This window comes from Burkholderia sp. RF2-non_BP3, assembly GCF_001522185.1.
In the GTDB taxonomy this organism is placed as follows: Bacteria; Pseudomonadota; Gammaproteobacteria; order Burkholderiales; family Burkholderiaceae; genus Burkholderia; species Burkholderia diffusa.
Genome location: NZ_LOSU01000051.1, coordinates 1 through 57,671 on the forward strand (window position 1 = coordinate 1; position 57,671 = coordinate 57,671).

A 57,671-nucleotide genomic window follows, 5' to 3' on the forward strand; every position below is an offset into this window, starting at 1 on the left:
GCGCCGATACGGTGGCCGGAAGCGCGGACATAGCGAACGAGCGAAGTACGGCGTGGGGGCTTGTGTATTTCATCCGTCGTGTAGATGATCTTGCGCACGCCCGGCGGAAACGCGAAGAACGGGATCACGCGATCCCAGGCGTTGCGCCACGCGCTACTGACGGTCGGGAATTTCTGGCCCCACGGGCCATTCGCAAACGCATCGAGTTCAGCCTGAGCGGCTTCCGCGCTGGGCGCGGCATAGATCGGTTTGATCGCCGCGGCCAGTCCTCGGCGGTCCTTCCAACTGGCGTAGTCCAGGCTGTTGCGGATCAAATGGACGATGCAGGTTTGCAGCGTCGTGGCCGGAAACACTGCCGCCAGCGCTTCGGGCATGCCCTTCAGACCGTCAGTGACGGCGATCAGGATGTCATGTACACCGCGCGTCTTCAGATCGTTGAATACCTTCATCCAGAATTTGGCCCCCTCGGTATTCTCGATCCAAAGGCCCAGGATCTCCCGCGCGCCGTCGGGCAGCACACCCAGCGCCAGGTACACCGCCTTGTTGCGCACGACGGCGTCTTCGCGAATCTTGACCCGCAGTGCGTCGAAAAACACCACCGGATACATCGGCTCAAGCGGCCGGGCCTGCCAGGCGGTTACTTCGGCCATGACCTCGTCGGTGACCGAGCTGATGAAGTCGGGCGAGACCTCGGTGCCGTACTGTTCCAGCAAGAAGCCCTGAATCTCGCGTACGGTCATGCCTCGGGCATACATGGCGACGATCTTGTCGTCGAAGCCCGTGAAGCGCCGCTCGTGCTTGGGAATCAGGATGGGTTCGAAGCTGCCATCGCGGTCACGCGGCACCTCGATACGAATCGGACCATCTTCGGTCAGAACCGTCTTGGCCCCTTTGCCGTTGCGCTGATTCGTGGCGTTGGCCGGCTTGGCAGCACCGGGAGGGTAGCCGAGATGATGGTTCATCTCGCCGCCCAGTGCCCGTTCGATCAGCGCCTTCTTGAGCGCCAGCGTCGCGGCGTTGATGGCTTCGGCCGTCATCGGACCGTTGCCGAACTGCTCGAGCAATTCGGCCGGAATCGCCGGCAGAGCCGCCGGCTGGGCTTTCGGTTTGCGAGGCATAAACTCTCCTTGGGAGCATGTTATGCCTTAAACACAAAATTCCTGACAGGCGCCAATAAGCGGCCTGATTACTCGCATAAATTGTTTTCCGCGACTTCACGACAAATTCTCAACAATCGCATCAATGCAAAATGCATTGCCCATAAATTCAACGAACTCCTCCCGACTTCATCAAATCCAGCGCAACTTCCAACGTTTGCCGAACGGCCCGCGAGTGGCGCTTCTGTTGATACACAGAAAGTTCAATTGTCTTTAATCGTGGTGGATTAGACATCGAACAAACACCTCTAGCAATCTCAACCTCAGCAATAGTCGTCGAGTTGACCAAGATTCGATAAATGTCTTCCCCTTGCTCCGGAATGCAATCGACAACGAATGCCAATTTAATTCCCGGAAAACTCCCACGTAAAGTTTCGCTCAGCGCATCCGTTCCATCTATCAAGTTTTTAGAACTTTCCAACAATTTTTGGCGCACCGCTTCGCCCCTTACCTGTCTATATGTATTCATTTCAATCTCCCCGGAAACGCGGTGACCAGATTCCCGAACTTATCGGTCATAACAGTCATCACGGATGTAGGCTGAAATTTGTCGAACTTATCCGTTCCAATAGATCTTCCTGTATCGACTTCACGGATATACCTCGGCCCTGCCGGCGTTTGTACCTCTTTCGTGATAGGAGTTGAAACCGTATTCGGATCTTGAAGCAGCCTTCTCAAATCACTTTCGCTAATTGTAAACTGACTCGCATTGACGTTTGAATCAAAGTGACGGTCGCCAATGTGCTCAATACCATCGTTCGTAATGTTGATACGTGACTGAACTCGGCCCGGCGTGGAACCCGTGCTTTCACCCGACTGTTGATCGTTGCCGCTCGACAAAATAGGCCCACCGGGCGTCACGACAGGGGCAACGCTCACAGTCGGACACAAGACACCCGGTCCACACGGTACAGCACCTACTGTAACCGTAGCCCCTGCTGGCCCGCTCGGCGTCTTCGGCCCGCCACCATTCGGGTCGATTTGCGGGTTCGCATCGCCCTGCTGCACGTCGGTCGGCAACTTCACGTGTGAATTCGCCACGTCACGCGGCAAGTTCTTCTCGTCTTCTCCGAAACCCAGCACGCCGCGTTTGAACTGGTCGAACTGGCTCAGCCCCAAGTCCTTGCCCTGCTGAATCAGCGTGTAGTCGAACAGCCCCTTTTTCGCCTTTTGAAAACCCGACCACTCCAATTCATTGAATTTCCCCGGACCTCTTCAGATTAATGAGCTCCATTAATGCATAATCAATACACTCCCCCATTTCATCCCCATCCATTCTGACAATCCCTCTTTGCAAATCCGGAGCATTAAAAATTACAGTGAATCTCTTGGTCGCGCGCTCCCCATCAAATTTTATTATGAAAAACGCCCGATTTGCTGCCGCTGCCGCTTGCAATACTCGCATAGCGTCGTCGAGCGCACAAACCTCCGGCACACTTAAACCATAAAGCGAGCCAAGCTCATCAATCGCCATTTTGTTCATTTAAGACCTCTTAATGCATTTGAAATATCTTTTACCTCACGAAGCTGCCCAGTTGCAACTCTATCCACCACTGACCAAATCTGTTCAGGGGGAGGTCCGTCGACCGAATTTCTCTGAATCAAAGTTTCAACAACCTCAACAGCCGTTCGTTTATTTCCATTATCAAAGAGATGCCCTCCTGCAATATCACGAATTATAGACGCACTCTTGTCATAGAAGCCGTTATAGTTTGCAGCATTACTCAAAACATTATCAACATCCCGGAACGAAATGCTTCCGCCAAATTTTTGATTTATATCCGAAATCTCCCCCGCCGAAATACCTTTCGCAAATCCGCCGGAATCTCCACCTTTATTCGTCGCACCACCACTCCCGCTATCGGGGCCACTTGACAAAATAGGCCCACCGGGCGTCACGACAGGGGCAACGTTCACAGTCGGACACAAGACACCCGGTCCACACGGTACAGCACCTGCTGTAACCGTAGCCCCTGCTGGCCCGCTCGGCGTCTTCGGCCCGCCACCATTCGGGTCGATTTGCGGGTTCGCATCGCCCTGCTGCACGTCGGTCGGCAACTTCACGTGTGAATTCGCCACGTCACGCGGCAAGTTCTTCGCGTCTTCTCCGAAACCCAGCACGCCGCGTTTGAACTGGTCGAACTGGCTCAGCCCCAAGTCCTTGCCCTGCTGAATCAGCGTGTAGTCGAACAGCCCCTTTTTCACCTTCTGGCTATCGATCCACTGCAACTCGGGCGCGAGGTCCTTCGCGTCCATCGGGTCCACGTAGTTCGCCAGCCACTGCGGGCTGTTCGGCGAGAACTCCGCCCAGCACTGAACACGATAGCAAGCGGCCTGCGTCAGGCGCTTTTCCTCGTCCGCGTTGCCGTTCGCCTTGTCATGAATGGCCTTCTTCTCGTCCTGATTCAACTGACGGTTGAAACGATCGACCGCTGCGCCTGTCAACGCACCCGTCCCGCCCCCCACGAGCGCACCCGCGCCGCCGGCCAACAGGTTCGACGCGACGTTGCCCAGCAGCTCGTCGACGTTCTTGTTGCCGGTCGGACCCGCGTCCTTGATCGATTGCGCGATTTCCGTCAGTTCCGGAGCGAGCTTCGCCGACAGCCCGGCACCAGCTGCACCGCCTGCCGCACCCAGCCCGCCCGCCGTCAATCCACCGGTGAGCGCACCGCCTGCGATGTGCAGAGCAACACGATTATCACCGCCTTCAGCCCAGTTCTTCGCGTCCTGCAAATATTGCGCCTTGAGCGCAGGATCGTCGGTCGCGGCAGCGGCATCGCGTGCGGCTTTCTCCTTCCTGTCCGCGTAGCTGCCAATCTGCTTTGCGATCGCCTCCGACGCCGCCTGCGCCGCGTTGATGAGATCCGACTGATTGCTCAGGACCTGCTGCAGATCCGGCGTCTTGCTGACCGTGCCATTCAGGCCCGACGTATCACGATTGAGCGTCGCCACATCCTGCTTCTGGTTTGCCGTGTCCGTGATCGTGACATTGCCCGCGCTGATCGCACTCTTCGTGGTCGCGTTGCTGCTATCGCTCTCGCTCACGTAGAGCGGCAATGCACCGCCCGTATTCTTGCCGCTCGCCTGACCGTGCGTGGCGTAGTTGTTGCCCCCATCACCGACACCGCCGCCTGCGCTAATCCCGAAACTGCTCGCGTTGTAGCTCGAACTGTTCTGGATGTCCGAGAAGGACAGCGTCCCGGTCGTCAGCTGGTTCTTGTCCGGCGTCGCCGTGCTCGCAATATACGCCCCCTTCAGGTCCGTATTGCCCTTCACGCTGATGTCGAATCCGCCGTCGCCAGCCTGGATACCGGCCTGCTCGTTCACGCCCGCGTAATTGCCGCTCGCATGGCCACTCTGCGCGCTGAAACTCGCGCTGCCGCCGCCCTGGCTGACGCTGAACCCGCCGCCCGAACTGCTCTGGTGGGCTTCGCTATGGCTCGTATCCTGCACCGACGCGAGATTCAGGTTGCCGCCAACATCCGCGATCACCTTGTTTGCGTTGACGTTCGCGCCGACGATATTGGTGTCGCCGCCGCTGATGATCGTTGCCGTGTTACTCGCGTTGATGTGCGTATTGTTCTGTGTCGCCGCATCCGAGTTCGCATCGCCGTGCGCGCGCGACATCGACGCTGACACGCCGAACCCGCCCGTGCCATACGAAACGCCCACACTCGCACTCTTCGACTCGTTCGTGCTGCGCGTGCTGTCGGTATCCGTGCTGTTGACCAGATTGACCTTGTTCGTTGCCTGCAACAGCACATCCTTCGCGGTCACGTCCGATCCCTGGATCGTCACGTTACCCTGCCCTGCGTTCTTGTCACCCGTCGCCACGAACGCGGCCGTACCGCCGGCCTTCACATTGCTGCCGTTGTTCTGCGTACTGTTCTCGGTGAACGTCGACTTGCTGTGAGACGAGCCAAAGCTCAGTTCAACCTTCGCCTCGACCTTGCCCTTCGGATCGTTCAGCGCGTTGGTCATGTTGCCGGTCGCACCGACCAGATCGGCCATGCCGCCCGCTGCCGCGATCGCATGCAGCGCTGCTGCCCGCCCGTCCTGGCTACTGGCGGCACCCTTTGCCTGCTGATTCACGTTCTGGATCGCATCGATCACCGGCGACTTCACGGCGAGCGTGAAACCCGAACTTTTCACCTCGTGAGTTTCTTCGTGATGACGATCCGTTTGCGACGCATCGATCGTCACTTCCTTCGCGACGCCGGTCACGTCCTGGCCTGCAACGATGTCGGAACCTGTCACATGGAGCTTGTTGCCCGCCACCATCGACACGCTACCGTCCGTGCTGCCGATCAAGCTGCCCTGCGAACCCTTCACCGTATCGCGGCTGGTGTCGATCGTCTGGTTCGTGCCATACGAGATCCCGGCGCCCGCGCTGCCGAGGCCGGACTTCTTCACGTCCTTGTAGTGATACTCGCTCGAAGCCGTATCCGCTGTCGTGACCGTCAGGTCGTGGCCGGCAGAAAGGCTCACGTCGTTGGTCGCCGCGATCGTTGCGGCCTTCGCCGTCAGGTCGTTGCCGGCCTGCACCGCAACCGTGCTGCCCGACAACGTCGTGCCGACCGCATTCGTATAGCTGCTCGAATCGATCGTGTGCGTCGACTTCGACGACAGGAAGCCGTTCTCCTTGCGATAGTGCTCGTCGTTCGCGCTCGCGCTCTGCTCGCCGGCGTTCAGGTTGACATCGTGCCCGGCACTCACGCCAATTGCGCCCTGCGCGTTGGCGTACGCAGCCGTCGCATTCACGTCATGGCCGGCGACTATCGCCAGATTGCCGCCCGTCGCGATCTGCGTGCCCGTATCGCTCGACGCCGAGTGTTCGGCGTGATTGCGGGCGTCCCACTTAACCGCGTCCTGACTGCTCTGGCGAACCGCATTCAGATTGACGTCATTGTTCGCTGCCAGCACCGCGTCGCCGGTCGTCGCGATAACAGCCGCATTGGCGTTCAAGTCCCGACCGGCAACAGCCTGCAGCGTGCCGGCATTGACCGTCGATACGCGATCGATACCGGTCGCGCTGCCATTCGCCGCTTTCGCCGAACTGGTCGTGCTCGTCAGGTTGAGGTCACGGCCGGCCGACAGCGCTACGGTATTGCCTTGAATCAACCCACCAAGATTATTGAGATCCTGGTTCGCGCTGGCGAGCACCGTTCCGCCCGACACCGTACCGCTGTTGTCGATCGAATCCGCATGGATAATCGTGACGTTGCGGCTCGCGATCGTGCCCGAGTTCTTGTACGCGCCGCTGGCGTCGACCGTGACGTTCTTGCCGGAGATGATCGTGCCTTCTCCCGTCACGTCCGCCGCGTTCGCGTGCAGATAGACCTGCGGCACAAGCACGGTTTGCCGGCTACCATCCGGCAACGTCACCGTCTGATTCACGAGCCAGACGATGTCGCTCGTCAGCGCGGCCATTTGCGCGTCGGTCAGTGCCGTACCGACGTTCAGCCCGAACTGCTGCGACGCCTTCACGCCACTCGCCATCAGCGCTTCGTATTCGCTCTGGTTGTCCGTGTAGTCGCCAATGAAACGCTGGCTGGTCGTCTGGATGATCTGTTGCTGAATCAGTTGCTGCTCGTAGAAACCGTCGCCGATACGCTTGAGGACGGTATTCGGGTCCACCTTGAGCGCATCCAGCATCGTGTCGCTCGACAGCCACTTCCGGTAATCGGTAAAGCGCGGGTCCGTCTCGACCAGGAAATGGCTACCTGGATCGCTCGTGACCTGATACAGCGCGTTGTTGGGCAAATGCGTGTTCGGCGTCACCGTGCGCACGACAACGTCGCCCACGTTCGCCTTCACGGCCGATACCTCCCCCACACCGACACCCGACACACCCGAGCCAATCGACACTTGGCCGCCGACATCCTTGCCCGCCACCGGCGTCACGCCCGTACCGCTTGCGCCCTGCGCAACGGACGTCGCCGCGGCCACACTCTTGATCGGATTGGACGGTTTGCTCGGATCGGTCAGCACCACCGGCAGATCGATCGTTTGTGACGGAATGGCCGGCGAGTAGTTGGTCGTGGAGGTTGCACGTTCGTCACCACTGAAGGCACCGCCCGACTGGACCCAGGTATAGATTGCCTTGCCCGAACCCGTGAAGGTCTCGGTGCCTGTCGCACCGATGTTCTGCACGTTCGCCGGATTGTTGCCGTCGCCGGCTACGATCTGACTCTTGTCGTTGACGCCGGAGGGCGTGTTGATCGTGATATGTCGGCCAGACGTAATCGTGCCGGGTTGCGAAGCCGTTACCACGTCCTTGGTCGATTTCACGTCGACCGCGTAGACGGTATAGGTCTGGACGAGCCGGCTCGCAACGTCCCCGTTATACGCAACGAGCGCCTGGTTCAGGTTCTGGTAGGCGGTAACGGTCGCCTTGTACCACTGCTGGAAAGGCGCGCAAGCCGCATTGGTCGAAGTCAGGCACGACGGGCTCTGTGGATCGAAGGGATTCGGTTTTGCACCCGTTACGTCCGCTTCAGTGGGGGCCTTGATGGAAAACCAGTCGCTGCCTACGCCCCTTCGTCCGAAAATTAGCGCGGCGGGCGCCGTCATGGCGAACGGCCCCTGCGTGACCCACGCCGGGTTTGCGTCGGGTGGTGGCGCCACACCGAACGTCGTCCAAATGTCGCCCGGCACCGTACGATATGCACCTGTCTGTGCCGCCGCCGCCCCCGAGCCAAAGTAATTGGCGGCGTACGCCGTGTTGTCGATCTTGCCCGCCACACCGTTCATCGTGTACTTCGCGTACTCGGCAAACGGATATTTGGTCGACGGCAACAGAATGAACTTCTGGTCGTCATCCAACGCCCACTGGTAGTCCGTGCCCGGATGAATTTCCTGACTGTTCTTCTGATACAGATAAACAGTTGAAGGATCGATCTTCTCGGTCGAGCCGGGGACCTGGTACCACAGCTGGTTGCCGCTGTCGGTCGTGACCGTAGAAGTCTGGAAATTCGAATTCAGGTTTTCGAACCGGTTTGCGCTGATCGTGATGTCACGACCCGCGTCGATCTGCGCGCCGTTGTTCGTCACGAGTTGGGCGCTGCCGGTTGCCTGATGGTTCGCATCCAGCGCGCCGCCGACGCGAATGTCGTTGCTCGCGTAGATCAGTGCATTGTTCTGGTTTTTGAATGTCTGCGCGCCAATGTCGAGGTCGCCGCGCGACGCAATCACACCGCCCACGCCCTGGGTGTTCTGGTCGTTCACGACTGTGTTCGCGCCCACCGCGACCGTATCGCCATAGATCCGGCCACCCGCATTCGTGATGGTGTCCCCCGCCGTCACCGTCGTGGTACCGCCGTCGATCAGACCTTCGTTCGTAATCGACTGGTTCGCGCGGACGTTCGTAGCGTTCCCACCGAAAATCTCGCCTGTCGCGCGGTTCTGAATGGAATTGGCGTTCACATTGGCAACATTGCCTGCCGACAGTGTGCCGCTGTTGTCGAGCGTACCGCCAGCCGTGGCCGTCAGATCATGGCCCGCCAGAATCTGGCCGGTGTTGGTCAGATCGCCTTGCGTCGTCACATTGACGTCGCCGGCCGATTGGAGCTTGCCGCCGTTGTTGAGCGTCCCGGTCGAGACCGTCAGTTGCTGGCCGCCGTTGATGTCGCCCTGGCTGTTGATCAGCGTATTCGACGCTGCCAATGTTGCGGTGCCTTTCGACTGAATGCTGCCCGACGTGTTGTCGATAGTCGGTGCAGTGAGCTTCGCCTCCTTGTCCGCGCGAATCGAGCCGGACGTATTGTCGATCGCCTGGTTGGCGTTCAGCGTAACGCTTGCGCCCTCCATCCCGGCCGTCAGCCCCGGCACGCCCGCCGTCGTCGGCAGCGTCGAATTGGCGGTCTGTGCATTGCGAATCGTATCGCCCGTCACCGACAGCGCACCGCTCGCGTGCATGGCCCCGCGCGTGTTGTCGACCGTCGTACCGGAGACCGTTACGTCCCGGTTGCCGCCGATCTGGCCGGCCACGTTCGACACCGTTCCGGTGCTTCGCACTGTCAATGCACCGTCCGCCACGAGCGACCCCGTATCGTTCGTCACGGATGAGGCGTTGACGGTCGCGGCACCGCTCGACGAGATGGCGCCACCTGCGTTGTTCAGCGCTCCGGTTGCCAACGTGACGCCATTGCCGAGCACCTGACCACCCGCGGACTGCCCTGTCATCACGCTGTTGTCGAAGGTCTGGCCGTGCGTATCGATGTCGACGGCGCCCGTTGCCTGCACCAAACCCGACCGGTTATCGAACGCCCCCGACCGGCTCGTCAGTGATTGGCTTGCCGCCACTTTACCGAGCGTGTTGTCGATCGTCCCCTGTCCGGACGCGAGCGTGACGTTCGCCCCCGTGACCGTGCCGCCCGAGTTCAGCAATCCCGCATTGGTCAGGGTCGTGTCGCCCGATGAGAGCAGCTTGCCGCCTGCGTTGTCCGTCGTGCCAGATGTCGCCACCGCCAACGCGCCGGAAACCGAACCGATGGTGCCGCCGTGGTTCGACACGGTCTGCGCCGTCACGGTCGTGTCGTGTGTCGCCGCGATCGTACCGCCCGCATTCGTCAGTGCGCCTGCTACAGCGAGCTTCGTCGCATTCGCCGACACTGTGCCTTGCGAATTGTCGAACGTACCGGCCTGGGTGTTCAGCGCGCCAGCTGCGGTAATCTTGCCCTGCGTATTGTCGAGTGCCTGAACGACGGTCAGCGCCATGTCGCCGGTGGACGTGCCGATCTGGCCTGCACGGTTGCTCAGCGTGCCGGCGGTTGCCGTCAACCCGGTCGCCCCCACCAGTTTGCCGCTATCGTTCGACAGCGTGCGCGTGGCCGTCAGCGACAATGCATCCGATGTTGATCCGATCTGGCCGCCCGCGTTGACAAGATTCCCCGCCTGGATTTGCGCACCGTGCACGGCCGTCATACTGCCGTCCGTGTTGCCGATCGTGTCGCTTGCGACGGTGAGTGCATTGGCCGAGCTCACCGTGCCGCCAGTATTCGTCAGCGACTGCGTCGCACGCAGCGTCGTGTCGCCAGCGGCCGATCCGATCGTGCCCGACGCATTGCCAATGCTGTTTGCCGTCACCGACAAACCGTTCCCGCCGACCATGGAGCCCGACTGATTCGAGACGTCGCCCGTCACCGCCACGGCCAGTGCGTCAGTGGTGCCGATCTTGCCGCCCGTATTCACGAGATCGGCCGCTGCGATCTGTGCAGCATGTGCGCTGATCGATCCGGCCGAGTTGTCGAGATGGGCCGTGTGAATCGACAGGTCGTTACCGGACGCAAGCTTGCCGTTTGCGTTGTTCAGCGATTGCGTGACGTCGAGCGAGGTATTGCCCGCCACGGAGCCGACCTGGCCCTGTGCGTTGGAAACCGTATTCGCCGTCAGCGTGAGACCATTGCCGCCTGCAATCTTCCCGTTATCGTTCGCTACGTTCCCGGTCGCCGTCAGTGCCAACGCACCCGTCGACGTGCCGATCTCACCGGCCACGTTCGTCAGGTCGGTTGCAGCGATCTGCGCCGTGCGCGCCGTGATGTGCCCTTGGGTATTGTCGAGCGGACCGGACGAGTTCAGCGACAGCGCATCGGCCACCAACGTGCCGGACCGGTTCGATACCGATTGCGCGGTCACGTTCGCCAGGTTCTGCGAACTGATGACGCCCAAGTCGTTGACCAGTTGCCCCGCATTCAGCGTCACGTTCTGACCGCTCATCGTGCCGGCGACGTTCGACAGCATGCCGTTCGTCGCGACATTGATTGCGCTGGCCGCATTCACGGACCCTTGATCGAGCGTGACGTCGTTTGCGAACAGATTGACGTTATCGCCCGCTGCCAGCGTGCCGCTGCTCGTCAGATTCGCAGCGCGTGCCGTGACGGAGCCACCGCCGACGAGATTACCTGCGGAATCTGCCCCCGCGTATGCCTGCCCGCTGTTGTTGAGCGAGGCTGCCGCAGTGAGGTTCGTGTTGCCGCCCGACGAAATCGTTCCGGCGTTCGACAATGCCTGCGACGCGTTCAGATCGGTGGTCTGCGTACTGACAATCGTGCCTTGCTGGGCGACGTTGGCGCCATCGATCCGGGTGTTCGCGGCCGATTGCAAACGCGCGGTCGGCGCAATCGTCACATCGCCGTTGTTCGAAACTTGAATATCGCCGGTCAGTGACGTGACAGCACCCGCGTCTCGCACGCCCACGCCGGCCTCGGTCCCGATCATCCGGACGCTATTGGCGAACATGCTACCCAGTGCCTGCACGTCGATCGCGACGCCTGGCGCCGCGCCGGTGCCGGCCTGGGCCTGCGCGGCATTGCTCGCATAGTCGACACGGTTCGCACCGGCGACCGCATTGATCGAATCCGCCCACACCTGACCGTTGATCGTCATCGCACGCGAAATCAGGTCGATCGCACTGCCGTGCGCGTCGAGACCTGCACCGGCAATGCCGATCTGCCCTTGCGTCACATTGAAACCCGCCAACGTGCCGTCCGGATTGAACGTCGGCACGCCGGTCGTCAGCGTGACACGCGGCACATTCAGAAAACCGCAACCCGAACAGGTAATGCCTGCCGGGTTCGCGATCACGAGGTTCGCACGATTGCCCGCGATCTCGGTCGGTCCGAGCAGTTGACTGGGGTTACCCGACGTGACCTGGTTGACGATCACGCGGGCCGAGCTGTTGCCGAGAAATGGATTGCCTTGGATCCAGCCGGCGAGCTGCGTTTGCGAATTCTGGCCGCTGTTGACCAGCACCGCGCCCTTCGTACCCACGTTGTACTGCGTGAAGTTGTTCAGCGAGACGCCGTTTTTCGGTGCGGTGATGTTGACGAGCGGCACGCCTGATGCCGACACGCCGACGACCGGATGGGTCGGACCGCTACGATCAGGCGTGATCGGCAACGTGGCCTGCGCTTCGGCGATGAGGGGCTGCATGCCGAACGTACAGAGTGCGGCAAACGCAGTTGCCCGGGCCGCGAACCAGATCGAGATTCCGGAATCCTCGGCCGCAGGACGAACCGCGCGCTGTACACGGGAGCGCTCGCCGCCCCCATGCGCCGACGCGTTCTCGTCAACTGCCACCAGCATGCCGCGCACGGCACTGAACACCAAGCGAAAGATTCCGGAATTCATGATCGTTTTATTCTTGAATGCATGTCAGGCCGGCATCGCGCACATCGCGCAAACGACCGGCCCCACTCACGTTACTTGCAGCTCAGTGCCACCAAGCCGTTGATGTTGCCCGTCGTCGTTGCCGGGATGCCGTACGACACGATCAGGTACGGTTGCTTCGCATCCGAACCCATGACCGTGCTCATCAGCGTCGACTTCGTTTTGGCGCTGAGTTCGGTGAGGCCGACCGAGGACGTTCCTACGAACGACTGGTTCTGGTCATTGCCGATCGAGTACTGCAGATTCAACGTGTAGTTGATGGCCGTATTGCCGAACGTGTTTGTCCCGCTCGTCAGCGTCGCCGTGGCGCCAGTCAGCGAACCCGGCGCCGTATTGCCATCCGCCGACGTCGGACGTGTAGCAAAGGCGAACGAACATTGCATCTGCACAGGCGAGGTCGCATCAATTGCAACCGGTACGCCGACTGCCCAGACCTGGCCTTGATTCGCGTTATACGTAACGCCCGATGAATCAGTGCCGTCCGCCCAGCGGCCGATCGCAATGTCGCCATTTCCAGCGAGGTCCGTCACGACGCCCTTCGTCAGCGTCTTGATCGTGCCCGACGAACCATACGGAATCGCGATATACGCACCCGGCGCCTGCTCCTTGAGCGTCGATACAGGCTGAGAAAGGGCCGCCAGCGTGTAATTCCCGTTCGGCATCTGCCCGCCGTTCCACGACGCGGGCGGTATCAGGACACGAACCGTCGAAACCTGGCTCGAGATCGATTGCGATTGCCCTTCCACACGAATCCCCGACGAAGTCGACGCGCTGCCCGACGGCGCTGCGTTCGACGATGCACCACTCGATGCGGCACTGCTACCGCTGCCGCCATCGTCACCACCGCCACATGCGCTCAGGCCAAGTGCGGCCACCACCGCAAACGTTGTCGTCACTGCTTGAAAAACACGACGCTTCTCGTACACGTTCTGCATAGTCTTTCCTTCGGCTCTTGCTACTCGATCGACAAAATCACCGAGTCGCAACATGTCGTTGCGCTCGGTTCACCCCTACTGCTTAGAACAACGTGCTGACCTGGAACAGCAGCGTCGGCGAACTCGTCTTGAAGCCCTGCGGCTTCGACAACGGGAAGCCAAGCGACACGTCGTAGTTCAGTGCGGCACCGAGCACGTTCTTCGGTGCGAGATTGCCGCGCACACCAACTACGGCGCCGACCAATGTTTCGCCAAGCAGGTACTCCGCGGCCGGCCCGCGCACGCGCCCGGCATCGACGCCCGCATAAAGCGCCTGCGTGCCAAGCGGCGTCGGCACGTACCAATCGAGTTCGTTGGAAACGACCCAGCCGCTCTCTGCAGCCAGCGTCAGTTGCTGATCGAAGCCGCGAACGGCGTAACGCGTACCGATCGTGAAATAGTCGGAAGGGGTCAGTGGCGTACGTGCGTTCTGCATGTTCCAGCCGAACTGGTACGAGAACGTCTGACTGCCGATCTTGAAAGGGACTTGGGCGCTGAGGCTCGCCAACTCCACCTGTGTCTTACCGTCGAAATCGGGTGTGCCAACGACCGTGCCTGAATTACTGGACAGGCCCGGAAGCGATGCGCGCCAGGCGAACGAGCCGTCGAGGACAACGTTACCGATGTATTGGCGATGCGCGATGCCGAGCTCGTAGCCGATGATGTCGCGATGCTGCACGGGAAGATCGACACCATCCAGCGAGTTGCGGCTGATTTTGTGGAATACGTTGCCATGAAGCTCCGTACGCGCGTGCGCGTTCCGATAGATCACGCCCGACAGGCCGGCCTGAAGCTGCGACTGCACGCCGCTGTATTCGATCGGCGCATCGAAGCCGGCCACCGTCTGCTTATAGCGGGAGCGGCTCGCGTTCAACGTCAGCATCGCATAGCCAACCGGCACGCTGTAGTTGGCAGACACCGACTGATTGCCCTTGTCGGATGCGCCAAAGTTGGCATTCGTCGTGCCGGCAATTTGCAGTTGGTCGTAGAGGTGAAACGGCGAGTCGAACGTGAACGAGCCGGACAGTTCGTACTTGCCCGTGGAATCGAGGCCCGCGTTGTCCGTGCCGATAACGGCATGCCAGCGCTTGCCGGTTCCAGGGTGAAAAACGAGTTCGGAGTCCCCAGGATTCAGACCCGGCACGATGTCGAACGTGGCATCGGACTGGGATTGAAGACGACGCAGGTTCTCGAGCCCTTGATCGATGTCGCGCTGGTTCAGCAGCGCCCCGGCCGAAACGGGTAGCGCCGCGCGCAACCAGCCAATCGTGGGCTTGTCGGCTCGGACCTCGCTGATGCGCCCCGGCACAACGCGCAGCGTCAGCGTGCCCGATTGCAACGATTGCGTCGGCACGAGAACACGAGACGTCACGTAACCGCGCTCGATCAGCGCATTGTTGGCTGCATCCTGGATCTGCTTGAGTGCGGTCTTGCCGACGCACTGGCCCACGACCGGTTGAAGGAAACGCGCGAGCCAGCCGAACGCATTGTCTTCCAGCGCGATTTCCTTGATCGGAAAGCACGGGTTATCGAGGGGCAGGCTCGTGACGCTGGGCACCGAAGTCTTTTCTCCGGTGGGTATCAGCACATTGGGACGCGGATTCAGCTCCTTGGTGGCCTCGAGTTGCTGCTGCTGCAAACGCTGAATTTGTGGGCCGGACGTAGTTTCGGATGGCGGAACGCCCTGGGCTAGCGCAGAAACGCTCGCCAACGCCGAAATCAACGCTGCCGAAGTTTCTCGTTTCTTCACTTGTTAGCGGCGTAATGATTGGTCTCTCACGCCGAAATTTATCGAAATAATCGCCCGTGCATTGTCAGGGATTGCAAAGGCGTCTGATCGCTTGACCGTTCAACTCCGATGATGTAACAGCCTCCTCTCTTGGGCCGAGATCGTTCGTTTCAGCACTAGGAATCAACCAATCAAACTTGACAATTAGAAACACTTATATAGGTTAATTATCCGAACACTCAAAGGCACTAAAAATGCGATTCCTCCCTGCTGATTTCGGTGACTCAGAGCACCGGAATACGCGACCCTTCTCTTCATTTTTCTGCAAAATCAAGACTCGCCGTTACCGAGCGCCAATTCCCCGAACAAATTTCCGGGTAGTCACCGACTGGTCCTTCCCAGCTAATTCGATCGCTTAGACGACGATTTCGCTCAAAAAATAATCTTGACTAAATTAAACATTTTCAGCCGTTTTGTCATGCATTGAAATGCAGTTTCATTCACGATAAACGCACGCGTCAGCGTGTCGCGTATCTACAACGGATTCTGCAAGGGCAAGGTAGGCAACCCGATTCTCCAAGCGCACTTTATCGTCAGAAATGTTGGTGGTAGAGACGTTCGTATTTCATCGATAACCGCATCGATCAGCAAGGACGGTGGTGTGGAATATGTACTGCCAGCGCGAACCTACCTACAGGCGACACCAGCGCTGGCGCTACTCCTCACCCCGTTTACCCTCAGTTCACACAGCGAATGGGCCAACATCACGAATTTCCTCGCTTTGTGGTCACGAGAGAATGAGCAGCAATATCGTCAACTCGAATATGCGCTCAGAGCAAACATAAACCAAAAGCTGCAAGCCCGGCTGCCCGGGGACAACCGAGGCGTACTGGCGGATGATGCTGTAGTCACGCCGCTGATTGAGCTCTTCAACCGCAGTAACGCCCGCTGGCTACCTGGGCAATATGTATTGACTCTAAAGGTAGCCACGACACTGACGCGAGTGAATATCGCGCAGCGCTACAGTTTCACAGTGTTTGAAAGCGATGCAGAACAACTTAGAAAGTTAACGGAAGACTACAACACAGGCGCTGGTATCTTCTTCGATAACGTCGAGCGGCACGTGTGGGTCTATCCCGCCATCACTCGTGCATGAATCATCGCTTGGGGGAGGCTGGGATGACCATTAGAATGCGAGCACACTCCGAGCACAGCGAGTGCGGTTCCGCGTGCTGATCGAAGTGCAACCCAGCAGTGCGCCCAATTCGCAACTCGTTGATCTTTCAGGAAATTCTGGCCCGCCCTACACGATTCGAACGTGTGACCTACGGCTTAGAAGGCCGTTGCTCTATCCAACTGAGCTAAGGGCGGTCGAGGGGAAAAGACACGGCCACACAACCCGGGCCGCATTTGACGCGAAAGGCTTCGAGCACAAACCACACAACCCGCACTCAAAGCCCCGAAACGAAACGGGCCCGGCATGAAGCCGAGCCCGAAATTATACCCGATCATCGCGTCATATCATGCGCGACGCGCGACCGGCGCCGCAACCGTCAAACCGGCTGCGGATGCAGCATGAACCACCCAAGGCAAAACACCCCGGCAATCACGCAGTACAAGCCGAACGAAGCCAGCCGCCCGCGCCCTTCGAAATAGCGCATCAAGAACCGCACACTCAGATAAGCGGCAATCGCCGTCAGCACGCCACCGAGCAGCGCGTCCGCGAGCTGGTCGCGCGCATGGAACAGCTTCGGCAGTTCGAGCACGCCCGCCGCAAAAATGATCGGCGTGCCGAGCAGGAACGAAAACTCCGCCGCCTTCTCCGCCGTCAGCCCGGCCGCGTTACCGGCGATCATCGTCAGCCCGCTGCGCGAGAAACCCGGAATCAGCGCGCCGATCTGCGCGAGGCCCACGAAGAACGCCTGCTTGAACGTCATCTTTTCGGGCGGCTGGTGCGCACGGCTGCGCTGGATCCGATCGCCGATCCACAGCAGCACGCCGTTGATGATCAGCGCGATCGCAACGATCCGCAGGTCGTGAAACACGCGCTCGATGCGCTTCTCGAGCAGCAGACCGACGATCCCGGTCGGGATCGTGCCGATGATCAGCGCCCACATCAGGTGCCCGTCGTCGTTCTTGCGGCCGCCGAGCTGCGCGAAGAAGCCGCTGATCAGCGCGATCCAGCGCGCGCGGAAATACCACAGCAGCGCGAGCGCGGTGCCGAGGTGCAGCGCGACGAGGAACGGCAGCAACTGCGGCGCGTGCTTGTCGATGTGCATGCCGAACAGCGCGGGCACGAGCAGCGTGTGGCCGAGGCTGCTGACGGGGAAGAGTTCGGTGACGCCCTGCAGGACGCTCAGGAATACCAGAAACCAGAGACTCACGCGTCGGTCCTTTTAGTGGTGATCAATCGGGTAGAAAAGCGGACGACGCATCGCGCGTCCGAAAAACGCGCCCCGATTATGCCCAGCCAGGATTACTGCGCCAAGGCATTTGGCTGGTTATTGCGGCAATGCACACAAACGCTTGCAACTTGTAAGCGCGCAGAAAGCAAAAAGCCCGCCATTTGCATGGCGGGCCTTTCGATTCCGGCAGAAATTGCCGTCAGCGGCCGAGCTGATAGAAAAACAATACCGTGCTGCCGGTGAACATGCCGAACAGTGCGATTCCCATTGCCATTGCCAGATCCATGGCCCCCTCCACGAAGTGTCATGACCCGGCAACATCACCGGTTTACAGGCATTATCCAGACCGTCGGCAGTCTGAAAAACTCGCGATTTCCCGAGAAGGGTTTTCCCCGACCGCGTCGCGGCCCGATAATGGAGCGCGCCATCGCGCACCCCGCCCACCCGTTCATACCGATTCGCCATGCCGATCTTCCAGCAGCACGACATTCATGAACTTCACGCCGGCTCGTCACTCGTCCGGGTCGCCCCGCAATTCGGCGGCCGCCTGCTGTCGTGGCACGTCGACGGCGAGCCGGTCATTTTCTGGCCGGAAGCCGCCGACTGGAGCAACCTCGCACGCGTGCGCGGCGGCAACCCGCTGCTGTTCCCGTTCCTCGGCCGCCATCGCGTCGACGGCGAACTGGGCCGCTGGCGCGATGCCGCCGGCGTGGTTCGCGACCTGCCGATGCATGGTTTCGCGCGCGACCTGCCGTTCGCGGCACAACCGTCGGCCGACGGCGCCGCGCTGTCGATGACGCTCGATGCGAACGACGCGCTGCGCGACAGCTATCCGTTCGATTTCCGGTTCGAGACGACCTACCGGCTCGCCGACGCCCACACGCTCGACGTCGCGCTCACCACGACCAACCACGGCGACACGCCGCTGCCCTACTACGCGGGCCACCATTTCTACTTCGCGCTGCCGCACGGCGAGCGCGCGCAAACCACGCTCGAACTGCCGCCGACGCGCCGCTGCATGCAGCGCGCCGATGGCTCGATCAGCCCGTTGGAGCCCGGCGAAGCATCGTACAGCCTCGGCGATCCGGACATTCTCGACCGCTTCCACTGCCTCGACGGCGCGCCCTCCGCGCCGGTGCGCATCGTAATGCCGGGCCGCCGCCGCACGATCGAGATCGCGCTCGACGTCCCGGGCTCGATCCCGTGGTACGCGGTCACAACCTGGACGGAAAAGCCGGAATCGGACTTCTACTGCGTCGAGCCGTGGCTCGGCCTGCCGGACGCGATCCACAACGGCCTCGGGCTTCGCATGCTTGCACCGGGCGCGACCGAAACGGCGACGCTGCGAATTCGCGTGCTGCCGCTCGCCGGCTGACGTCGGCCGCACCGGCGAACCGGGGCGCGCCGGCCGCGCCCGCGGCCCGAAACTGCGGTGCTCGGGTCGAACCCGTTAAAATCGGACGTTTTGTATCGCCTGCCGCGTCGCGCGCGGCGGGGTTTTGCGAGGTTCAATGTTCGGAACAACAACGAAGCGGCTCTTCGCGGCCGCCTGCGCCGCGCTGCTCGTCGCGTGCGGCTCCGCACCCGTCGGCCCGGGTTACTACCGCGTCGAGCGCGGCGACACGCTCTACAAGATCGCGCGCGAGAATCGCACGTCGATGGCGAACATCGTGCGCTGGAACCAGATCACGAATCCCGACGCGATCGAGGTCGGCCAGGTGCTGCGCATCGCGCCGCCGCCCGGCACGACGACCGCGTCGACCACCGGCACCGGCAGTGCGGGCCGCAGCCGCCCCGCGCCTTCCGCGCCGGTCGAATCGGCCGTCAAGCCGGCCACCAGCATCGCGCTGATCTGGCCGGCCGCCGGCAACGTGGTGCGCAGCTTCGACGGCTCGAAATCCAAGGGCATCGATATCGCGAACGCCACGGGCACGCCGGTGCTGGCCGCCGCGCCAGGCACCGTCGTCTATGCGGGCAACGGATTGCGCGGCTACGGCAACCTGATCATCCTCAAGCACAATGCCGATTACCTGACGGCCTACGCACACAACCGTGCATTGCTCGTGAAGGAAGGCCAGTCGGTCACGCAGGGGCAGACGATCGCGGAGATGGGCAACAGCGACAGCGATCGCGTCGCGCTGCACTTCGAGCTGCGCTACGGCGGCCGCTCGATCGATCCGGCGCGCTACCTGCCGGCGCGCTGAGCGCGCCACCGCCGAAGGAGGACGACACGCGATGCCGGCATGCATCGCATGTCGTCGCGAGGGAAATCGGGAAGGTCGTGTCAGCGCTTGCGCAGACGGCCGGTGAACCGGCCGGACAACGGATCGACGCAGCTGGCAAACGCCACCAGCGCACCGATTCCGAACAGGCTGAACCCCGCAGCTATCAGAAGCAAATCCATGGTCATATCACTGTTTTGTCATGATCTTATGCGTCATAGCGGAATCGTGCACTGAGCCGCCCCCGTTGCACGAGTCCGCACATTCCCCTATCCATCAGGCGCCATTGTGGTTTCGGTCGCGTGAAATGCCGATGTAATCCATCGGCCGATGCCGACGATGGACGCCAAGGAGACTTGCGATGCTGCCCGCCGCCGACCGCTACGACAACCTCCTCTCCCGCTTCGCGTGGGACGTTCCGGCCCGCTACAACATCGGCGTGGATGTCTGCGACAAGTGGGCCGACGGCAGCGGACGGCTCGCGCTGATTCACGAGACGACGCAAGGCGACGTGTCCCGCCTCACGTTCGACGACCTGAGGAATGTTTCTAACCGTTTCGCGAACAGCCTCGCGCGGGCGGGTCTGCAACGTGGCGACCGCATCGCGATCTTCCTCGCGCAAGGTCCGGAAACGGCGATCGCCCATCTCGCCGCGTACAAGCTCGGCGCGATCGCGGTGCCGCTGTTCACGCTGTTCGGCGCCGACGCGCTCGAATACCGGCTCGCGAACAGCGAAGCCGCCGCGCTCGTCACCGACGCGGCCGGTTACGCGAAAATCGCGCCGCTGCGCGCACAACTGCCGGCGCTGCGCACGTGCTACTGCATCGGCGACAATGCGCCCGATGCGCCCGGCGTGCTGCGATTCGACGCCGCACTCGCCGCCGAATCGCCGGATTTCATGCCGGCGGACACCGCCGCCGACGACCCGGCGGTCATCATCTACACGTCCGGAACGACCGGAAAGCCGAAAGGCGCGCTCCATGCGCATCGCGTGCTGCTGGGCCACCTGCCGGGCGTCGAGATGTCGCAGCAATGCTTCCCGCGCGACGCGCGCCTGTTCTGGACACCCGCCGACTGGGCATGGATCGGCGGGCTCCTCGATGTTCTGCTGCCGTCATGGCACCACGGCGTGCCGGTGCTCGCGCGCCGCTTCGAGAAGTTCGACGGCGAGGCCGCGTTCGCGCTGATGGCGCGGCATGGCGTGACCCACGCGTTCCTGCCGCCGACCGCGCTGAAGCTGATGCGCGCGGTGCCCGCGCCGCGCGAGCGCCACGCGCTGGCGCTGAAATCGGTCGCGAGCGGCGGAGAATCGCTCGGCACCGAGCTGACGGCGTGGGGACGCGACGCGCTCGGCGTGACGATCAACGAGTTCTACGGACAGACCGAATGCAACATGGTGCTGTCGTCATGCGCGGCGCTGTTCGATGCGCAGCCCGGTGCGATCGGCAAGGCCGTGCCCGGCCACGCGGTCGCGATCGTCGACGAGCACGGCACGCCGCTGCCGCCCGGCGTCGAGGGGCGCATCGCGGTGCGCCGCCCGAACCCGGTGATGTTCCTCGAATACTGGCGCAATCCGGCCGCGACGCGCGACAAGTTCGCGGGCGACTACCTCCTCACCGGCGACACCGGCACGATCGACGCCGACGGCTTCGTGCGCTTCGTCGGCCGCGACGACGACGTGATCACGAGCGCCGGCTACCGGATCGGCCCGGGGCCGATCGAGGACTGCCTGCTCACGCACCCGGCGGTGCGGATGGCGGCCGTCGTCGGCGTGCCCGACCCGACGCGCACCGAAATCGTCAAGGCGTTCGTCGTGCTGAACCCCGGCCATGTCGGCGACGACGCGCTCGTGCAGGCGCTGCAGGCCCACGTGCGGACGCGCCTGGCCGCGCACGAGTACCCGCGCGCGATCGCGTTCGTCGACGGCCTGCCGATGACGGCAACCGGCAAGATCGTGCGCCGCGCGCTGCGCGACGCGTGAACCGGGCGCGCGCCCGGATGGTTTATAGTGGCGCCCACGCAGTCTTTTCAGCACACCACCGATGTCCTCCGACCAACACGAATCCGCCGCGGGCGCGTCGCACAGCCCGCTCTACGCCAAACTCCTCGGCGAAACCGCCAAGATCGACTGGTGCGATCTCGAGCGCTTCTTCGCACAGGGCAAGCTGCTGTCGGTCGCACGCGATCTCGATCTCGTCAGCGTCGCGGAAGCGATCGCCGGCGACGACGCCGACCAGGTCACGCGCTGGCTGTCGTCCGGTCTCGTCGCGCGCATGCCGGCGGAAACCGCCGCCGATTTCGCGGCGCGCAATCCGGAGCTGTGGGCGGTCGTCGTGTCGCCGTGGGTCTGCGTGCAGGAACGCGCCTGACGCGTTCGCCATGTCCGAATCCGCATTACCGCAGGGGGCCGGCACCGGATCGGCCGCCGTCTCGCACCGGCGCGTCCTCGCGCTCGCCTTCCCGATCGTCCTTGCGAACCTGACCCAGCCGATCCTCGGCGCGGTCGACACGGCCGTCGCCGGCCACCTCGACGGCGCGCAGTACCTCGGCGGCGTCGCGCTCGGCGGACTGTTCTTCAACTTCGTGTTCTGGGGCTTCGGCTTCCTGCGCATGGGCACGACCGGCCTCGTCGCGCAGGCGCACGGCGCCGGCGACGCCGCCGGCATCCGGCTCAACGTGCTGCGCGCGCTGATCGTCGCGTTCGCGCTCGGCGCCGCCGTGCTCGCGCTGCAGGTCCCGCTGCTGTCGTTCGCGCTGACCGCGCTGGGCGGAAGCGACGCCGTCCGCGCGACGGCGCTGGCCTATGGCCACGCACGCATCTGGAGCGCGCCGTTCGCGCTCGCGAACTACGTCGTGCTCGGCTACCTGCTCGGCGCGCAGCGCGTGCGGCTCGCGCTCGTCACGCAGGTCTTCATCAACGCAGTGAACATCGGTGCCGTGCTGTTGTACGTGTACGGCTTCGGCTGGGGCATCGCCGGGATCGGCGCGGCAACCGCGACCGCGGACGCGTGCGGCTTCGCGCTCGGCGCATGGATGCTGTGGCGGCTGCGCCCGCGCGGCCTCGCACCGCTGGCCGCGGGTGCATTGGCGGATCGTGCGGCGCTCAAGCGGCTGATCGCGCTCAATCGCGACATCTTCCTGCGCACGCTGTGCCTGCTCGGCGCATTCGGCTGGTTCGCGCACCTGGGCGCCACGCAGGGTGACGCGACGCTCGCGGCCAACGCACTGCTGCTGAATTTCCAGACCTTCATGGCTTACGGGCTCGACGGCTTTGCGCATGCGGCCGAGGCGCTCGTCGGCGCCGCGGCCGGCGCGCGCGACCGCACCGCATTCCGGCAGGCCGTGCGGGTCACGCTGCTGTGGTCCGCGCTCGGCGCGCTGCTGTTCGCGCTCGTCTACTGGGCGGCCGGCGGCTGGATCGTCGCACGGCTGACCGACCAGGCGGGGATCCGCGCGGTCGCGCTGCAATACCTGCCGTGGGCGGCAATCTCGCCGATCGTGTCCGTGTGGGGGTTCCTGCTCGACGGCGTGTTCATCGGCGCGACGCAGACGCAGTCGCTGATGCGCGCGATGGTCGCGTCGTTCGCGATCTTCATTGCCGCGACGCTGGCGGCTGTCGGCCCTTTCGGCAACCACGGTCTGTGGTTCGCGCTGCTGCTGTTCATGGTCGCGCGTGGCGTGACGCTCGCGCGCTACTTGCCGGCGCTGACGCGGCGGATCGGCGCCGACGCACCCGCGGCCGGCACCTGACGGCCGCGCAGGCCGGCCGGTTTCGTTATTGCATGGGTGCGGGTGCCGACGGCGCCGGCTCACCGAGCATCGACGGCGGCGTCATGTCGGTCGGCACGCCGTGATAATCGGCCGGATCTTGCGGCGGGTGGCCGCGACGAGCCTGGCGGGGATCGCTGGAACAGCCGGCGAGAATGGACGCGGCCAGCACGGCCAGCATGAAACGGGTCATCGGTGAGGCTCCGGAAAACGGCGCGCCCATCGCGCGCCAGGACCGCGCCGAGTCTAGCCGAATTCCGGGTTAGGGGTTGTCCCGCGCATGTTCTACCATGTAGCAGATGGCGCTGTGCCGTTGAAAGGAGGCTGCCATGTCATCTGAAGAGATCGCCGGCCTGATCGGCCTGTTCATCGGTCTGATGGTGCTCGCCGCCCTGTCCTATTTCGAGTCGCGCGAATACAAGCGCAGCCACGGCGGCGAAGGAATGATCCATCACTGGATGGCCGAACATCACCTGCTCGACTGGCGGCGCAAGCACTAGGCAAGCCCGCCCCGTTGTCCGGGCCGCCCGCGCGGCCCGCGTCGAACGTGCGTCTGCCGGCACGGTGGGCAGTGCGTATCGCCCAAATTAACAGGGCCGGATAAAACGCCTTCCTCGGAACGAACAAACGCCATCGCGCGGCAATCTGCCGCGCGACGGCGTTCGCTTGCGTGCGCGCCTGAGCAGCGCGCCGCGATCGGGATGGCTCAGCCCAGGAAGTGCCGGGCGTAGCGTGCGTTGATGTCGGACAGCCGGAACAGCGTCAGGAAGTCCGCGCAGTTGAAGTCGGGATCCCACGCCGGCGCGCCGCAAATCTTCGCACCGAGACGCAGGTAGCCCTTGATCAGCGGCGGCGGCGCAACGACGGTGCCCGTCTGCAGTTCGTCGACCGGCAGCGCCGTATGAGGGAACGCGCGATATTCCGGCGCCGTCAGCGAGTTGGCCGGCAGCGACTGATACAGGTTCGCCGCATAGTGCCCGCCGTCGGCCATCGACACGCTCGCGCAGCCGAGCATCGTCTCGTAGCCGTTCTGCATCATGTACGCGCCGAGACCGCCCCAGAGCGCCATGATGACGGCGCCGCTGCGGTAGTCGCTGTGCACGCACGAGCGGCCGACCTCGACCATCTTGCCGCGCAGGTGCGTAAGGCGCGACAGGTCGAATTCGCCTTCGGCGTACAGACGGCCGACACGCGCGGCCTGGTGCGGCGGCAGCACGCGGTACGTGCCGACCACCTTCAGCGTATCGAGGTCGCGCACCAGCAGATGATCGCAATAGGCGTCGAACGGGTCGACGTCGAGACCGGACGGACCGCTGACCTGCGCGCCCATCTCGTCGGCGAACACGGTGTAACGCAGGCGCTGGGCCTCGCGCAATTCATCTTCCGTGCGCGCCCAGGCGGCACGCAGACGGTACTCGGATGTGACGGTTTCAGCAGCGCGCGGCAGGTGACGCCGCGACGTGTCGAGGGGAAGCGAGGCAAAGGGGAGCGTAGGCGTCGGCAGTTCTCGCATTAGGCTTTCCTGGTCGTAAGGAATAGGACGACATGCCAGCCAATGTAGTAACCGGTCGTTACCGTTCTGTGGCACGACCGTGTCCTTTCAATGACGTGTCGCCGAATTGACTTTAGCAGAAAGCCTGCGAAACCGTATGATCAATGCCTTCAAACCGCTTCAGACAAGGTCCGGCGTCAATACCGCGCGCAGGACGGCCTGACGGTTGCCGTCGCGCGTGCGGCTCGCGAGCCACACGATACCGCCCTTCTTGACGCTCCAGCTATCGTCGTTGCCGGCGATCAACTGCGCCGCGACGCAGCCGAGCGTCGGCTGGTGCCCGACGATCACGACCGTGGGCGCGATGCCGTCGGGCCACCCGGCGGCCGCCAGCACGTCGTCGACGCTGCCGCCCGGCGCGAGCGCATCGATGGTCCGGTACTGGTCGGTCAGCGCCTCGACGGTCTGCACGGTGCGCGCCGCCGGGCTCGCGAGGATCACGCTGCTCGACTCGAGCCGGCCGCGCAGCCATTTGGCCATCGCTTGCGCATCCTTGCGCCCGCGGGCCGTCAGCTGGCGTGCGAGGTCGCTTGCCGCGTAGTCTTCGGCTTCGGCGTGGCGCCACAGGATCAGGTTCATCATGATGTCTCTCCATGCTTCGACGAATGCTCCGGCCGCACACTCGCGGGCCGGACGATCATGCTTCGAATTGTCGCCAATCGTGAGCGGTTCGTGATGACATGCGCCGTACGCAAAAACGTGATTGACCCGGTTACCCATTAGACGATAGAATCTTTGGCTCGTCGGAGCGTAGCGCAGCCTGGTAGCGCATCTGATTTGGGATCAGAGGGTCGTAGGTTCGAATCCTATCGCTCCGACCACGAGATTCACGACAAGGGTTGCAAGCCATCGCGCTTGCAACCCTTTTTCGTTTGGTCCGCCGCCCGCGTCCGCCCCCGGTGCCACCGCCCGCAGCCCGCGCACGAAAATTGCGAGAACACGCGATAATGTCCGCGACCAACCCGCAATCGCGCATGAAAAATCACGTTTTCAAGACCGCCGTGCTCGGCGCGCTGCTCGCAATCGGCACCCTCGGCGTGCCCGGCGTCGCATCGGCGAAGTCGCTCGACGACGCGCTCGACTGCCATTCGAACGGCCACAAGTTCGTCGCGCCGCTGCTCGCGGCAGGCGACATCCAGTCGGAGCCGATGCACGTCGAATCGAATTCGGTGAACGCATTCCGCACGAACCATCCGCTGACCGCCTACGGCTTCGGCGTCTATGTCGTGCTCGGCTACCAGGCGAACGATCCGATTTTCCAGCCCGGCGACGGCACGCCGATCGGCGACTGGGCATACGGCGTCGTGGTGCGCGGCACGAAGAACGCGGTCGAACAGGCCGTGCGCAAGGCCGGCAGCGACGCGACCGTCAAGCAGGCATTCCCGTTTCTGACCGCGATCGTGTGCTCGGACTGAGTGCGTCCAAGGCAACCTGGCGGCGCGAGCGCGCCGCCGCCGTGCCGGCGCGTCACGCGCCCGTATAAACCACGCGGTACGGAATGCCGACCTTCTCCCACTCTGCCGCTTCCTGGCTGAGGCTGTAATCGGTCAGCGGGTTCTGCTCGACCCATGCGCTCGGCAGGCGCACTTCATACCCGCCCTTCTTCATCTGCGACACGGAAATGTCCGGCAGCCCGGCATCGGTCCGGCGCCGGCAAAGCAGCGCCGCGAGCCGCAGGCAGAACAGCAGCGGCCATTCGATGTCGCGCGCCTGCGACAGCTTGCCGAGCTTGCCCGCATGCCCGAGCACGAGCGCGGCAAGGCGCGCCTGGTCGGTGCGCGAGAAACCCGGCATGTCGGCGTTGCTCGCAATATAGGCCGAATGCTTGTGATACGAGCTGTGCGAAATCGACAGGCCGATCTCGTGCAACGCGGCGGCCCAACCGAGGAACATCCGGCCTTCCTCGCGTTCTTCGTCGTCGGAATCGTCGAGCTCGTCGTAGAACCGCACCGCGAGCGCGCCGATGCGCTCGGCCTGCGCGCGATCGACGCCGTAGCGGCGCGTGAAGCCTTCGACGGTCACCGCGCGCATGTCCTCGTGCTGGGTCCGGCCGAGCAGGTCGTACAGCACGCCGAGACGCAAAGCGCCGTCGGTGGTATCGACGTAGTCGACACCCAGTTCCTCGAATACCGCGAGCATGATCGCGAGGCCGCCGGCGAGCACCGGCACGCGATCGGGCTTCAGCGCGATCAGCTTCAGCCGGTTCACGTTCTCGGACTTGATCAGCGCGCGCTTCAGGCGTTCGAGCCCGCCGCGCGAAATGCCGTGCGTGATGCCCGCGTCGTTGAAGCCGTTCGCCTCGACGAGTTCCGCGAGCGCGCGCGCGGTGCCGGACGAACCGATCGCCTGGTCCCATCCGGCCTTCTTGTATTCGCTGGAAATGATCTGGATCTCGCGCTTGGCCGCGAGTTCGGCTTGCCGCATCGTGTATTCGTCGACGTTGCCGGCCGGGAAGAACGCGCGGCTATGGCTCACGCAGCCGATGTAGAGGCTCTCCATCACGATCGGCGTGTAGTGCGAGCCGATGATGAACTCTGTCGAGCCGCCGCCGATGTCGACGACGAGCCGCTTGCCCGCGCTCGCCGGCACCGAATGCGCGGCGCCCGCATAGATCAGGCGCGCCTCTTCGCGGCCCGCGATCACTTCGATCGGAAAACCGAGTGCCGCTTCGGCCTCGCCGAGAAATTCGCCCGCGTTCTTCGCGACGCGCAGCGTGTTGGTCGCCACCGCGCGCACATGATCGGGATGGAAATCGCGCAGGCGTTCGCCGAACCGCTTGAGCGCCTCCCAGCCACGCTCCTGCGACGCGCGATCGAGCATCTTGTCGCTCGACAGGCCCGCGGCCAGTCGAACGGGCTCGCGCAGCGCATCGACGGGATAGATCTGGCTGCCCGCCGGCGTTTCCTCGACGCGCCCGACGATCAGCCGAAAGCTGTTCGAGCCGAGATCGACGGCAGCCAGCAAGTGGGGGGATGTAACCATCAGAAGGGGGCTCCGTGCGCGTTCGCCCGCGGCAGCCGGTCCGGCCACGCTGGACGATCAATCAAAGGCGACATTTTAAGCGTGGAACGCTTGCCGTTGCCACGCTTCACGGGCATGTACACGGGTAGATTGTATATGGCCGAAACATTTATGAGACGAAACGGTTCAGGCGTAGAATTTCCCGATATAAATACATTATCGTCATCAGCACGTCATCGTACCGTGAGAGTTTCCGAGCGTCCTTTCGAATCATCGCCCGAATCATCCCCTACTCTGCCGATGTCCGTCCGTTATCCGCTTCTCAATCGTGAACTCGGCATCCTCGGTTTCAACGAGCGCGTGCTGGCCCAGGCGGCTGACCCGCAGATTCCGTTGCTCGAGCGCCTGCGCTTCATCTGCATCACGAGCAGCAACCTCGACGAATTTTTCGAAGTCCGGATGGCCGGCCTTCAGGAACAGATCCGCGACAACCCCGGCGCACTGACGCCCGACGGCATGTCGTTGCAGCACGCCTATGACCTCGTCGTCGAGCGCGCGCAACGGCTCGTGCACCGCCAGTACACGATGCTGCACGAAACCGTGCTGCCCGCGCTCGAACAGGAAGGCATCTACTTCCACGCGAGCGACACGTGGAATGAAGAACAGCTCGAATGGGCGCGCCGCTACTTCCTCGATGAACTGCTGCCGGTGCTGACGCCGATCGGCCTCGACCCCGCGCACCCGTTCCCGCGCGTGCTGAACAAGAGCCTGAACTTCGTCGTCGAGCTCGAGGGCCGCGACGCGTTCGGCCGCCAGGCGGTGATGGGCATCGTGCAGGCGCCGCGCGCGCTGCCGCGCGTCGTGCGCATGCCGCAGGCGCTGTCGGGCTTCGAGCACGGCTTCGTGCTGCTCAGCTCGTTCATGCAGCGCTTTGTCGGCGAACTGTTCCCGCAACTGGTCGTGAAGAGCTGCAACCAGTTTCGCATCACGCGCAACAGCGAGCTCTTCGTCGACGAGGACGAAATCACCAACCTGCGCGTCGCGCTGCAGGGCGAACTGCCCGCGCGCCACCTCGGCAACGCGGTACGGCTCGAAGTGTCGGCCGACACGCCGGCGCATATCGTGCGGCGCCTGCTCGAGGAAAGCCTGCTCGGCGAGAAGGACTGCTATCGCGTGGCCGGCTCCGTGAACCTCGTGCGGCTGATGCAGATTCCCGATCTCGTCGATCGCCCCGATCTGAAGTTCTCGCCGTTCACAGCATCGACCTCGCCCGCGATCGTCAACGCGCCGACGATGTTCGACGCGATCGACGACGGCGACATCCTGCTGCACCACCCGTACGAAAGTTTCCAGCCGGTGCTCGAACTGCTGCAGCAGGCCGCGAAAGACCCGAGCGTCGTCGCGATCAAGCAGACGATCTACCGGACTGGCACCGATTCGCCGCTGATGGACGCGCTGATGGAAGCCGCGCGCAACGGCAAGGAAGTGACCGTCGTCGTCGAGCTGCTCGCGCGCTTCGACGAGGAAACCAACATCAACTGGGCGTCGCAGCTCGAAGCCGTCGGCGCGCACGTCGTGTACGGCGTGGTCGGCCACAAGTGCCACGCGAAGATGATGCTGATCGTGCGGCGCGTCGTGCAGAACGGCAAGGCGTCGCTGCGCCGCTACGTGCACCTCGGCACCGGCAACTATCACCCGCGCACCGCCCGCCTCTACACCGACTTCGGGCTGATGACGGCCGACCAGAAGATCTGCGAGGACGTTCACCACGTCTTCCAGCAACTGACCGGGATCGGCGGCGAGCTCACGCTGCACGAGCTGTGGCAGTCACCGTTCTCGCTGCATCCGCGCATCATCGAATCGATCCGCGCGGAAATCGACAACGCGCGCGCCGGCAAGCGCGCGCGCGTGGTCGCGAAGATGAACGCGCTGCTGGAGCCGTCGGTGATCGCCGCGCTGTACGAAGCGTCGCAGGCCGGCGTCAAGGTCGACCTGATCGTGCGCGGCGTGTGCGCGCTGAAGCCCGGCGTGCCGGGGCTGTCGGAAAACATCACGGTGCGCTCGATCGTCGGGCGCTTCCTCGAACACCACCGCATCTACTATTTCCACGCGGACGGCGCCGAGGACGTCTATCTGTCGAGCGCCGACTGGATGGACCGCAACCTGTTCCGCCGCGTCGAAGTCGCGTTCCCGATCCGCGAGCGCAAGCTGAAGCGCCGCGTGATCGCCGAAGGGCTGTCGGTCTGCCTCGGCGACAACCAGTCGGCCTGGCAGATGCTCAGCGACGGCCACTACCGCCGGCGTCGTGCGGGCAAGACGATCCGCAACGCGCAGCTCGGTCTGCTCGCGAAGTTCTGTTCGTAGACACGGGGCGGCGCGCGGGTTCGCGTGCCGCGTCACCAAACGAAAAAGCACAGCCCGAGGGCTGTGCTTTTTTATTTGCGGCGGGATGCCTGCGTGAGGCGCCCGATTCGCGTCATGCGCTCACGCTTCGAACGTCGCCGGCCGGATCGCGATGATCCGCGACGCGGGGAAGCGTGCGGTGAACGTGCTGCCGCGCCCTTCCTCGCTCTGCACGTACAGGTGCGAGTCATGCCGCTGCAGCACATGCTTGACGATCGCGAGGCCGAGCCCCGTGCCGCCCGTATCGCGCGAGCGGCTGCGGTCGACGCGATAGAAGCGTTCGGTCAGCCGCGGCAGGTCGGCCGCCGGGATGCCGAAGCCGCTGTCGGTGACGGAAAACACGCCTTGCGCGCCCTCGCGCCGCCACGACACGAAGATCTTGCCGCCGTCCGGCGTATAGCGGATCGCGTTGGTCACGAGATTCGCGAACGCACTGAACACTTCGGTCTGCGCGCCCGTGACGCCGAGCGTCTCGTCGATCGTGAACGTGATTTCGTGATGCCCGTTCGACAGCGTCTGCGCATCTTCCTTCAGATGGTCGAACACGGCACGCATGTCGATCGCGTGATCCATCGGCGGCTTGCTTTCGCCCTCGAGCTTCGCGAGCACCAGCAGATCGGTGACGATGTGCCGCATCCGCGACGCCTGCTGCTCCATCATCTCGAGATAGCGCGCGCGATCTTCCTCGTTCAGCGGCAGTTCGCGCATCGTCTCGAGGAAGCCCGACAGCACGGTGAGCGGCGTCTTCAGTTCGTGCGACACGTTCGCGACGAAGTCGCGCCGCATCGCGTCGGTCCGCTCGAGCTCCGTGATGTCCTGCGTGAGCAGCAGCTTGCGGTTCTCGCCGTACGGAAACACCTGCACTTCGAGGACGTTCTGCCGCGAGTCGCCCATCCCGCGCATCACGAGCGTCTCGTCGTAATGCTGCGCGTTCAGGTAGCGGACGAAATCAGGATGACGAACCAGATTCGTGATGTGCTGCCGCAGGTCGCGCTTCGCGTCGAGGCCGAAATGCACCTCGGCGATCGCGTTGCACCACTCGATCTGGTCATGGTCGTCGAGCATCGCGACGCCGTTCGGCGACGCCTGGATCGCCTGGATGAAGCGCGAATGCTGCTGCTCGACCTGCCGCACCTGCGCATGCCACTGCTTCGCGAGCTTGTGCAGCCGGTAGTAGATTTCACCCCAGATGCCCGGTGCGCTCGGCACCTCGCCGTAGACGGGCGCATCGAGCAGACGCCACAGGCGTTGCGTATGGAAGGTGCTGAAGAAGCCCTGCGCGACCAGCATCACGACCGCGAACCCGAGGCCCGCGATCGGGCCGGCGAACACGCCGACCAATACGCTGATCAGCACGAGCAGCACGAGCGACACGAGAAAGCGCGCCCAGATGATGTTCATGATTCAGCGCCCGAAAGAATGAACGGCATGCCGTGGCACACGGCATGTCCGGATACGTTACGCGTGCTTGGCGAGCCGGTAGCCGCTGCCGCGCACGGTCTCGATCATCGCATCGCAACCGGCCGGTTTCAAGGCCGCGCGCAATCGTTTGATGTGGACGTCGACGGTGCGCTCCTCGACGAACACGTGATCGCCCCAGACCTGGTCGAGCAGTTGCGTGCGGCTGTGCACGCGCTCCGGATGCGTCATGAAGAAATGCAGCAGGCGGAATTCGGTCGGGCCGAGATCGAGCTTGATCTCGCTGCCGTCGCCGTGCGCGGCGACCCGATGCGTGGCCGGGTCGAGGCGCAGCCCGTTGATCGACACGACGTCCTCGGTCAGCTGCGGCGCGCGGCGGCGCAGCACGGCCTTGATGCGCGCCATCAGCTCCTTCGGCGAGAACGGCTTCGTCACGTAATCGTCTGCGCCGATTTCGAGGCCGAGCACCTTGTCCTGCTCGTCGCCGCGCGCGGTCAGCATGATGATCGGGATGTGCTTGGTCCGTTCGTTGTTGCGCAGGTCGCGCGCGAACGCAATGCCGGACTTGCCCGGCAGCATCCAGTCGAGCAGCACGAGATCGGGCAGCACGTCGCTGATCAGGTTCTGCGCCTGCTCGGCGTTGTACGCGCGGATCGGGCAGTGACCGGCATGCTGGAGATTCACCGAGATCAGTTCGGAAATCGCGGGCTCATCTTCGACGACGAGAATGTTGCTGGGCATCGGCACCTCTGTTCTTCCTTACGGAGTCGATTAACTGTTGGCTTCGCGATCGAGCGTGTCGCGCGGCTGGTGCCGCACGTCGGTGCCCTTCACGATGTAGATGATGAATTCGGCGATGTTCTTCGCGTGGTCGCCGATCCGTTCGATCGCCTTCGCGATGAACAGGTACTCGAGGCCGACCGAGATCGTGCGCGGGTCTTCCTGCATGTACGACACGAGCTTGCGCACGAACGCGCGGAATTCGAGGTCGATTTCCTTGTCGTCCTTGACGATCTGCGCGGCCGCCACCGTATCGAGGCGCGCGAACGCGTCGAGCGCGCGACGCAGGATCGTCACGGCCATCTCGCCCGACACCTTGATCTCGGCGATGTTCACCGCACGCGCGGCCGGCTCGTCGATCAGGCGGCGCACGCGCTTCGCGATCTTCTCGGCCTCGTCGCCGGCGCGCTCGAGGTTCGTAATCGTTTTCGAAATCGACATCAGAAGACGCAGGTCGCGCGCGGCCGGCTGCCTCCGCGCGATGATGTTGCCGCACTCCTGGTCGATGTCGACTTCCATCGCGTTCAGCGTTTCCTCGGCCGCGATCACCTTCTCGGCCGTCTCGCGGTCGAATTCGTTCAGCGCATGCATCGCGCCGACGATCTGCGACTCGACGAGCCCGCCCATTTCCAGCACTTTCGACGACACGGCATTCAGGTCCGCGTCGAACTGGCTCGACAGATGTTTATCCGACATGGTTGTGATTCTCCGTCATCAGCCGAAACGGCCGGTGATGTAGTCTTCCGTTTCCTTGCGCACCGGCTTGATGAAGATCTTTTCGGTTTCGCCGAATTCGATCAGCTCGCCCAGGTACATGTAAGCCGTGTAGTCCGAGCAGCGCGCGGCCTGCTGCATGTTGTGCGTGACGATCACGACCGTGTAGTCGCTCTTCAGCTCCGCGATCAGCTCCTCGATGCGGCCCGTCGAGATCGGGTCGAGCGCCGAGCACGGCTCGTCGAGCAGCAGCACTTCCGGACGGATCGCGATACCGCGCGCGATGCACAGACGCTGTTGCTGGCCGCCGGACAGCCCGTAGCCGCTCTGGTTCAGCTTGTCCTTCACTTCGTTCCACAGCGCGGCCTTCGTCAGCGCCCACTCGACGCGATCGTCCATCTCCGAGCGCGTGAGCTTCTCGAACATCTTCACGCCGAACGCGATGTTGTCGTAGATCGACATCGGGAACGGGGTCGGCTTCTGGAACACCATGCCGATCCGCGCGCGCAGCAGCGAGATGTCGCGCTTGGTGGTCAGCAGGTTCTCGCCGTCCATCAGGATTTCGCCCTCGGCGCGCTGCTCCGGATAGAGCGCGTACATCTTGTTGAACGTGCGCAGGAGCGTCGACTTGCCGCAACCCGACGGACCGATGAACGCCGTCACCTTCCCTTCGGGAATGCGCAGGTTGATGTTCTTCAGCGCGTGGAACTTGTTGTAGAAGAAGTTGAGGTTGTTGACCTCGATCTTCGCGTTCAGCGGCGCCAGCGGACGGCCATGTGCCGCATCTTGCGTGCCGGCGGGCGCAGCGGTGCGCTCGACGGGATTCAGGTGGCTTTCTGCCATATTCATCGGATTGCTCCGCCGTTACTTTTTCGAGAAGATCGAACGCGCCAGGATGTTGAGTCCGAGCACCCCGAGCGTGATCAGGAACACGCCCGCCCATGCGAGCGACTGCCATTCGGCGAACGGGCTCATCGCGAACTTGTAGATCGTGACGGGCAGGTTCGCCATCGGCTGGCTCATGTCCCACGAGAAGAACTGGTTCGACAGCGCGGTGAACAGCAGCGGCGCCGTTTCGCCGGCGATCCGCGCGACCGCGAGCAGCACGCCCGTCACGATCCCGCCGACCGAGGCGCGCAGCGTGATCTTCAACACCATCCGCCACTTCGGCGTGCCGAGCGCGACGGCTGCTTCGCGCAGCGCGTTCGGCACCAGCTTCAGCATGTTCTCGGTCGTGCGGATCACGATCGGAATCTGCAGCAGCGCCAGCGCGATCACGCCGGCCCAGCCCGAGAAGCGCCCCGACTTCGCGACGACGATCGCGTAGACGAACAGCCCGATGACGATCGACGGCGCCGACAGCAGGATGTCGTTGATGAAGCGGATCGTGCTCGCCAGGAGGTTCTTCTGGCCGTATTCGGCAAGATAGACACCCGCGAGGATGCCGATCGGCGTGCCGACCAGCGTGCCGAAACCGCACAGCAGCAGGCTGCCGACGATCGCGTTCGCCAGGCCGCCGCCTTCCGTGTTCGGTGCCGGCGTCGATTCGGTGAACAGCTGCAGCGACAAACCGCCGACGCCGAGATGCACCGTGGTGTAGAGAATCCACACGAGCCACAACAGGCCGAACGCCATTGCGGCGAGCGACGCGGTCAGCGCGATCGCGTTGGTCAGCTTGCGCTTGCGCTGCAGGCGGTTGCGCATCGCGTCGAGCGCGGCGCCATTCGGCCCCGGGAAATTCATGACGGGCTCGCTCATTTCTTGCCCTCTCCCTTCTCGAGACGAAGCAGCAGCAGTTTGGAGATGGACAGCACGATGAACGTGATCACGAACAGGATCAGGCCCAGTTCCATCAGCGCGGACGTATGCAGGCCCGGTTGCGCTTCGGCGAATTCGTTCGCGAGCGCCGACGTGATGCTGTTGCCCGGCGCAAACAGCGACACGCTGTCGAGCAGGTTGGTGTTGCCGATCACGAAGGTCACGGCCATCGTTTCGCCGAGCGCGCGGCCGAGGCCGAGCATCACGCCGCCGATCACGCCGGTCTTCGTGTAGGGCAGCACGACTTTCCACATCACTTCCCACGTCGTGCAGCCGATCCCGTAAGCCGATTCCTTCAGCAGCACGGGCGTGACTTCGAACACGTCGCGCATCACCGACGCGATGTACGGGATGATCATGATCGCGAGGATCACGCCGGCCGCGAGAATGCCGATGCCGATCGGCGGGCCCGACGTCAGCGGACCGAGCACCCACACGTCCTTGAAGAGACGGCCGATCGGCTTCTGGAAGTATTCGGCGAAGATCGGCGCGAACACGAGCAGGCCCCACATGCCGTACACGATCGACGGAATCGCGGCGAGCAGCTCGATCGCGATGCCGAGCGGGCGACGCAGCCACACGGGCGACAATTCGGTGAGGAACAGTGCGATGCCGAAGCTGACGGGCACCGCGATGACGAGCGCGATGAGCGACGTCACGATCGTGCCGTAGATCGGCACGACCGCGCCGTAAATATCCGAGTTCGGATCCCACTCGGTTTGCAACAAGAAGCCGATGCCGAACTTCTGGATGGTCGGCATCGACGCAATGATCAGGGAAACGATGATCCCGCCCAGCAGCAGCAGGGTCACGATCGCGGCCAGCCGTGCGAGGCCGCCGAACAGAACGTCTCCGAGACGGCTCGGCGCGCGTTGCTGCGCGGCATCGGACCGGGAAGACGTGTAGGAAATATCAGACATGGGCGCCTGTTCTGGATCGCCGGGCGCCGTGACGCCCGGCCTTACCGCACACACTGCCCGGCCGGCACGGCCGGGCAGCGAACCGCTGGATTGCTTACTCCGTGGCGACCGGCTTGCCCGATGCGTCCGTCACCTTCGTCTTCCACTGCTTGCGGATTTCCGTCTCGACCGCCGCCGGCAGCGAGATGTAGTCGAGGCTGTCGGCTGCCTTCTCGCCGTTCTTGAACGCCCAGCTGAAGAACTTCAGCGTTTCGGCGCCCTGCTCCGGCTTGTCCTGCTTCGCGTGCAGCAGCACGAACGTCGCGCCGACAACCGGCCATGCGTCCTTGCCCGGCTGGTTCGTCAGGATCTGGTAGAACGACTTCGACCAGTTCGCGCCGGCAGCAGCGGCCTTGAACGTTTCGGTCTTCGGCTCGACCACCGTGCCCGTCGAGTTCTTCAGGGCCGTGTAGGTCATGTTGTTCTTCTTGGCATACGCCCACTCGACGTAGCCAATCGCGCCCGGCAGGCGCTGCACGAAGGCCGCGACGCCGTCGTTGCCCTTGCCGCCCGTGCCCGTCGGCCAGTTGACCGTCGTGCCTTCGCCGATCTTCGACTTCCACTCGTCGTTGACCTTCGACAGGTAGTTCGTCCAGATGAAACTCGTGCCCGAGCCGTCAGCACGGCGAACGACCGCGATGTCCGTATCCGGCAGCTTGACCTTCGGGTTCAGCGCGGCGATCGCCGGGTCGTTCCACTTCTTGATCTTGCCGAGATAGATGTCGCCGAGCACCGGGCCCGACAGCGTCAGTTCGCCGGCCTTCACACCCGGCACGTTGACGACCGGCACCACGCCGCCGACCACCGTCGGGAACTGGAACAGGCCTTCCTTCGCGAGTTCTTCGTCCTTCAGCGGAGCGTCCGAACCGGCAAAATCGACCGTCTTCGCGTTGATCTGCTTGAGGCCGCCCGACGAACCGATACCCTGGTAGTTCACCTTCGCGCCGCCGGCCTGCTGGTAGTCGGCAGCCCATTTCGTATAAATCGGCATCGCGAACGTGCTGCCTGCGCCCGTGATGTCGGCAGCTTGCGCGGCGACTGCGAAAAGCGCGCCAGCCAGGCCGGCAATCGCGGTTTGCATCAATTTCATGAGACCTCCAGTGTGTGAGCGGATGACTACGGCACCGCGAAGGTTAGGGGCTCCTCATGACGATAATGTGACAATCGATGAAACTGGCGTGACAGTAACATGACTGGTTGAAAGGGTGTATCGGGCCCTGTGCGGGCGGCCGCGCAGGGGCAGCGCGGCGGGAAATGGCGGCAAGAATTGCCGATCAGGAAGGGCTGTTCGGCACCCGCCGATGCGAGGTCCGGAGCGAATCGTGTTCGCGGCACATGGGGCAGGAAAACCCTTTGCCGCGGTCATCACGATTCAGGGTCGGATGTTTTCTTGCATCAGACGAAATCCGCGCCGACGTCATCCTCTATTTAATAGCGCAAACCTTTGCGTCTGACGAATTGCGGCGCCCGAAGGCGCCGCTTGTCGAGTCGCCGGAGAGGCGGCGCGCGCACGGCCGGACCGTCGCGCGCCGTCACCGATTCGGCTCAGCTCGTCGCCGCGCGCACCGCGTCGGCGATCGCTTCCGCGTGACGGGTCGCGTCGGCCGCATGCTGCGCCTCGACCATCACGCGCAGCACGGGCTCGGTGCCCGATGCGCGGATCAGCACACGGCCGCGGCCGGCGAGCGCGCTTTCGGCTGCGTCGATCGCCGCGCGAATCGATGCGCTGCCCTTCCAGTCGGCCCCCGGCTTCATCCGCACGTTGATCAGCTTCTGCGGGAACAGCGTGACGCCGTCCAGCATCTGCGCAAGCGTGCGGCCGCTGCGCTTGAGCGCGGCCAGCACGAGCAGCGCCGACACAATGCCGTCGCCGGTCGAATGGCGGTCGAGCGACAGGATGTGGCCCGAGCCTTCCGCACCGAGCTGCCAGCCGCGCTCGCGCAACTGTTCGAGCACGTAGCGGTCGCCGACGGCCGCACGCACGAACTGCACGCCCTCGCGCTGCAGCGCGACCTCGACCGCGAGGTTCGTCATCAGCGTGCCGACCGCGCCGTCGACCTTGCCGGCGGTCGCAATCCGGTCCTTGACGAGCACGTAGAGCAATTCGTCGCCGTTGTACAGCCGGCCCGTCGCATCCACGACCTGCAGGCGATCCGCATCGCCGTCGAGCGCGATGCCGAGATCCGCATGGTTCGCCCGCACTGCACGCACCAGTGCGTCTGGCGCCGTTGCGCCGACACCGTCGTTGATGTTGAAGCCGTTCGGCGCGACGCCGATCGGGATCACGTCCGCGCCGAGTTCGTGGAATACGTGCGGCGCGATCTGGTACGCGGCGCCGTGGGCGCAGTCGATCACGAGCTTCAGCCCGCGCAGGTCGTATGCGGCCGGGAACGTGCTCTTGCAGAACTCGATGTAGCGACCGGCCGCGTCGTCGAGGCGACGCGCCTTGCCGAGCCGGTCCGACGACGCGCACTCGAGCGGCTTGTCGAGCCATGCCTCGATCTCGGCCTCGGTATCGTCCGGCAGCTTGTTGCCGTCGGCGGAGAAGAACTTGATCCCGTTGTCCTGATACGGGTTGTGCGATGCGCTGATCACGACACCGGCCGACAGGCGCAGCGCGCGCGTCAGGTACGCGACGCCCGGCGTCGGCATCGGGCCGGCCAGCATCACGTCCACGCCAGCCGCCGAAAAACCGGCCTCGAGCGCGGCCTCGAGCATGTAGCCCGACACGCGCGTGTCCTTGCCGATCAGCACCGTCGGACGCGCACCCGCCGCGACGTCGGCCGCGCCGGCCAGCACCTTGCCGGCCGCATAGCCGAGACGCAACACGAAATCAGGCGTGATGGGCGCCTCGCCCACCGTGCCGCGAATGCCGTCCGTGCCGAAATATCGACGTCCCATGGCGAACCTTCCTCCTTCGTCTTTCTGACTTCTGACTTATCGTTGCCGCGCGGCTTCGCGCACGGCGTTCCAGACCTTCAGCGCATCGACCGTCGCCGCGACGTCGTGCACACGCACGATCGCCGCGCCGCGCCCGACTGCGCACAATGCGGCCGCCACGCTCGCCGCGACGCGTTCGATCGGCGGCTTGCCGCCGATCACCGCGCCGAGCATCGACTTGCGCGACATGCCCGCGAGAATCGGATACGCGCGCCCGTCGGGCCGCGCGGGCGCCGTGTCCGGCAACGCGGCCAGCAGCGCGTAGTTGTCGTCGACCACCGCCTTGCCGAACCCAAACCCGGGATCGACGCAGATCCGTTCCGCCGCGACGCCCGCGTCGCGCAGCGCCTGCGCGCGTGCGGCGAGAAAGTCGCGCACGTCGGTCACGACGTCGCCGTAGTCGGGCTCGCCCACCTGCATCGTCTGCGGCTCGCCGAGCATGTGCATCGCACACAGTCCACTGTTGCCTTCACGCACCGCGTCGATCGCCCCCGGCTGGCGGAACCCCCAGATGTCGTTGATCATATCCGCGCCGGCAGCGAGCGCCGCACGCATCACGGCAGGCTTGTAGGTGTCGATCGACAGCGGCACGTTCAGCGGCCGCAGCGCTTCGACGAGCGGGATCACGCGCGCGAGTTCCTCGTCGAGCGGCACGGGCGGCGCACCGGGACGCGTCGACTCGCCGCCGATATCGATCAGGTCGACGCCTTCGGCGATCATCCGCTCGGCCTGGCGCAACGCATCGTCGCGCGCGAGGAAGCGGCCGCCGTCGGAAAACGAATCGGGGGTGGCGTTGAGAATGCCCATCACGAGCGGGCGTTCGAACGTCAGCGAGAAACGGCCGCACTGGAGCGGCGCGGGAATGGAGGCTGAAACTGCGGATTCGGGCACGGGCGGGAGGTGTTGATGAATGCAAAACGGGCCGGTGTGAAGCCACACCAGCCCGTGAACGGTGCTACGGCGGAGGTCAGGCCGGCGAAGCAGGCGCCGGCGCGTTGCCGGGCTTCACTTCGGCGGCCGTGCCGCCACCCGAGGAATCGCCGCCAACGGCCGGCGAGCTCTTCGGCGAGCGCGGCGGACGCCCTTCCATGATGTCGTTGATCTGATCGGCGTCGATCGTCTCCCACTCCATCAGCGCGGCCGTCATCGCCTCGACCTTGTCGCGGTTCTCTTCGAGCAGGCGACGCGCAAGGCCGTACTGCTCGTCGAGCACGCGGCGGATTTCGCCGTCGACCTTCTGCTGCGTCGCTTCCGAGATCGTGCGGGTGAAGCCGCGGCCGAACGGGCCGCTGTCGTTCTCGTCGTCGACGTAGACCATCGGTCCGAGCGCGTCGGTCATGCCGAAACGCGCCACCATCGCACGCGCCGTCTGCGTCGCCTTGTTGAAGTCGTCCGACGCGCCGGTGCTGATCAGGTTCAGGAACAGCTCCTCGGCCACGCGGCCGCCGAACAGGATCGCCAGGCGGTCGAGCAGGTAGTCCTTCGAGTACGTCTCGTTGTCATGCTCCGGCAGCTGCCACGTGACACCCAGCGCGCGACCGCGCGGGATGATCGTGACCTTGTGCACCGGGTCGGCCTTCGGCAGCAACTTCGCGATCACCGCGTGGCCCGACTCGTGGTAAGCCGTCGCACGCTTCGCTTCTTCGCGAATCACCGCCGACTTGCGCTCCGGACCCATGAAGATCTTGTCCTTCGCGTCCTCGAAATCCTGCATCTCGACGATGCGCTTGCCGCGGCGGGCGGCGAACAGCGCCGCTTCGTTCACCAGGTTCGCGAGATCGGCGCCCGAGAAGCCCGGCGTGCCGCGCGCGATGACCGCTGCGTCGACGTCGTTCGCGATCGGCACCTTGCGCAGGTGCACGCGCATGATCTGCTCGCGGCCGCGAATGTCCGGCAGGCCGACATAGACCTGACGGTCGAAACGGCCCGGACGCAGCAGCGCCTTGTCGAGCACGTCGGAACGGTTGGTCGCGGCGATCACGATCACGCCCGAGTTCGCTTCGAAGCCGTCCATCTCGACCAGCATCTGGTTCAGCGTCTGTTCGCGCTCGTCGTTGCCGCCGCCCATGCCGGCGCCGCGATGACGACCGACCGCGTCGATTTCGTCGATGAACACGATGCACGGTGCGTGCTTCTTCGCCTGCTCGAACATGTCGCGCACACGGGCCGCGCCGACGCCGACGAACATTTCGACGAAGTCGGAACCCGAAATGCTGAAGAACGGCACCTTCGCTTCACCGGCGATCGCGCGGGCGAGCAGCGTCTTGCCGGTACCCGGAGGGCCGACGAGCAGCACGCCGCGCGGAATGCGACCGCCCAGCTTCTGGAATTTCTGCGGGTCGCGCAGGAAGTCGACGAGCTCGGACACTTCTTCCTTCGCTTCGTCGCAGCCCGCGACGTCGGAGAAGTTCACCGCGTTGTTGTTCTCGTCGATCAGCCGCGCACGCGATTTCCCGAACGAAAATGCGCCGCCTTTGCCGCCTCCCTGCATCTGCCTCATCATGTAGAACCAGAACACGATGATCAGGATCGTCGGCCCGAGGTAGTACAACGCGGACATCAGCGCGTTCGGCTCGTCATCGGCCTTGCCGCTGACCTGCACGCCGTATTTCATCAGATCGCCGACCATCCAGATGTCGCCGGGCGACACGATCTGGTATTTCTGGCCATCAGCCGGAGTGACGGTGAGGTTGCGCCCCTGCACGATGACGTTCTTGACCTTGCCGTTCTTGGCGTCGTCCATGAACTGCGAATAGGACACACCTTCCTGGACGCGGGGCTTGTCGAACTGCTTGAACACCGTAAACAGCACCAGTGCGATCACCAGCCACACTGCTGCCTTCGAAAACATATTGTTGTTCAAAGCACCACTCCTTCACTCGTAGACGAGCGCCTACATTTTCCTTGCGGCGCTCCTCGGTCATTCTAATCCAGTCCGACCACCCCTGCCATAAGCATTGACAACCGTCGCGATAGCGCTTCGCTTGTCTGGCAAGGGCCGGAGCCCGTTTGCGGCACCGCGCCCCGCGTCACCGCGGATGCTTCAGTTGCCGGCCCAAAATGAACGTTTCGGACGATTTGTCGCGGGACGCCTTCGGCTTGCGCGGCGCGACGATCTTAAACTGCTGTTTGAACTTTTCGACGATCTGGCTGTAGCCGCTGCCGTGGAAACACTTCACGAGCAGCGCACCTTCCGGCTTCAGATGATTCTGCGCAAATTCGAGCGCCAGATCGCACAGATGCTCGATGCGCGCCGCGTCCGCCGAGGCCACGCCCGAGAGGTTGGGGGCCATGTCCGAAATAACAAGGTCCACCGAGCGGCCTTCGAGCACTTCCTCGAGCCGGTGAAGGACCTCGTCCTCGCGGAAGTCGCCCTGGAGGAAGTGGACGTCGGCGATCGGTTCCATCGGCAGGATGTCGAGCGCGACGATCGTGCCGTCGATGCCGCCTTCGCGCTCCGCGTCACGCTTCTTGCCCTGCGCGAGCTTGTTGCGGGCATACTGGCTCCAGCTGCCCGGCGTCGCGCCGAGATCGACGATCACCTGGCCCGGACGGATCAGCTTGTCCTGCTCGTCGATTTCCTTCAGCTTGTACGCGGCACGCGCGCGATAGCCCTCCCGCTGCGCCATTTTGACGTACGGGTCGTTGATGTGGTCGTGCAGCCAGTGCTGGTTAAAGCGGTTTTTTGCCATTCGAGAGAGAGATTGCTGCTATTTGCTTCGTGAAGCCGTGCTTTTGGCGGATAATACGCGTCTTCTTCGCGCGGCTGCGGCCCCTTCCGGGCCCAAGCCGCGATTTTACGTGGTTTCGGCGCGCGGCTGATGCGGTAACTTCCCGCGATTCGCTTCTGATGCAGCGCGCCCCTATTTAGATTTCGACATTTCCATGCCCGCCCTTTCGCTTTCCCCCGCCGAGCGCTCCGCGCTGCGCTCCCAGGCCCATGCGCTCAAGCCCGTCGTGCTGATCGGCGCCGACGGGCTGACCGACGCCGTGCTGAAGGAAATCAAGGTGCACCTTGCCGCGCACCAGTTGATCAAGATTCGTGTATTCGGTGACGAGCGCGATGAGCGCGTCGCCATTTACGACGAGATCTGCGACCGCCTGAATGCGGCGCCGATCCAGCACATCGGCAAGCTGCTGGTGATCTGGAAGCCCGAGGCTGCCGTGGCGGCCCCGGCCCGCGGCCGTCGTGCCGGCGCGCTGCCGAGCGCGGCCGAAGCCGTCGACGACAAGAAAGGCCGTGCGCCGCGCACCGTCAAGGTCGTCAAGGTGTCGCCGAACGCGAGCCCCGTGCGCCGTCCGAGGCCGGTAAAGGTCACGGTGCGCGGCAACGAGCGCGTGACGGCGGGCGGCACCGTGAAGCGTGCGAAAAAGCGTCAGGCCAGCACGAAGCGGCCGCACCAGGGCAAGTAATCCTGCCGCGCGGCACGGGGCACCCCGTGCCGCCCTGCCGGTGCGGCGCACACGCCGTTCAGGCGTCTCGCGCCGGCAAACGCCAGATCAGCATCAGCCCCAGCACGCTTTCGACGAGATAGAACAGGCTCGAAACGCCGTGCAGCATCCCGAAGCGGCTCGCATACGGCGAGTTCGCGATATCGGTGCCCGCCTCCATCGCGGCCACCCGCAGCGCGTTCATGAACGGCTGCAGCGCAAAATACCCGACCAGCACGCACGCGACCATCGCCGCGACGATCCAGCGCACGCGCCGGTAATCGCCACTGCCGCGCCGCACCTGCTGGTTCGACAGCGCGAGCAGCAACACGCCGCATACGACACCGAGGATCGCCTCGATGCGAAACAACTGGGCGGCGACCGAGCCGGCCGTCATCCGCTCCAGCGTCTTGAACAGCACGGGCGCGACCGCATACCCGATCGTCAGCAGGCTGCCGACCCACACGGCCGACAGCAGACGGAACACGCGATGCGGCATCACGTCGCCCCGCTTCAGATGTAGCTGACCGAGATGATTTCGTATTCGCGCACGCCGCTCGGCGCCTGCACGGCCGCGACGTCGCCTTCGGACTTGCCGATCAGCGCGCGTGCGATCGGCGAACTGACCGAAATCAGGCCGTGATCGATGTCGGCTTCGTCGTCGCCGACGATCTGGTACTTGACGGTGTCGCCGGACTCGAGATCCTCGAGTTCGACCGTCGATGCGAAGACCACGCGGCCTTCGGCGTCGAGCACGGTGGGATCGATGACCTGCGCGGCCGAAAGCTTCGATTCGATTTCCGCGATGCGACCCTCGATGAAGCCCTGCTTTTCTTTCGCAGCGTCGTATTCGGCGTTTTCGGACAGATCGCCCTGTGCGCGGGCCTCCGCGATCGCGTTGATCACGGCCGGCCGCTCGACGGACTTGAGGCGCTGCAATTCATCGCGCAGTTGCTCTGCGCCACGCTTTGTCAACGGAATGGTGCTCATAAACGGCTCAATCGCTAAAAACGGCTATAAAAAAAATCACCGCGATTAAGCGCATTTCCGGCGAACCGGAAACACCGCTTAATCGCGGCACGTGTTGCTTCGACAGGTAACTGAACGCTTAGTTTAGGCGAGCATGAAGACCTTGTAAATCATAGACTTCCAGATCCTTCAGGTAGCGCAAGCCTTCGACGGCCGCGCGCGCGCCCGACATCGTCGTGTAGTACGTGACCTTGTGCGCCTGCGCGCTCATGCGGATCGAACGCGAATCGGCGATCGCCTGACGCGTCTCGTCGACCGTCGTGAACACGAGTGCGATCTCGCCGTTCTTGATCATGTCGACGATGTGCGGACGGCCGTCCTTCACCTTGTTGACGACCTTCACCGGCACGCCGGCCGCTTCGATCGCGGCAGCCGTGCCCTTGGTCGCGACGATCGGGTAGCCGAGGTCGTGCAGCATGCGCGCGACTTCGACCGCCTTCGGCTTGTCGGCGTCCATCACGGTCAGCAGCACCGTGCCCGACTCCGGCAGGCGCGAACCCGCCGCGAGCTGCGACTTGAACAGCGCCTCGCCGAACGTCTGGCCGACACCCATCACTTCGCCGGTCGAACGCATTTCAGGCCCGAGGACCGGATCGACGGTCGGGAACTTGACGAACGGGAACACCGCTTCTTTCACGCTGAAGTACGGCGGCTCGACTTCCTTCGTCACGCCCTGCTGCGCGAGCTTCTGGCCGACCATCGCGCGCGCCGCGATCTTCGCGAGCGGCAGGCTGGTCGCCTTCGACACGTACGGCACCGTGCGCGATGCGCGCGGGTTCACTTCGAGCACGTAGATGATGTCCTGCTTCGAACCGTCCGCCTGCGGCACCTGCTGGATCGCGAACTGCACGTTCATCAGGCCGACCACGTTCAGCGCTTTCGCCATCGCGCCCGTCTGGCGCTTCAGTTCGGCAACCGTTTCTTTCGACAGCGAGTACGGCGGCAGCGAGCATGCCGAATCGCCCGAGTGGACGCCCGCCTGCTCGATGTGCTCCATCACGCCGCCGATGAACACCGACTCGCCGTCGCAGATGCAGTCGACGTCGCATTCGATCGCGTCGTTCAGGAAGCGGTCGAGCAGCACCGGCGAATCGTTCGACACCTTCACGGCTTCGCGCATGTAGCGTTCGAGGTCGCGCGGCTCGTGGACGATTTCCATCGCGCGGCCGCCCAGCACGTACGACGGGCGCACGACGAGCGGGTAGCCGATTTCGGCCGCCAGTGCGAGCGCTTCTTCTTCGGCGCGTGCGGTGCGGTTCGGCGGCTGGCGCAGGCCGAGGTCCTGCAGCAGCTTCTGGAAGCGTTCGCGATCTTCGGCCGCATCGATCATGTCCGGCGACGTGCCGACGATCGGCACGCCGTGCGCCTCGAGGTCGAGCGCGAGCTTCAGCGGCGTCTGGCCGCCGTACTGGACGATCACGCCGACCGGCTTTTCCTTGTCGACGATCTCGAGCACGTCTTCCAGCGTCAGCGGCTCGAAGTACAGGCGGTCGGACGTGTCATAGTCGGTCGACACCGTTTCCGGGTTGCAGTTGACCATGATCGTTTCGTAGCCGTCCTCGCGCATCGCGAGCGCCGCGTGCACGCAGCAGTAGTCGAACTCGATGCCCTGGCCGATCCGGTTCGGGCCGCCGCCCAGCACCATGATCTTCTTGTTGGTGGTCGGCTGCGCCTCGCACTCTTCCTCGTAGGTCGAGTACATGTAGGCCGTCTTGGTCGCGAACTCGGCCGCGCAGGTGTCGACGCGCTTGTAGACCGGGCGCACGTTCAGTTCGACGCGGCGGCGGCGGACGTCTTCCGGCGTCGCGCCGAGCAGCTTCGCGAGTCGGCGGTCGGAGAAGCCGCTCTGCTTCAGGAAGCGCAGCTCGTCGAACGTCAGCGACGCGAGCGTGCGGCCCGCGAGCGCCTTTTCCTTCAGGATGATCTGCTCGATCTGCTCGAGGAACCACGGGTCGATCGCGGTTTCCGCGAAGATTTCCTCGGCCGTCATGCCGATGCGGAATGCATCGCCGACGTACCAGATGCGGTCCGGGCCCGGCTCGTGGATCTCGATCGCGATCTCGTCGCGGTCGGTCGACTTCTCGTCGAGACCGTCGACGCCGACTTCGAGGCCGCGCAGCGCCTTCTGGAACGATTCCTGGAACGTACGGCCGATCGCCATCACTTCGCCGACCGACTTCATCTGCGTGGTCAGGCGCGAATCGGCTTCGCGGAACTTCTCGAACGCGAAACGCGGGATCTTCGTGACGACGTAGTCGATCGTCGGCTCGAACGATGCCGGCGTCTGGCCACCGGTGATTTCGTTCTTCAGCTCGTCGAGCGTGTAGCCGACCGCCAGCTTCGCCGCGACCTTCGCGATCGGGAAGCCGGTCGCCTTCGATGCGAGCGCCGACGAACGCGACACGCGCGGGTTCATCTCGATGACGACCATGCGGCCGTCCTTCGGGTTGATCGAGAACTGCACGTTCGAGCCGCCGGTGTCGACGCCGATCTCGCGCAGCACCGCGAGCGATGCGTTACGCAGGATCTGGTATTCCTTGTCGGTGAGCGTCTGCGCCGGCGCGACCGTGATCGAGTCGCCGGTGTGCACGCCCATCGGGTCGAGGTTTTCGATCGAGCACACGATGATGCAGTTGTCGGCGCGGTCGCGCACGACTTCCATCTCGTATTCCTTCCAGCCGAGCAGCGACTCTTCGATCAGCAACTCGCGCGTGGGCGACAGGTCGAGACCGCGCTTGCAGATCTCTTCAAACTCTTCGCGGTTGTATGCAATGCCGCCGCCCGAGCCGCCGAGCGTGAACGACGGACGGATCACGACCGGATAGCCGCTGCCGCCGGTGCCGGCCATGATCTCGGCATGCACCTGGGTCGCTTCTTCCATCGAGTGCGCGATGCCCGACTTCGCGGAGCCGAGACCGATCTTGGTCATCGCTTCCTTGAACTTCTGGCGGTCTTCCGCCTTGTCGATCGCTTCCGGCGACGCGCCGATCAGCTCGACGCCGAACTTCTCGAGCACGCCGTGGTGGTGCAGGTCGAGCGCGCAGTTCAGCGCGGTCTGGCCGCCCATCGTCGGCAGGATCGCGTCCGGGCGCTCCTTCTCGATGATGCGTGCGACGACTTCCCACGTGATCGGCTCGATGTAGGTGACGTCGGCCGTGTTCGGGTCGGTCATGATCGTCGCCGGGTTGCTGTTCACGAGGACGACCTTGTAGCCCTCTTCACGCAGCGCCTTGCAAGCCTGCGCGCCCGAATAGTCGAACTCGCAAGCCTGGCCGATGATGATCGGGCCGGCGCCGATGATGAGGATGCTTTTGATGTCTGTGCGTTTTGGCATGGCTTGTGAATTCAGTAAGTAATCTTTGTCGTGGCGTTGTCGCGGATCGGCGGCTGCGCTCAGCTCATGGTGGCGAGCGCGAGCTTCACCGAGAAACCGATGAACAGGCCGCCCACGCTGCTCGCCGCGCCCGCCGCGAGCTTGCGGCGGCGGCGGAAATGCTCGGCGAGCCGCGCGCCCGCGAAGATCAGCGTGCTCAGATACAGGAAGCTCGCGCATTGCGCGATCGCCCCGAGCACGACGAACGACAGCGCGGGATGCGGGAACGCCGGGTCGACGAACTGGATGAAGAACGAGATGAAGAACAGGATCGCCTTCGGATTCAGGAGGCTCACGATCAGCGCCTTGCGGAACGGTCGCTCGCCGTCGACCGCACGCGGTGCATCGGCCGGCGCATCGGCTCGCGCGCGCAGCTTTCGCCACGCGCCGCGCAGCATCCCGGCACCGATGTACAGCAGGTACGCGGCGCCGCCGTACTTGACGACGGAGAACAGCAGCGGGTTCGCCTTCAGCAGCGACGCGACGCCCGCGGCGGACAGCACCATCAGCACCGTGTCGCCGAGGAACACGCCGCAGGCCGCGCGATATCCGGCCTTCACGCCGCGCTGCGCCGCGAGCGACAGCACGTACATCGAGTTCGGCCCCGGCAGCAGGATGATGAAGATCACGCCGAACACGTAGGTCCAGATATCCGTGATGCCGAGTGCGTGGCCGAACATGATGCGAATCTCCCGTTCTTCGGTTGCTTCAGTTGCGTCAGGCGTTGCGCCGCTTCGCCGCGTCCATCAGTGCGGTGAAGCGGTCGAACAGATACGCGATGTCGTGCGGGCCGGGCGACGCTTCCGGGTGGCCCTGGAAGCAGAATGCCGGCTTGTCGGTCAGCTCGAAGCCCTGCAGCGTGCCGTCGAACAGCGACACGTGCGTCACGCGCGCGTTGGGCGGCAGCGAATCCGCGTCGACCGCGAAACCGTGGTTCTGCGACGTGATCACCACGCGACCGTCGCCGAGATCCTTCACCGGGTGGTTCGCGCCGTGGTGGCCCGTCTTCATCTTCAGCGTCTTCGCGCCGACCGCGAGGCCCATGATCTGGTGGCCGAGGCAGATGCCGAAGGTCGGCACGCCGCGCTCGATGAATTCCTTGGCCGCCGCGATCGCGTAGTCGCACGGCTCCGGATCGCCGGGGCCGTTCGACAGGAAGATGCCGTCCGGATTCAGTGCCAGCGCGTCGGCCGCGCTCGCCTCGGCCGGCAGCACCGTCACGTGGCAGCCGCGCTCCGCCAGCATGCGCAGGATGTTGTACTTGACGCCGAAGTCGTACGCGACGACGCGGTACTTCGGCGCTTCCTGCATGCCGTAGCCGCTGCCGAGGCGCCATTCGGTCTGCTTCCACTCGAACGGCTTCGTGGTCGACACGACCTTCGCGAGATCCATGCCCGCGAGGCCCGGGAACGAGCGCGCGAGTTCGATCGCCTTCGCCTCGTCGTTCGAGCCGGCCAGGATGCAGCCGTTCTGCGCGCCTTTGTCGCGCAGGATGCGGGTCAGCTTGCGGGTATCGATGCCGGCGATCGCGACGACGCCTTCGTCGCGCAGGTAGTCGCCGAGCGTGCGGTCCATGCGGAAATTCGATGCGAGCGTCGGCAGATCACGGATGATCAGGCCGGCGGCATGGACTTTCGTGGCTTCGACGTCTTCGGCGTTGACGCCGACGTTGCCGATATGCGGGTAGGTGAGCGTGACGATCTGACGCGCGTAGCTCGGATCAGTCAGGATTTCCTGATAGCCGGTAATCGCGGTGTTGAACACGACTTCACCGATCGTATGGCCTTCGGCCCCGATCGAATAACCACAAAAGACCGTGCCGTCGGCGAGTGCAAGCAAGGCGGGAGAAAAAGACGGCAACACGGGAGGCTCCTTGGGGAACACCCTGCTGCCGACCTGTTTACCCTGCCGCGCGAGCGCCGCGCTGCGTAGGCGCGCGGAGTCGCTAGCTGGACGCGACCTGCGGTGTCGGCACGCGAACCCGGCGCGTGGCGCACGAGGCTTCGCGGCATCGCCCGACAGGCGGCGTGCGGCGGATGAACGGGATGAGTGAGGTAGGCGCTAGGGTGCGAGGTTGATCAGCACAAACTTTCAAATTATAGCCCGAAAATGGCCTTATCTTCAATCGATATGGCCGTCCGATCACGCATGCGGCGCGCGCAATGCCGTGGCGTCACGCGCGCCGTTCGTTGCTGCGGCCCCGTTTCCGCAGCCGCCCTACCCGTCAGCGTACCGCCGGATCAACATGCTTGCCAGCGCTGCGCGCGGGCCATACGTACCAGACCGCGCTTGCGAGTTGCAGCACGAGCAGCATGCTCCACGCCGTGACGTGCGCGGCAGCCGGGTAATGGCCGTCGACGGCCGGCCAGTGCGACAGCACCGCGCCGATACCGATCTGGAACGCAAAGATCAGCACGAAGATCACGAGCGTCAATGTCGTGTTCGCGCGGCCGATCAGTTGGGCCGGGAAGTGGCCGGCCAGCACGGCATAGGTCAGGATTCCGACGCCGCCGAACATGCCGTAGGCCGCCCACAGCACGGCCGGCGGCAGCGGCACGCGCGCGACGATCGCGATTTGCGTGACGACGAACAGCACCATGCCGACGCCGCAAAACGCCTGGACGGACACGCCGCGGCGCTCGAGCACGCGCGCCGCCGCGCCGAAACCGACACAGCCGGCCATCATCGCGAAGCCGAGCACCGACACGAGCCGTGCGGCGTGCTGCGCATCGAACCCCGCGACGTCGCGCAGGTACGGACCGACCCACAGCGACTGCATCGCGTAGAACACGCCCTGCGTGACGATCGAGAATGACGAGATCTTCCAGAATGCACGGCTGCCGAGGATGTGCCAGGTGCCCTTGAACTGGCTGACGAGTCCGCCCTGATGGCGCGGCCGCTCGGCGTCCGGCGCGCCGAAGCCGATCGCGGCCGCGACGACGATCGTCAGCACCGCGAGGCCACCGCAGATCACGCGCCAACTTGTCACGCCGAGCAGCGAGGTCAACGGCGAGCCGACCGCGACGCCGCCCAGGCCGCCGACAGCCATCACGATACCGTTGACGAGCGGCAGCCGGCCGACCGGAAAATGCTGCGCGAGCGCCTTGAATGCCGCACCGAGACAGACCGATACGCCGACGCCGATCAGCAGCCGGCCGACCATCATCGTGCCAAGGTCGTGCGCGACGCCGAACACGGCGGCGCCGGCAGCCGCGAACAGCAGCATCCCGGCCGTCACGCGGCGCGGGCCGAAATGGTCGAGCAGCACGCCGGCCGGAATCTGCGCGCCGGCAAAGCCGAGAAAATAGAGACTGGTGAGCAGCCCGAGATCGGCGGCCGAGAGCCCGAGCTCGTGCGTGACGAACGGCGCGAAGCCGAGATTGACGCCGCGGAACACGTACGACACGAAATATCCGACCGCAAACAGCGCGAGCACCCTCACCTGCACCGACGACATCGCTCCTCCTCGTGATCCGATCCCGGCCGCGCGAAGCAGCGCCGCCGCTGCCGCGCACAAACGAAAACGCCGTCACCTCGGTGACGGCGTTGCTTCGTGTTTCATCGGATGATAACGCAAGCGCACGATCCGGCCGGACCGCCGCGCTGCAGCCGCGACCGCGTTACTTCTTCTTGCCCTTGTTTGCAGCGGCCTTCGGCGCGGCCTTGGCCGGCGCCGCCTTCGCGGAAGCAGCCTTCGCGGAAGCAGCCTTCGTCGCGCGGGCCGCCGGTTTCGCGGCACCGTGCTTCGCGCCGCGCGACTTGCCGCCGACGGACAGGCTCGCGCGCTCGATACGCGCGCCGGCGGTCGATGTCGCGATCCGCTCCGGACCCGGCTCGGCCGGCACCGCGCGGCCGACCGGCACGTGCAGCACGAGCGCTTGGCCCGGCATCGCGAGATCGCGATGCGTGCGGTTCCATGCCTTCAGCTGGGCGACCGACACGCCGTAGCGGCCGGCGATCGCCGCCATCGACTGCTTGCGGCGCACGCGGATCAGCATCTTGCGCGTGTCGGGTACGTCGGGCTCCATCGCGAGCACGCCGTTTTCCGCGACGTCCGCGCTGATGTCCTCGTCGTCGTCATCGCCGCGCGGCACGACGATCGTCGAGCCCGGCTTCAGGCGCATGCCGGCGGGAATCTTGTTGACCGACATCAGCGTGTCGGCGTCGACACCGATCTTCTCGGCGATCGCGGCCGGGCGGGCGCGCTCGCTGACCGTATAGGTGGTCCACGTCGACAACTGGCCGTTGTAGGCCTTCAGGTTCTTCTCGAACGCTGCCGCGTTGTCGAACGGCAGCAGGATCTGCGGCTCGGTCGCGCCGAGGATCACCGGCTTCGAGAACGACGGGTTCAGCGAACGGAACTCGTCGAGCGACAGGTTCGCGAGCTTCGCGGCCACCGCCACGTCGATGTCGCGCGACGTCGTGACCGTCACGAAATACGGGTGGTTCGGGATCTCCGGCAGCGCCAGGCCGAACTGCTGCGGATTCGCGATGATGTTCTTCACCGCCTGCAGCTTCGGCACGTAGTTGCGCGTCTCGTTCGGCATCCGCAGGCTCTGGTAGTCGGTCGGCAGGCCGGCCGCCTGGTTGCGCGCGATCGCACGCTGCACGTTGCCCTCGCCCCAGTTGTACGCGGCCAGCGCCAGATACCAGTCGCCGAACATGTCATGCAGGCGCGACAGGTAGTCGAGCGCGGCGCTCGTCGACGCGAGCACGTCGCGGCGCTCGTCCTGCCACATGTTGCGCTTCAGGTTGTACGTGCGGCCCGTGCCCGGCATGAACTGCCACATGCCGGCCGCCTTCGCGACCGACAGCGCCTGCGGGTTGAACGCGGATTCGATGAACGGCAGCAGCGCGAGCTCGGTCGGCATATGACGCGCCTCGAGCTCCTCGACGATGTGATACAGGTACTTCTGCGAGCGCTCGGTCATGCGCTGCACGTAATCGGGACGCTGCGTGTACCAGGTCGTCTGCATGTCGACGAGGTCGCTTTGCAGATCGGGCATCTGGAAGCCGCGACGGATGCGGCCCCAGAGATCGGAATCTGCACTGGTCAGGTCGCCGACGGATTGCTTGTCGACGTCGACAGTTTCTTTGGCGGTGGCTGATTTACGGAGGTAGTTGGACGCCGCCTGCGAATCGGCGGCGTTGTTGGCGACAGGAGCCTGGCTCGCACAAGCGGCGAGCAGCAGGACCACCATCGCACTCAATATAAGTCGCATGAAAATCTCGGCTTCCGACGGCTGGAAATTGCTGGCGATACTACGGAAGTGCGTGCTTCACGTCAATAAAAACACCGAAAACTCAGCCAAATCCTACATTTGGAGCAATTTTTACAGACTCCGCTTGAGCTTTTGGAGTCCTCCGGAAATCGTCATCGGAATCGGTTTTTCCACTCCCGCATCAGCGTGAACGCCGCGAGGCGATCCGGCACCGTTTCGTGCAGCTCGGCCTCGAGCGTCGCATGGATGGCCGGGCTGTCCGACCGCATGAACGGGTTGACGGCGCGTTCGTGCGCGATCGTGGTGGGCAGCGTCGGCACACCGCGCGCGCGCAGCGCCTGCGCGTCGTCGCGCCAGGCGGCGAGCGCGGCATTGCCCGGTTCGCACGCGAGCGCGAAGCGGATGTTCGACAGCGTATATTCGTGTGCGCAATGCACGCGGGTGTCGCCGGGCAGCGCCGCGAGCGCGTCGAGCGACGCGAGCATCTGCGCGGGCGTGCCTTCGAACAGGCGGCCGCAGCCGCACGAGAACAGCGTGTCGCCGCAGAACACATGAGGGGTCGCGGCGCCCTGCCCGGCCGCCTGGAAATAGGCGATGTGACCGCGCGTATGCCCCGGCACGTCGAGCACGTCGAACGTGAGCGCCGGTGCGTCGAGCGTCACGCGATCGCCGCCCGCGAGCGGCCGCATGACCACGCCGATCGCCTCGGCCGCCGGGCCGTAGACGACCAGCGGTACATCGTCCGGTTGGCCATCGCGCAGCGCGGCGACACCGCCGACATGGTCGGCGTGATGGTGCGTGAGTAAAATAGCGGTCAACCGCCAGCCGCGTTCGGCAAGAACACGGCGTACGGGCGCGGCTTCACCCGGATCGACGGCGATCGCATCGCGGCCGTCCGAGACGAGCCAGATATAGTTGTCTTCGAATGCCGGAACCGGCACGTATTCCAGCTCGTTCATGGGCGCGCAATCATCGTTATGTCCGATCGTCAAATTATAGACTGGCCCGCCTGGACCGACTCGCCGCCCGGCCGCTACGTGCTGGACTGGGAGCAGGCGCAGCTCGACCGGATCGTGTCCGACGTCTTCGGGTTTCACGCGCTGCAGCTCGGCCTGCCGCAGCTCGATGCGCTGCGCGAGAACCGCATGCCGTATCGCGGCCTCGTGCTCGACCCGGCGAGCGGCGCGAGCGCGCCCTACCAGTATCCGTGGGCGCGCGAGGCGCACGCGCCCGAACATGCGCCGGCCGGTCGCAGCACGACGTGGAGCGATCTGCTCGACCTGCCGTTCGAGTCGCAGAGCGTCGACCTGATCGTGATGCCGCATACGCTCGAATTCACGTCGGACCCTCACCGCCTGCTGCGCGAAGCCGAGCGCGTGCTGATGCCGGAAGGCCAGCTCGTGATCACCGGCTTCAATTCGCTGAGCCTGTGGGGCATGCGGCAATCGTTCGGACGCATGGCGAACCGTCCGTTCGTGCCGGCCGCGCGCGACCAGATCGCGTTCATCCGGCTCAAGGACTGGATCAAGCTGCTCGGCTTCGATCTCGAGCGCGGCCGCTTCGGCTGCTACCGGCCGCCGCTCGTCACCGACAAATGGCTTGCCCGCTACGGCTTCATGGAAGCCGCCGGCGACCGCTGGTGGCCGATCTTCGGCGCCGTCTACATGGTCACGGCCGTCAAGCGCGTGCGCGGCATGCGCCTCGTCGGCCCGATCAAGATGAAGAAGCCCGTGCTCGCGCCGGGCCTCACGCCGGCGGCCACCCCGACCACCCACCAAGAACACTCATGACCACCGACACCATCGACATCTATACCGACGGCGCCTGCAAGGGCAATCCCGGCCCCGGCGGCTGGGGCGCACTGTTGCGCTACGGCGACCGCGAAAAGGAGCTGTTCGGCGGCGAGCCCGACACGACCAACAACCGCATGGAGCTGATGGGCGTGATCGCCGCGCTCGAGGCGCTGAAGCGGCCGTGCCGCGTGATCGTCCATACCGACTCGCAATACGTGCAGAAAGGCATCAGCGAGTGGATCCACGGCTGGAAGAAGAAGGGCTGGGTCACCGCGGCGAAAACCCCGGTGAAGAACGCCGACCTGTGGAAGCGCCTCGACGCGCTCGTCGCGCAGCACGAGGTCGAGTGGCGCTGGGTGAAGGGCCACGCGGGCCACCCCGAAAACGAACGCGCGGACGCGCTCGCGAATCGCGGCGTCGAATCGCTCGTGGCCTGAACGCAGGCCGCCCCACTGTCTTTCCCGATTTATCCGACATGCGCCAGATCATTCTCGATACCGAAACCACCGGCCTGAATCCCCGCACGGGCGACCGCCTGATCGAAATCGGCTGCGTCGAGCTGCTGAACCGGCGGCTCACCGGCAACAACCTGCACATCTACGTGAACCCCGAGCGCGACAGCGACCCGGGCGCACTGGCCGTGCACGGCCTCACGACCGAATTCCTGAGCGACAAGCCGAAGTTCGCGGAAGTCGTCGACCAGATCCGCGACTTCGTGAAGGACGCCGAGCTGATCATCCACAACGCGCCGTTCGACCTCGGGTTTCTCGACGCGGAATTCGCGCGGCTCGACCTGCCGCCGTTCACCGAGCATTGCGGCGGCGTGATCGACACGCTCGTGCAGGCCAAGCAGATGTTCCCCGGCAAGCGCAATTCGCTCGACGCGCTGTGCGACCGGTTCGGCATCAGCAACGCGCACCGTACGCTGCACGGCGCACTGCTCGACTCGGAACTGCTCGCCGAAGTCTATCTCGCGATGACGCGCGGCCAGGACAGCCTCGTGATCGACATGCTCGACGACGCAGGCGCCGACGGCGGCGCGGCGAACGGCCAGCGCGTGTCGCTCGCGTCGCTCGACCTGCCGGTTCTCGCGGCGAGCGACGACGAACTCGCCGCCCACCAGACCCAGCTCGACGAACTCGACAAATCGGTCAAGGGAACCTGCGTGTGGCGCAAGTCCGCCGACGCGGACGCCGCCGAGGCCGCCTGACGCGGCGTCTCCCGACCGGCGCCTGCAGCCGCGCTCACGCGCGCGGCTGCAGCGCGATGATGGCCATCCCGCCAAGCGCGAGCACCGCGCCCGCCACGTCCCAGCGGGACAGCGCAATGCCGTCGACCACCCGCAGCCAGATCAGCGCCACCGCGATATACACGCCGCCGTACGCCGCATACGTGCGCCCCGCCGCGCTCGGATGCAGCGTCAGCAGCCACGCGAACAAGGCGAGCGACAGCGCGGCCGGCACCAGCAGCCATACGGGCCGGCCGCCCTTCAGCACGAGCCACGGCAGGTAGCAGCCGACGATTTCGGCCAGTGCAGTGACGGCGAACAGCGCCGCAATCCTGATCAGTTCGGTCATCCGGTTCCTCGCAGATTCGGCCCCCGTCCGGCGGGCCGCGCGACCCCGCCGCGCGCCGCCGATCATACCGGAGCCGGCCTCGCCGGAACCGCCGTCGGACCGGGGATTCCGGGCAATTTGCACGATCGTCTGTCATCGTGCTATCATGTCGCCTGTTTCAACATTCAATCTCTGTCTACTCAATTTCGAAAGAAGTCCGTCCGCGCGTTGCGGGCCGGTGCTTCGACCGGAATTGCATCCACAGGAAAGCCCGCCCGACAGGCCCGCTTTTCTCGTTTCGTTGCCCCTCCGGGGCGCTTGCCGGATCGCCGGACACGTCCGCGCCGGCATCTGCCGCTCGCATCACGCGGCCCATTCTTCATGAGCGCACCGTCGTGACGGCCCATCGGGCCCGCGTCGAAGCAGTCCCTTACGGCCCTTTACCGCCTCATGTGCAGTAAGCGCCTAAATGGCCTGCCCCGACGCGCAGCACGCGACATCGCGCTCGCCGGCAAACCGTGTCGGACGGCCCGCCCGTTCCGGCGCAGTCAAAGGAGTGCATGACCTTGACCGCAACACACGTCAGCCCGACCGCTGCTTCTTCCTCCACGTCGTCCGGCGAGGCCCCGCTCGCCGCGGACGACATTACCGTCGTCGACCAGAGCCTGCTCAAGCGCGCCGTCAGCGCGATGGCCATCGGCAATGCGATGGAATGGTTCGACTTCGGTGTCTACAGCTATATCGCCGTCACGCTCGGCAAGGTGTTCTTCCCGTCCAGCAGCCCGTCCGCGCAGCTGCTCGCGACCTTCGGCACGTTCGCCGCCGCGTTCCTCGTGCGCCCCCTCGGCGGCATGGTGTTCGGCCCGCTTGGCGACCGCATCGGCCGCCAGCGCGTGCTCGCCGCCACCATGATCATGATGGCCGTCGGCACCTTCGCGATCGGCCTGATCCCCAGCTATGCGTCGATCGGCATCATGGCGCCCGTGCTGCTGCTCGTCGCCCGCCTCGTGCAGGGCTTCTCGACCGGCGGCGAATACGGCGGCGCCGCCACCTTCATCGCCGAGTTCTCGACCGACAAGCGCCGCGGCTTCATGGGCAGCTTCCTCGAATTCGGCACGCTGATCGGCTACGTGATGGGCGCCGGCGTCGTCGCGCTGCTCACCGCGTCGCTGTCGCAGGAAGCCCTGCTGTCGTGGGGCTGGCGCGTGCCGTTCCTGATCGCGGGCCCGCTCGGCCTGATCGGCCTGTACATCCGGATGAAGCTCGAAGAAACGCCGGCGTTCAAGCGCCAGGCCGA

The 57,671-nt window shown here is 64.3% G+C and carries 46 protein-coding genes and 2 tRNA genes (1 of these 48 running past the window's edge); 15 read left to right on the forward strand and 33 right to left on the reverse strand.

All coding sequences use genetic code 11. From position 1 onward, the window contains the following. The 7 genes from WS45_RS24080 to WS45_RS24105 all read right to left on the reverse strand — a co-directional run. On the reverse strand, positions 1-1,118 hold a 1,118-nt coding region (locus WS45_RS24080), incomplete at its 3' end, for an IS256 family transposase (protein ID WP_257140610.1). A 148-nt stretch (positions 1,119-1,266) separates the two neighbouring features. Continuing rightward, positions 1,267-1,626 carry a hypothetical protein gene (locus tag WS45_RS35210; protein ID WP_156437260.1) on the reverse strand — a complete coding sequence of 120 codons (360 nt, stop codon included), beginning with the start codon at positions 1,624-1,626 and terminating at the stop codon, positions 1,267-1,269. After that, positions 1,623-2,348 (reverse strand): hypothetical protein, encoded by a 726-nt coding sequence (locus WS45_RS36245; RefSeq protein ID WP_257130004.1) that lies wholly within the window; start codon positions 2,346-2,348, stop codon positions 1,623-1,625. The genes WS45_RS35210 and WS45_RS36245 overlap by 4 nt, the downstream gene beginning before the upstream one ends. A 1-nt stretch (position 2,349) precedes the next feature. Then, entirely contained in the window at positions 2,350-2,640 is a 291-nt protein-coding gene (locus WS45_RS24090) for a hypothetical protein (protein WP_059523410.1), read from the reverse strand. Next, positions 2,637-12,287 (reverse strand): two-partner secretion domain-containing protein, encoded by a 9,651-nt coding sequence (locus WS45_RS24095; RefSeq protein WP_082722010.1) that lies wholly within the window; start codon positions 12,285-12,287, stop codon positions 2,637-2,639. Before WS45_RS24095 ends, WS45_RS24090 begins: the two co-directional genes overlap by 4 nt. A 71-nt stretch (positions 12,288-12,358) precedes the next feature. After that, positions 12,359-13,261, reverse strand: a complete 903-nt coding sequence (locus WS45_RS24100; RefSeq protein WP_059702008.1) for a hypothetical protein — start codon at positions 13,259-13,261, stop codon at positions 12,359-12,361. An 82-nt stretch (positions 13,262-13,343) separates the two neighbouring features. Continuing rightward, a complete protein-coding gene (locus WS45_RS24105) occupies positions 13,344-15,050 on the reverse strand; it encodes a ShlB/FhaC/HecB family hemolysin secretion/activation protein (protein ID WP_059702011.1) in 1,707 nt (568 codons plus the stop codon). Between the two features lie 502 nt (positions 15,051-15,552). Here WS45_RS24105 and WS45_RS35215 point away from each other — a divergent pair. Continuing rightward, the gene (locus WS45_RS35215; protein ID WP_156437261.1) at positions 15,553-16,185 is read left to right on the forward strand and encodes a hypothetical protein; all 633 of its coding nucleotides are present in this window, start codon (positions 15,553-15,555) and stop codon (positions 16,183-16,185) included. A 138-nt stretch (positions 16,186-16,323) separates the two neighbouring features. Here the strand turns inward: WS45_RS35215 and WS45_RS24110 are convergent. Beyond that, positions 16,324-16,400: transfer RNA gene (locus tag WS45_RS24110), tRNA-Arg, on the reverse strand. 182 nt (positions 16,401-16,582) lie between these two features. After that, a complete protein-coding gene (locus WS45_RS24115; protein WP_059506104.1) occupies positions 16,583-17,413 on the reverse strand; it encodes an undecaprenyl-diphosphate phosphatase in 831 nt (276 codons plus the stop codon). 484 nt (positions 17,414-17,897) lie between these two features. Here WS45_RS24115 and WS45_RS24120 point away from each other — a divergent pair, with 484 nt between their 5' ends. The 5 genes from WS45_RS24120 (at position 17,898) to WS45_RS24140 (ending at position 23,406) form a co-directional block, all read left to right on the forward strand. Further along, positions 17,898-18,809, forward strand: a complete 912-nt coding sequence (locus WS45_RS24120; protein WP_059702012.1) for an aldose epimerase family protein — start codon at positions 17,898-17,900, stop codon at positions 18,807-18,809. 136 nt (positions 18,810-18,945) lie between these two features. Next, positions 18,946-19,638: a peptidoglycan DD-metalloendopeptidase family protein gene (locus tag WS45_RS24125; RefSeq protein ID WP_059523424.1), complete on the forward strand. Its 693-nt coding sequence runs from the start codon at positions 18,946-18,948 to the stop codon at positions 19,636-19,638. 379 nt (positions 19,639-20,017) lie between these two features. After that, positions 20,018-21,637, forward strand: a complete 1,620-nt coding sequence (locus WS45_RS24130; RefSeq protein ID WP_059702014.1) for an acyl-CoA synthetase — start codon at positions 20,018-20,020, stop codon at positions 21,635-21,637. Between the two features lie 61 nt (positions 21,638-21,698). After that, complete coding sequence (locus tag WS45_RS24135) at positions 21,699-22,025, forward strand: DUF2288 domain-containing protein (RefSeq protein ID WP_059523428.1); 327 nt, start codon at positions 21,699-21,701, stop codon at positions 22,023-22,025. 10 nt (positions 22,026-22,035) lie between these two features. Then, positions 22,036-23,406: an MATE family efflux transporter gene (locus tag WS45_RS24140; RefSeq protein ID WP_059702016.1), complete on the forward strand. Its 1,371-nt coding sequence runs from the start codon at positions 22,036-22,038 to the stop codon at positions 23,404-23,406. 25 nt (positions 23,407-23,431) lie between these two features. Here the strand turns inward: WS45_RS24140 and WS45_RS24145 are convergent, their stop codons facing one another. Beyond that, a complete protein-coding gene (locus WS45_RS24145) occupies positions 23,432-23,617 on the reverse strand; it encodes a hypothetical protein (RefSeq protein ID WP_059702018.1) in 186 nt (61 codons plus the stop codon). Positions 23,618-23,753: 136 nt separating this feature from the next. On the opposite strand from WS45_RS24145, the gene WS45_RS35755 reads away from it, so the two are divergent. Beyond that, positions 23,754-23,924: a hypothetical protein gene (locus WS45_RS35755; protein WP_009687382.1), complete on the forward strand. Its 171-nt coding sequence runs from the start codon at positions 23,754-23,756 to the stop codon at positions 23,922-23,924. 206 nt (positions 23,925-24,130) lie between these two features. Here WS45_RS35755 and WS45_RS24150 read toward each other — a convergent pair whose 3' ends face one another. Further along, entirely contained in the window at positions 24,131-24,937 is an 807-nt protein-coding gene (locus WS45_RS24150; RefSeq protein ID WP_059523434.1) for a GNAT family N-acetyltransferase, read from the reverse strand. Positions 24,938-25,096: 159 nt separating this feature from the next. Next, on the reverse strand, positions 25,097-25,558 hold the full coding sequence (sixA, locus tag WS45_RS24155) for a phosphohistidine phosphatase SixA (protein WP_059523831.1): 462 nt from the start codon (positions 25,556-25,558) through the stop codon (positions 25,097-25,099). 162 nt (positions 25,559-25,720) lie between these two features. Here sixA and WS45_RS24160 point away from each other — a divergent pair. Beyond that, positions 25,721-25,797: transfer RNA gene (locus tag WS45_RS24160), tRNA-Pro, on the forward strand. Positions 25,798-25,950: 153 nt separating this feature from the next. Beyond that, positions 25,951-26,391 carry a hypothetical protein gene (locus WS45_RS24165; protein ID WP_059702189.1) on the forward strand — a complete coding sequence of 147 codons (441 nt, stop codon included), beginning with the start codon at positions 25,951-25,953 and terminating at the stop codon, positions 26,389-26,391. Positions 26,392-26,443: 52 nt separating this feature from the next. Here WS45_RS24165 and ppx read toward each other — a convergent pair whose 3' ends face one another. Further along, positions 26,444-27,958, reverse strand: coding sequence for an exopolyphosphatase (gene ppx / locus WS45_RS24170; RefSeq protein ID WP_059702020.1), 1,515 nt, complete (start codon positions 27,956-27,958; stop codon positions 26,444-26,446). A 279-nt stretch (positions 27,959-28,237) separates the two neighbouring features. On the opposite strand from ppx, the gene ppk1 reads away from it, so the two are divergent. Next, positions 28,238-30,301 (forward strand): polyphosphate kinase 1, encoded by a 2,064-nt coding sequence (gene ppk1 / locus WS45_RS24175; protein ID WP_059702022.1) that lies wholly within the window; start codon positions 28,238-28,240, stop codon positions 30,299-30,301. A 120-nt stretch (positions 30,302-30,421) separates the two neighbouring features. Here the strand turns inward: ppk1 and phoR are convergent, their stop codons facing one another. From phoR to WS45_RS24230, 11 genes are all read right to left on the reverse strand, one after another. After that, the gene (gene phoR, locus WS45_RS24180) at positions 30,422-31,741 is read right to left on the reverse strand and encodes a phosphate regulon sensor histidine kinase PhoR (protein WP_059702024.1); all 1,320 of its coding nucleotides are present in this window, start codon (positions 31,739-31,741) and stop codon (positions 30,422-30,424) included. Between the two features lie 57 nt (positions 31,742-31,798). Beyond that, positions 31,799-32,500 carry a phosphate regulon transcriptional regulator PhoB gene (gene phoB / locus WS45_RS24185; RefSeq protein WP_006750313.1) on the reverse strand — a complete coding sequence of 234 codons (702 nt, stop codon included), beginning with the start codon at positions 32,498-32,500 and terminating at the stop codon, positions 31,799-31,801. Between the two features lie 30 nt (positions 32,501-32,530). Continuing rightward, positions 32,531-33,235, reverse strand: a complete 705-nt coding sequence (phoU, locus tag WS45_RS24190; protein ID WP_059523442.1) for a phosphate signaling complex protein PhoU — start codon at positions 33,233-33,235, stop codon at positions 32,531-32,533. Between the two features lie 18 nt (positions 33,236-33,253). Next, positions 33,254-34,102 (reverse strand): phosphate ABC transporter ATP-binding protein PstB, encoded by an 849-nt coding sequence (pstB, locus tag WS45_RS24195; RefSeq protein ID WP_059523444.1) that lies wholly within the window; start codon positions 34,100-34,102, stop codon positions 33,254-33,256. A gap of 15 nt (positions 34,103-34,117) precedes the next feature. Next, the gene (gene pstA, locus WS45_RS24200; protein ID WP_059691171.1) at positions 34,118-35,011 is read right to left on the reverse strand and encodes a phosphate ABC transporter permease PstA; all 894 of its coding nucleotides are present in this window, start codon (positions 35,009-35,011) and stop codon (positions 34,118-34,120) included. After that, on the reverse strand, positions 35,008-35,991 hold the full coding sequence (gene pstC / locus WS45_RS24205) for a phosphate ABC transporter permease PstC (protein ID WP_059523448.1): 984 nt from the start codon (positions 35,989-35,991) through the stop codon (positions 35,008-35,010). Before pstC ends, pstA begins: the two co-directional genes overlap by 4 nt. Positions 35,992-36,085: 94 nt before the next feature. Then, positions 36,086-37,120, reverse strand: a complete 1,035-nt coding sequence (pstS, locus tag WS45_RS24210; RefSeq protein WP_059702026.1) for a phosphate ABC transporter substrate-binding protein PstS — start codon at positions 37,118-37,120, stop codon at positions 36,086-36,088. A 455-nt stretch (positions 37,121-37,575) separates the two neighbouring features. After that, a complete protein-coding gene (gene glmM, locus WS45_RS24215; protein WP_059523459.1) occupies positions 37,576-38,931 on the reverse strand; it encodes a phosphoglucosamine mutase in 1,356 nt (451 codons plus the stop codon). A 36-nt stretch (positions 38,932-38,967) separates the two neighbouring features. Next, positions 38,968-39,861, reverse strand: coding sequence for a dihydropteroate synthase (folP, locus tag WS45_RS24220; protein ID WP_156437262.1), 894 nt, complete (start codon positions 39,859-39,861; stop codon positions 38,968-38,970). Between the two features lie 76 nt (positions 39,862-39,937). Then, positions 39,938-41,833, reverse strand: coding sequence for an ATP-dependent zinc metalloprotease FtsH (gene ftsH, locus WS45_RS24225; RefSeq protein WP_059465595.1), 1,896 nt, complete (start codon positions 41,831-41,833; stop codon positions 39,938-39,940). Between the two features lie 166 nt (positions 41,834-41,999). Further along, positions 42,000-42,662: an RlmE family RNA methyltransferase gene (locus WS45_RS24230; protein WP_059523464.1), complete on the reverse strand. Its 663-nt coding sequence runs from the start codon at positions 42,660-42,662 to the stop codon at positions 42,000-42,002. Between the two features lie 193 nt (positions 42,663-42,855). On the opposite strand from WS45_RS24230, the gene WS45_RS24235 reads away from it, so the two are divergent. Beyond that, positions 42,856-43,383, forward strand: a complete 528-nt coding sequence (locus WS45_RS24235) for a YhbY family RNA-binding protein (RefSeq protein WP_059523466.1) — start codon at positions 42,856-42,858, stop codon at positions 43,381-43,383. Positions 43,384-43,441: 58 nt separating this feature from the next. On the opposite strand, the gene WS45_RS24240 is transcribed toward WS45_RS24235, so the two are convergent. The 8 genes from WS45_RS24240 to gloB all read right to left on the reverse strand — a co-directional run bounded on the left by WS45_RS24240 (position 43,442) and on the right by gloB (position 53,984). Continuing rightward, entirely contained in the window at positions 43,442-43,900 is a 459-nt protein-coding gene (locus WS45_RS24240) for a DUF4149 domain-containing protein (RefSeq protein ID WP_059523468.1), read from the reverse strand. A 14-nt stretch (positions 43,901-43,914) separates the two neighbouring features. Further along, entirely contained in the window at positions 43,915-44,391 is a 477-nt protein-coding gene (greA, locus tag WS45_RS24245) for a transcription elongation factor GreA (RefSeq protein ID WP_021163362.1), read from the reverse strand. Positions 44,392-44,509: 118 nt separating this feature from the next. Then, positions 44,510-47,764, reverse strand: coding sequence for a carbamoyl-phosphate synthase large subunit (gene carB / locus WS45_RS24250; RefSeq protein ID WP_059691169.1), 3,255 nt, complete (start codon positions 47,762-47,764; stop codon positions 44,510-44,512). A gap of 59 nt (positions 47,765-47,823) precedes the next feature. Then, on the reverse strand, positions 47,824-48,483 hold the full coding sequence (gene leuE, locus WS45_RS24255) for a leucine efflux protein LeuE (RefSeq protein ID WP_059523472.1): 660 nt from the start codon (positions 48,481-48,483) through the stop codon (positions 47,824-47,826). A 37-nt stretch (positions 48,484-48,520) separates the two neighbouring features. Next, complete coding sequence (carA, locus tag WS45_RS24260; RefSeq protein WP_059702028.1) at positions 48,521-49,666, reverse strand: glutamine-hydrolyzing carbamoyl-phosphate synthase small subunit; 1,146 nt, start codon at positions 49,664-49,666, stop codon at positions 48,521-48,523. A gap of 361 nt (positions 49,667-50,027) precedes the next feature. Further along, positions 50,028-51,260 (reverse strand): MFS transporter, encoded by a 1,233-nt coding sequence (locus tag WS45_RS24265; protein WP_059702029.1) that lies wholly within the window; start codon positions 51,258-51,260, stop codon positions 50,028-50,030. Positions 51,261-51,423: 163 nt separating this feature from the next. Then, positions 51,424-53,025: a transglycosylase SLT domain-containing protein gene (locus tag WS45_RS24270; RefSeq protein WP_059702031.1), complete on the reverse strand. Its 1,602-nt coding sequence runs from the start codon at positions 53,023-53,025 to the stop codon at positions 51,424-51,426. Positions 53,026-53,177: 152 nt separating this feature from the next. After that, positions 53,178-53,984, reverse strand: coding sequence for a hydroxyacylglutathione hydrolase (gene gloB / locus WS45_RS24275; RefSeq protein ID WP_059691166.1), 807 nt, complete (start codon positions 53,982-53,984; stop codon positions 53,178-53,180). 18 nt (positions 53,985-54,002) lie between these two features. Between gloB and WS45_RS24280 the strand changes: the two genes are divergently transcribed. Genes WS45_RS24280 through dnaQ form a run of 3 tightly spaced genes read left to right on the forward strand, consistent with a single transcriptional unit; the run spans position 54,003 to position 56,028 of the window. Then, positions 54,003-54,815: a class I SAM-dependent methyltransferase gene (locus WS45_RS24280; RefSeq protein ID WP_059523482.1), complete on the forward strand. Its 813-nt coding sequence runs from the start codon at positions 54,003-54,005 to the stop codon at positions 54,813-54,815. Further along, entirely contained in the window at positions 54,812-55,255 is a 444-nt protein-coding gene (gene rnhA / locus WS45_RS24285; protein WP_059523484.1) for a ribonuclease HI, read from the forward strand. The genes WS45_RS24280 and rnhA overlap by 4 nt, the downstream gene beginning before the upstream one ends. 38 nt (positions 55,256-55,293) lie before the next feature. Further along, positions 55,294-56,028 (forward strand): DNA polymerase III subunit epsilon, encoded by a 735-nt coding sequence (dnaQ, locus tag WS45_RS24290; protein ID WP_059523485.1) that lies wholly within the window; start codon positions 55,294-55,296, stop codon positions 56,026-56,028. A gap of 34 nt (positions 56,029-56,062) precedes the next feature. Here the strand turns inward: dnaQ and WS45_RS24295 are convergent, their stop codons facing one another. Continuing rightward, complete coding sequence (locus WS45_RS24295) at positions 56,063-56,395, reverse strand: YnfA family protein (protein ID WP_059523489.1); 333 nt, start codon at positions 56,393-56,395, stop codon at positions 56,063-56,065. Between the two features lie 539 nt (positions 56,396-56,934). Here WS45_RS24295 and proP point away from each other — a divergent pair. Beyond that, on the forward strand, positions 56,935-57,671 hold the beginning of the coding sequence (gene proP, locus WS45_RS24300) for a glycine betaine/L-proline transporter ProP (protein ID WP_059702033.1). It continues 751 nt past the right edge of the window; the window shows 737 of its 1,488 coding nt (coding positions 1-737); its start codon is at positions 56,935-56,937; its stop codon lies off the right edge, out of view.

Excerpts from the sequence above, each read along its gene's own strand:
- WS45_RS35210 (WP_156437260.1), bottom strand. The coding sequence starts at position 1,626 with ATGAATACATATAGACAGGTAAGGGGCGAAGCGGTGCGCCAAAAATTG.
- WS45_RS24090 (WP_059523410.1), bottom strand. The coding sequence starts at position 2,640 with ATGAACAAAATGGCGATTGATGAGCTTGGCTCGCTTTATGGTTTAAGT.
- WS45_RS24095 (WP_082722010.1), bottom strand. The coding sequence starts at position 12,287 with ATGAATTCCGGAATCTTTCGCTTGGTGTTCAGTGCCGTGCGCGGCATG.
- WS45_RS24100 (WP_059702008.1), bottom strand. The coding sequence starts at position 13,261 with ATGCAGAACGTGTACGAGAAGCGTCGTGTTTTTCAAGCAGTGACGACA.
- WS45_RS24120 (WP_059702012.1), top strand. The coding sequence starts at position 17,898 with ATGCCGATCTTCCAGCAGCACGACATTCATGAACTTCACGCCGGCTCG.
- WS45_RS24125 (WP_059523424.1), top strand. The coding sequence starts at position 18,946 with ATGTTCGGAACAACAACGAAGCGGCTCTTCGCGGCCGCCTGCGCCGCG.
- WS45_RS24130 (WP_059702014.1), top strand. The coding sequence starts at position 20,018 with ATGCTGCCCGCCGCCGACCGCTACGACAACCTCCTCTCCCGCTTCGCG.
- WS45_RS24135 (WP_059523428.1), top strand. The coding sequence starts at position 21,699 with ATGTCCTCCGACCAACACGAATCCGCCGCGGGCGCGTCGCACAGCCCG.
- WS45_RS24140 (WP_059702016.1), top strand. The coding sequence starts at position 22,036 with ATGTCCGAATCCGCATTACCGCAGGGGGCCGGCACCGGATCGGCCGCC.
- WS45_RS24145 (WP_059702018.1), bottom strand. The coding sequence starts at position 23,617 with ATGACCCGTTTCATGCTGGCCGTGCTGGCCGCGTCCATTCTCGCCGGC.
- WS45_RS35755 (WP_009687382.1), top strand. The coding sequence starts at position 23,754 with ATGTCATCTGAAGAGATCGCCGGCCTGATCGGCCTGTTCATCGGTCTG.
- WS45_RS24150 (WP_059523434.1), bottom strand. The coding sequence starts at position 24,937 with ATGCGAGAACTGCCGACGCCTACGCTCCCCTTTGCCTCGCTTCCCCTC.
- sixA (WP_059523831.1), bottom strand. The coding sequence starts at position 25,558 with ATGATGAACCTGATCCTGTGGCGCCACGCCGAAGCCGAAGACTACGCG.
- WS45_RS24165 (WP_059702189.1), top strand. The coding sequence starts at position 25,951 with ATGAAAAATCACGTTTTCAAGACCGCCGTGCTCGGCGCGCTGCTCGCA.
- ppx (WP_059702020.1), bottom strand. The coding sequence starts at position 27,958 with ATGGTTACATCCCCCCACTTGCTGGCTGCCGTCGATCTCGGCTCGAAC.
- ppk1 (WP_059702022.1), top strand. The coding sequence starts at position 28,238 with ATGTCCGTCCGTTATCCGCTTCTCAATCGTGAACTCGGCATCCTCGGT.
- phoR (WP_059702024.1), bottom strand. The coding sequence starts at position 31,741 with ATGAACATCATCTGGGCGCGCTTTCTCGTGTCGCTCGTGCTGCTCGTG.
- phoB (WP_006750313.1), bottom strand. The coding sequence starts at position 32,500 with ATGCCCAGCAACATTCTCGTCGTCGAAGATGAGCCCGCGATTTCCGAA.
- phoU (WP_059523442.1), bottom strand. The coding sequence starts at position 33,235 with ATGTCGGATAAACATCTGTCGAGCCAGTTCGACGCGGACCTGAATGCC.
- pstB (WP_059523444.1), bottom strand. The coding sequence starts at position 34,102 with ATGAATATGGCAGAAAGCCACCTGAATCCCGTCGAGCGCACCGCTGCG.
- pstA (WP_059691171.1), bottom strand. The coding sequence starts at position 35,011 with ATGAGCGAGCCCGTCATGAATTTCCCGGGGCCGAATGGCGCCGCGCTC.
- pstC (WP_059523448.1), bottom strand. The coding sequence starts at position 35,991 with ATGTCTGATATTTCCTACACGTCTTCCCGGTCCGATGCCGCGCAGCAA.
- pstS (WP_059702026.1), bottom strand. The coding sequence starts at position 37,120 with ATGAAATTGATGCAAACCGCGATTGCCGGCCTGGCTGGCGCGCTTTTC.
- glmM (WP_059523459.1), bottom strand. The coding sequence starts at position 38,931 with ATGGGACGTCGATATTTCGGCACGGACGGCATTCGCGGCACGGTGGGC.
- WS45_RS24230 (WP_059523464.1), bottom strand. The coding sequence starts at position 42,662 with ATGGCAAAAAACCGCTTTAACCAGCACTGGCTGCACGACCACATCAAC.
- WS45_RS24235 (WP_059523466.1), top strand. The coding sequence starts at position 42,856 with ATGCCCGCCCTTTCGCTTTCCCCCGCCGAGCGCTCCGCGCTGCGCTCC.
- WS45_RS24240 (WP_059523468.1), bottom strand. The coding sequence starts at position 43,900 with ATGCCGCATCGCGTGTTCCGTCTGCTGTCGGCCGTGTGGGTCGGCAGC.
- greA (WP_021163362.1), bottom strand. The coding sequence starts at position 44,391 with ATGAGCACCATTCCGTTGACAAAGCGTGGCGCAGAGCAACTGCGCGAT.
- carB (WP_059691169.1), bottom strand. The coding sequence starts at position 47,764 with ATGCCAAAACGCACAGACATCAAAAGCATCCTCATCATCGGCGCCGGC.
- leuE (WP_059523472.1), bottom strand. The coding sequence starts at position 48,483 with ATGTTCGGCCACGCACTCGGCATCACGGATATCTGGACCTACGTGTTC.
- WS45_RS24265 (WP_059702029.1), bottom strand. The coding sequence starts at position 51,260 with ATGTCGTCGGTGCAGGTGAGGGTGCTCGCGCTGTTTGCGGTCGGATAT.
- WS45_RS24270 (WP_059702031.1), bottom strand. The coding sequence starts at position 53,025 with ATGCGACTTATATTGAGTGCGATGGTGGTCCTGCTGCTCGCCGCTTGT.
- gloB (WP_059691166.1), bottom strand. The coding sequence starts at position 53,984 with ATGAACGAGCTGGAATACGTGCCGGTTCCGGCATTCGAAGACAACTAT.
- WS45_RS24280 (WP_059523482.1), top strand. The coding sequence starts at position 54,003 with ATGTCCGATCGTCAAATTATAGACTGGCCCGCCTGGACCGACTCGCCG.
- rnhA (WP_059523484.1), top strand. The coding sequence starts at position 54,812 with ATGACCACCGACACCATCGACATCTATACCGACGGCGCCTGCAAGGGC.
- dnaQ (WP_059523485.1), top strand. The coding sequence starts at position 55,294 with ATGCGCCAGATCATTCTCGATACCGAAACCACCGGCCTGAATCCCCGC.
- WS45_RS24295 (WP_059523489.1), bottom strand. The coding sequence starts at position 56,395 with ATGACCGAACTGATCAGGATTGCGGCGCTGTTCGCCGTCACTGCACTG.